This window comes from Chitinophaga sp. Hz27 (assembly GCF_042263525.1).
Taxonomy (GTDB): domain Bacteria; phylum Bacteroidota; class Bacteroidia; order Chitinophagales; family Chitinophagaceae; genus Chitinophaga.
Map to the genome: position 1 here is coordinate 1 of NZ_JBHKFJ010000005.1, position 57,671 is coordinate 57,671.

Sequence of the window (57,671 nt, forward strand, 5' to 3'; positions counted from 1 at the left end):
GATATTTAATACTTCTGCGGTAACTACTGCTAATGCTGGTACTGACCAGGCTGAATGTGATAGAAAAACGCCATTCCAACTCGCGGCTAACCAACCGGTATCTACTGGTAACATTCCGCAGACTGGTAAATGGACGGTGATATACACTGGCACTAATACTGCTCCAGCTCCTACTCCTGCTGATGCCCATGATGCAACTGTTACTGTTGCTCCGGGCGATAGCGTAAGACTGGTATGGACTATCTCTTCTGGTGATTGTGCGGTAAGTACGGATACAGTGAATATCTATAACTATTCTGCTGTAACTACTGCTAACGCTGGTATTGACCAGAAAGAGTGTAACAAAACCACGCCATTCCAACTCGCGGCTAACCAACCAGTATCTACTGGTAATATTCCGCAGACGGGTAAATGGACCGTGATATACAATGGTACCAACACTACTCCAGCTCCTACTCCTGCTGATGCTTACAACGCAGCTGTAACAGTGGCTCCTGGTGATAGCGTGAGACTGGTATGGACTATCTCTTCTGGTAATTGTGCTGTAAGCACTGATACAGTTGCGATCTACAACTACAGTCAGGCATCGAAAGCTTATGCTGGTCTGGATAGAGAAGCATGTCAGAAGAAAGATACTTTCCAACTGAATGCTACAATCCCATTATCAACTGGTAACATTCCGCAGACAGGTAAATGGACCGTGATATACAATGGTTCTAATACAGTTCCGGCTCCAATGCCAGATACTGCTCATAATGCAGGTGTTTATGTACAACCTGGTGACAGTGCCATCCTTGTATGGACTGTTTACAGTGGAAATTGTGCAACGACATCTGACTCTATGGTCATCAAAAACTATACAGCTGCAGCAAACGCAGTTGCAGGTAATGACCTTAAAGAGTGTGAAAGAACTACCGCATTCATGCTGAATGCTACTCCACTGCCTAGCACCGGAACAATTCCTCAGGTAGGTACCTGGAGCGTGGTTTCATTCACCACTCAAACTGGTAATACAATACCATCTATCATCAATCCACATAGCCCTAATGCTGAAATCAATGTATTACCTGGCGACAGCGTAGTATTGAAATGGAAAGTAGAAGGCGGCATGTGTGCAAGTGATAGTGCGCAGATGTCTGTAGTAAACTACAAGAAAGCATCTGCTTCCAATGCAGGTATCGATACTAAAGTATGTTCTACTTCTAATGACTTTATCATGAGCGCCAACCAACCAGATGTAACAACTGCATTTGGTACCTGGACAGTGGTTTATGGTAACGCCATCGTAAGACAACCAAATAGTAATGTATCTCCTGTTTATGTTCCTGTGGGTGACAGCTCCGTATTACGCTGGACAATCCATAATGGAACTTGCGACAGCACCACCAGCCTTGTAACCCTTGTCAACTACAAAGGTGCAAGCAATGCAGTTGCGGGTACTAACCAGGAAAAATGTAACAGCAACGACGACTTTGTCATGGCAGCCAATCAGCCGGATGTATCCAGCGCTTTTGGTACCTGGACAGTAGTTTCCGGTAACGCTGTTATTCATTCTCCTAACGCTTATAACACCACAGTAACTGTGTTACCAGGTAACAGCGCGGTTCTTCAGTGGACTATCCACAACGGAAACTGTGCTTCTACCAGCAGCACTGTAAACCTGATCAACTATGCTTCAGCTGATAAAGCAGATGCAGGCCCTGACCAGACAGCATGTAACCAGACGGCTCCGTTCACGCTGGCAGCTAACAAACCTAGCGTAAGCACTGCTACCGGTATGTGGACTATTGTAAAAGGAATTGCATCCATTGATGATAAGACCGTTTACAATACCACGGTGACTGTTCAACCTGGCGACACAATCATTCTCAGATGGACTATCTCTAACGGTAATTGTACTTCTACCGAAGATGAAATGACCATCATCAACTACAAAAAACCTGTTGATGCCGTTGCCGGTCCTAATCAGGAACATTGCGATGACGCTAACTTCCAGATGCACGCAAGTGATCCGGGTGTAGCTGGCGCAATCGGTACCTGGATCGTAACCGGTGGCGATAAAACAAAAGTTAGCATCAGCAATGAAAATGATAAAGATGCTATCATCACTGTACAGGCAGGTGAAACTGTTCAGATGACATGGGTTGTAAGTAACGGTGTATGTAATGCTTCCAGCAGTAGCGTAACACTGATCAACCGCAAACCAATCCTGAACAACACCATCAGCAGTGATCAGACACTCTGTAAAACAGAAGCTGCTGCTGCCCTCACCGGTAATATCCTGACCGGCGGTAATGGTACTTATACCTACCAATGGCAGTCAAGCACCAGTGGCCCTGCAGGTCCATTCACCAACATCGGTGGCGCTACCAACGATACCTACCAACCTGGTATCATCGCAGCTAACACCTGGTACAGAAGACTGGTTACCTCTGGCGCTTGTATCAATAACATCAGCAATGTGGTTAGTCTGGTAGTAGTTACACAGAACCCTGTTGTAACCACAACGCCTCCTTCATTCACTACCGAATGCGTACTGAATAAAGACTACACTACCATGTTCGGCACACCGGTATTCAGCCACGCGCCTTATACCAACGAACAGCTGACCGTTACCTTCAGTGATGTAACAACTATCGTAAACGCTTGTACGAAAACAATTACACGTACCTGGGTTGCTATCGACAGATGCGGACTGAGTGTGAAAACATCTCAAACCATTACAGTAGTAGATACCAAAGCTCCTGTATTCAAAACCTCCGCTCCTGCTGACGTAACCGTTGAATGTGATAAAGTACCTGCCAAAGTAAACCTCATCGCTAAAGATGATTGCGGCGGAGATATCACTATCGTTCCGGTAGAAGTAAGAAAAAATATCCCTGGCAATTGTGCTAACAACTACCTGTTGATTCGTACATGGACCGCCAGAGATGCCTGCAACACAGGTGTAACATTAACACAGACAATTACGGTACAAGACAAAACCGCTCCGGTATTCACTATGCCTACTCCGGCTAATATTACCGTAGACTGTGATAAAGTACCAGCTGGTACCCCACTCACAGCAAGCGACAACTGCTCTGTAGGTGTAATTACTGTAATGCCTAAAGATTCAACAGTTCAGAAACCTGGTGATTGCCAAAGCAAATACACCATCTATCGTAAATGGACTGCTGTTGATGAATGTGGTAACGCTGCCAGCGTTCAGCAGATCATCAGTGTACAGGATACTACACGTCCAGTGTTTAGCATGCCTGCACCAAAAGATACCGTGGTAGATTGCGATAAGGTTCCAGGATGGCCTGTAATCAGCGCTGCTGATAATTGCACAGGTAACGTTCAGGTAATCACTAACTCGAAAATCGTTAAACTGCCAGGTTCTTGCAGCGGTACTTATATCGAAGTAAGAACATGGACTGCAACGGATGCTTGTAACAACATAGCTTCCATGCAGCAGATGATCACCGTTCAGGATACTATTAAACCAGTGTTTACAATCATGCCTCCTGCCGACACAACTGTGAGCTGCGACGCTATTCCTGCTCCAGATCCAAACGTGACCGCAACAGACAACTGTAGCTCCGGTGCAAGCCTGAAAGTGACAAGGACCATCACTACCGAAAAAGTACCTGGTGCTTGTGGTAACACCTACCGCATCATCAGAACCTGGACAGCTATCGATGCTTGTACCAACAAAACCGAAGTTCGCCAGGTAATCACCGTAGTTGATACCACACGTCCGGTAGTCATCGGCCAGCCAGCAGATATCACTATCTACTGTCAGGATAAGATCCCAGCACCTGTTTCACTCATCGCAACAGACAACTGTGATCCTAGCTTCCCTAAAAAAGCAACCTACAGTGAAGATCCTTATGTGAAAGACATCTGTAACGGTTATACCATCACCAGAAGATGGACTATCACCGACGCTTGTGGCAACAAGGCTAATGATGTGATCCAACACGTAATCATCAAACCTTGCGACAAACCACAACTGAGTCCAAATGTTCCGACAAACTGTTCTGACAATCCTAGAATAGTACTCACAAGTGTAGGTAACGTTACTCGTCCTACTTACACCCTGGTAGCAGTTACACCTTCAAACGCTGTAACTGGCCTGCCAATCACTCAGGCTAGCAACATCTTCAACCTGAACGGCGCAACAAGTGCTTCCTTCATCATCACCGACGGAAACACCGGCTGTTCTTCTGATACTGTTACCTACGCCCTGAAATACATCCAGAAACCTGTGGTTAACCTGGGCAAAGACACCACCATCTGCGGTGGCAACAGCCTGGTACTCGATGCAGGTGCTGCTAACTTCGGATACACCATCAAATGGTCTACCGGCGAAACAACACAACGTATCAACGTAACCAAAGCAGGTACCTACTGGGTGAATGTATCTAACGGTCAATGTGCTACTACTGACACCATCAAAGTTGGACTGATCCCAACACCACTGGTAGATATCCCTGATACTACCATCTGCCGCGGTCAATCAGTGAAACTGGATGCTTATGTAAATGGCGCTTCTTACCTCTGGAGCAACGGTTCTACCGCTTCTTCCATCCTGGTAAGCACACAGGAAGACTTCTGGGTGAAAGTATCTAAGAGCGGTTGTATCACCATCGATACGGTTAAAGTAAGCGTGAATCCTCCGCCAGACATTAGCCTGAGCCGCGATACCACCATCTGCCCTGACCAGTCTATCATGCTGACAGTTAACACTAACGGCGGACGTATACAATGGCAGACAGGTGAAACCAGCAACTCCATCATCGTCAGCAAACCTGGCGGATACTGGGTAGCGGTTAGCAGAGATAACTGCGTGGTACGTGATACAGTTAATGTAAGACTGAAACCAGAAATCAAAGTAGACCTGGGTCCTGACAGAAATATCTGCCCTGGATCCTCTATCACACTGGATGGTACTACAGCAAATGCCATCTCTTACCTCTGGAACGACGGCGATCCTAATCCAGTGAAAGCTATCACTGAAGCTGGTAAATACAAGATCGCAGTAATGGATAAATTCTGTCAACGCGTATACATGGATAGCGTGAAAGTAGCCGTGACAGGATTGCCAAAAGTAAACCTGGGTAACGACACGGTAATGTGTAAAGGTGAAACCCTCACACTCCGTGCTCAAGGAAGTGGTATCACTGCAGTACGTTGGGATAACGGTTCTACCGCTCCTTCTCTCAATGTTACAGAAAGCGGCAACTACACCGTAACTGTATTCAATGACTGTGGAAGCGCAACCGATAATATCACCGTAAACTTCACAGAATGTGAACCTAAACCACAATTCCCTAACGCCTTCTCTCCAAACGGCGACGGACGTAACGATGTATTCAGACCAGTGGTTCGCGGACCAATGTACGAATACGAACTGCGCATCTTCAACCGTTGGGGTGAACTGATCTTCCTCTCCTCTGATCAACACAGAGGTTGGGATGGTAAATACAAAGGAACTCCTGTGGATGTCGGAACATATGTGTGGTGGCTGACTTACAAGAAGTCTGCTAACGGAACGGCCAACGTCCTCAAAGGTGAAGTAACAGTTATCAGGTAATCCCCGATAACGGCCCATAAATCAAAAAGCCGTCTCTACTTAGTAGAGGCGGCTTTTTTTATCAAACATATCTGGTTCCATTTTTGTATATTTTTCGGGAGATGATTGTCGTAGATAATCCCACATTATCTGTTTACCATTGACCTGAATTCAGTAAATTCATTAACGAAATTTTGAGCTATGAAGACATACGAAACAGTTACCGAAGCATTACAGGATCTCCGCCAACGCGGATATACCCAGGATTTTAACATGCAGTTCGATTGTATCCAGGGAGCCGACGATAATTACAAACTCCATCCACAGGATTTCGAAATTGTAGAGACCTACCGTTTCGAAGGAAATACCAATCCCGCTGATGAAGATATTGTATACGCCATCTCAGCCAAAGACGGCACTAAAGGCGTACTGATGCATGGCTACGGCGCTTACAGTGAAGATATCTCCACAGACATGATCCGTAAACTCGGTAATAAATAAGACATTACCACTCAACATAATTCAGTCCTCTCACTTTGTGGGAGGACTTTTTTTATCCTATTTTAGCCCCTTTCAAATAGTTATGACGTTTATGCTGAAGCAATATGCCAGCGCACTGGCACTCACCATTACCTCCGCACTTTCTGTACAAGCCCAGCTGAAACCTAACCTGGACATCATTCCAAAGCCGGTTCACCTACAAGCCACTACAGGAAATTTTAACTGGAATGAACAAACGAAAGTTCATGCAGCTCCGGCTTTTAAAGAAGCAGCCACACTCCTGTCCTTTTCAGGAAAACCGCTCACCATCAATACCACCGCGCCTACGAAAACCGAGGCAAACTATATTTACATCCAGCAAGCTACTGCGGCCATGCTCCCGGATACAAATACCTACAGACTTAGTATCACTCCTAATAAGATCACCATCCTGGCTCGCAGCCGCGCCGCAGCGATTAATGGTATCCAATCACTGGTACAGCTGCAACTGCTGCAACCTGATACGTATCTCATCCCATGCGCCGAAATTGAAGACCAGCCCCGTTTTGGGTATCGTGGTCTCCACCTCGACGTAAGCAGGACCTTCTTCCCAGCCAGTTACATTAAACGATACCTGGATTTAATGTGGCTATACAAAATCAATACCTTCCACTGGCACCTGGTAGATGGCGCCGGCTGGCGCTTACAAATAAAACAGTTCCCGGCATTAACTGATACCGCCGCCTGGCGCTATGGTAATACCTGGAGAGAATGGGCAAAAAATCAACACCGCTATGCCAGCGAAGGTGATCCTAACGCTTATGGTGGCTACTATACACAAGACGAAGCCAGGGAAATTGTTGCCTATGCAGCAAAACGTGGTATCACCGTCATCCCGGAAATCGAAATGCCTGGCCACGCCGAAGAAGTATTAGCTGTATACCCTCAGCTGTCCTGCTCCGGCATTCCTTATAAAAACAATGAATTCTGTCTGGGTAATGATCAAACTTTCGACTTCCTCGAAAAAGTACTCCTCGAAGTAATGGATATCTTCCCATCCACCTACATACATATTGGTGGAGATGAAGCTAATAAAGCAGCCTGGAAAAAATGTCCGAAATGCCAGCAGCGCATTAAATCAGAACACCTTAAAGATGAAAATGAGCTGCAAAGCTATGCCATCAGAAGGATGGAGAAATTCCTGACCTCGCATCATCGTAAACTGTTAGGATGGGATGAAATCCTGGAGGGCGGACTCGCTCCTGAAGCCACAGTGATGTCATGGCGCGGCGAAAGTGGCGGTATCGCTGCTGCTAAAGAAAACCATGATGTCATCATGACGCCAGGCGCTTTTTGTTACTTCGACCATTACCAGGCAGATCCTGCCACACAGCCGGAAGCACAAGGTGGTTATCTGCCAATTGAAAAAGTATATAGCTATAATCCTGTCCCAGCTGAGCTTTCCGCTATGGAAGCCAAACATATTCTGGGCGCGCAAGCCAACATCTGGGCAGAATATATTCCTAATGAAAGTCACCTGGAATATATGGTCTATCCCCGACTCCTGGCCCTTTCCGAAGTAATCTGGACACCGCAGGAAAAAAGGAATTTTGCAGATTTTAAAACAAGACTACAATCTCAATACCTCTTACTGCAACGCCTAAACGTAAACTATTTCCGTCCTTCATATACAGTAACGATCGAGCCTAAGATCGACTACCAGCAACAGCAAACCACCATTGCTATGAATACCGAACAGTACAATCCTGTTATTCACTACACCATGGATGGCAGTATGCCAACTGCTAACGCGCCCGTATATACGAAACCGTTTTCCTTCAAAGGCTCTGCAACCATTACAGCTGCCGTATTTCAGGACACGCTACTGAAAGGAACACCAGCTGTAATGCGTGCGGATTATCACAAGGCCATCGGAAAACCTGTGATTTATAATCTTCCTTACAGTAAAAGCTATCCGGCAAAAAAAGAAGCCACTTTAACAGATGGCTACCGAGGAACTGTTTCCTATGGAGATGGACTCTGGCAAGGCTTTGACGTGAAAGATATGGATGTTACCATCGACATGCAAAACAAAGAAAAGCTACAATCAGTCAGTGTCAATTTTATGCAGCTGACGGGTGTAGGTATTTATATTCCTGCCTTTGTGGAAGTAGCCGTTTCTGATGATGGCGTCAACTTTACGCAGGTACAACATATCGATAATGATGTTCCTGAAACACAGAACGCGCTTACTTTTAAGGCCTTCAACTTCAACCTCGAAGGCCGTCAGGCAAGATATATACGCGTGAAAGCCAGGAATGCACAACATGGATTTTTGTTTGCAGATGAAGTAATTGTTTATTAAGAAACTTAGTTTTTGCAGATAAAAAAAGCGGAGATCAACCATGTGTTGATCTCCGCTTTTTCTTTTTAGAAAGATATTTATTTCATCAGTTGCTGAATCTTCTTACTCAACTTATAATCCACCATTCCGTTGAAGTTATTTTGTATGCTACTGCTACCTTTCAGCGGTTCCAGACCAGCGGCTCCGAGCGATTCTGCACGAGCACTAACTGCACTTCTGAATGTACCTGCGTTAAGGAACTTCGCCACTGCTTTCAGGTTAGCATCATTTACAATATCACCCCATGGTACGTTTACATAGTCTGTTGCCTGCGCATTCGGATCAGGAGCTATACCAGAATAGTAGCCGCCGGAGTTGTTGGCATTGGTAGTGGCAAAATTGATCGCATACAAATCTGCCAGGTACTTTTTAGTATGTGTACTGTCGTACATAGAGATGTTGAAGTCAATAAAACCAACTGGTTTACCGTAAGTCGTATCACCTACCAGGTGCACATTCATATACGGGCGAAGGTTGTTCAATGTCAACTCACTTGCGGAAGCAGTATTCCTGGAAGTGATGAAGAACACATTGCTCAAATTAAATCCACCCAATGTAGTCGGGAAGTTTACCACGGTTTCCAGCCCGATCTGAGCAGCATTTGCCTGCATCACATCGTTGTACTTATAATTATACATCACCTTACCTGCCGCTGTGGAAGGTGCAATCAGGCTATCCAGGTATTCAGCCGTAGTAACAGCACCACCGCCATTATAGCGGAGATCCACGACCAGGTTATTGATACCAGCAGCTTTAAATTTGCTGAAAGCATTATCTATAGCAGTTTTGGTAAAGGTGGCCTGACCGGAAGAATTGATTACACTGGAGAATGTATATAATACAAAGTATCCAACTTTATTGGTACCAATATTCAATACGGAGTCAAATGCTACCGGATTCACATTGTAGGTAGCCTGATTCAGCGTAATGGTCTTGGTGCTGCCATCAGGTAATTTAAAACCTAAAGTAACAGAAGCTGAATTCAGAATGGAGTTATAGGCTTGCTGTAGGAAAGCAGTTGTATTCTGGAAGGTGCTATTACCATTGATAGAAGTAATTTCCCAACCACGGGTAACGCCAGCTTGCCCTGCAGGACTATTTTTATCTGCATAAAGTACGAAGATGCGCAAGTTATTATTGGCATCTAATACTGGTGTATATTCCATACCGATATCTCCATTGCTGGCGGATACGTAGGTAGTTGCAGATACGCCGTTAATCAGTTTGTTGGTCAGCACACCAGTGCGGTCCAGGAAGCTGTAACGGTCGTAAGGATTTTTTGTATCCGGGTTAATGGCATATCCTTTCATGGCAGTCAGCAATGCATCTGCAGTGCTGTATTTGGCGTCCAGTGGATTAAGAGAAGGAACCGAAGTATACCAGAAGTAAGTGGGTAAACCAGCGGTTTTGTTGCGACCACCGTCGCCATAAGATACCTGCATGATGTTGTACATGAGGTATTTCAGCGAATCTTCTGCCGAAAGTGCGGTGGTGCCACCACCATTGCCGCCATTACCACCATTACCAGAAGGGTCTGTTTTGAGGTCTTTTTTGCAGGAATAAGTCAGGGTAATAACACTGGATACCAGCATCAGCCTGACTGCCAGAGTGCGTATTCTTTTATGCATAATAACGATTATGGCTATATGAAATAAAATATCCGGGTTGATATTATTTGTGCGTAGCCAGGATTTGTCTGGTCCAGAAGTCTTTTGGGTAGAACAGGTTTTCCATTCCAGGACCATTTAAACCATTACGCATTCCGTTGTGCGCGCCTGCAGGAGGAGCTTTCCCTTCTTTCTCAGCGGCCGCTATGGCTGCCATGCGCTCTTTCTCCTCTTTTTCTTTTGCTTTACGATCGTCGCGGTTGAGTGCATTTACTTTAAATCTGTAGGCGATCGGTTTATCGTTGCCGTAAGTAATTCCCATATAGGATAAAGGTATAGCCAGCTCGCAGATGAGGTTTCCCTGATCATCCAGCGATGCTGCTGACAGGATATTCTTATCATTTTTCACAGGCAGAATACCATCAGGTACTCCAACGAGTCCTTCTACACTGATCTGTTTTGCATTCTGTAATACGCTTCTCCTCCACTCTACAGAATTACGCTGGTTTTGGGATTCAACAACTTCCGGTGCATCTTCTCCCAGAATAGGGAAAGTAACAGAGGATACCGCTTTTTTCTTTCCGGTCGGATTTACAGAAAACGTAAAACCCGCTCTCATTATTTTCATCTGGTTTTGTGCATCCGGCGCACTTATTACAACATAAAGATTATTGGAATCGTTCGCTATAACGTAAAAAACTTTTGCATCATTATTATAAAAAGACAGCGGCTTTGGCCACTCATTGGCCTTACCGTCTATGTGAATATTAGCCGGCACCCATTTATTGACATCTTCATCCTGCGCCATGGCGATTGTAGAAATAAATAATCCGGCAATCAAACCCGCACCGGCAAAAATTGACTTTCTGATTTTCATTTTAGTGTAGCAATTATTTTTGCCTTCAAGATAGCTATTTATAGACAAGGTACACAAAAACATTTTCCGGCCGCCAGGGACTCGATGAAAAGGCGGGAAATCCGGTCGAATAATCCGTTTAGTCCTGTCGTATAAAAAAAAGCGGTACCTACTCAGTAGATACCGCTTACGTATATGATTACCAGTTATTAATACAATAACCTGGTTTTGATCGTATGTTTTACGTTTCTCAATAATGCCAAAGCATCCTGTGAAAGTTTAGTATCCACGTCCAGCACCACATAACCAATTTGTTCATTCGTTTTCAGGTACTGACCCAGGATATTGATTTTGTTTTCGGATAATGCGGTGTTGATCGCAGACAATACACCCGGCACGTTTTCGTGGATATGCAGGATGCGATGTGTATGCTCAATTGCTGGAACGCTGATAGCCGGAACGGTATGAGAACCAAAGCTGGCGCCTTTTTCCAGGTAGTTGAGCAGCTTACTGCTGACATCCAGCCCGATGTTATGTTGCGCTTCTTCTGTACTGCCACCGATGTGCGGTGTAAGGATCACGTTAGGCAGTTTTTGCAGCGGAGTAGAAAATGCTGCGCCGTTTTTCTCAGGTTCTACCGGGAATACGTCGATGGCTGCACCAGAGATCTGGCCACTTACCAACGCTTCTTTCAGCGCATCCAGGTCTACCACTTCTCCGCGGGCATAGTTAATAAAGATTGCACCTGGCTTAACATAAGACAGCGCTTCCGCACCAATCATATTTTCTGTAGAACGGCTGGACGGTACGTGCAGGGAAATGATATCTGCTTGTCCAAACAGGTCTTTCAAAGAACGGATCTGCGTGGCATTACCCAATGGCAGCTTAGTTTCTACGTCATAATAGATAACGTTCATACCTAACGCTTCCGCCAGTACGCTCACCTGGGAACCGATATTTCCGTAACCAACAATTGCCAGTGTTTTACCGCGAAGCTCATAACTACCTTTGGCTTCTTTCATCCAGATGCCGTTATGGGCCGCAATGTTTTTATCGATAATACGACGAATCAACATGATCGACAACCCGATTACCAGTTCAGCTACCGAACGCGTGTTGGAGTATGGCGCATTAAATACGGCCACACCTGCTTCCGTAGCGGCTTTCAGGTCTACCTGGTTGGTCCCGATACAAAAACAACCAATCGCTTGCAACTTCTTCGCTGCGTCGAGTACATTACGTGTAATCTGTGTCTTCGAACGAATGCCTAAAAGATGTACATCCTTAATTTCTGCTATCAGGTCTTCTTCGCTCAGCGCGCCCGACAACTTACGTACCGAATAGCCTGCGTTGGTGAATTCCGCAACAGCGGCATCGCTGATGTTCTCCAACAATAAAATGCTAATCTTCTCTTTCGGATAACTTGTCAATTTCTGCTGATCCATAGTATTATATAAAATTATATGTATATCCTTTTCATGCAATTGGCTTAATAATTGCTGTTTTGCGGGGCATTAACAAAGCACAAACCTACTAGATGTTTACGAATTTTCAAATACTGAACCTTTCGAATTCGATTTTATCAAAAAAATAAGGGTTGCGTTGCTATTTATTCAAGTACTTATTGGTTTTACCCTTAAAATAGCGTTAAAAGACAATGTTTGGGAGATTTTTATTTGGTAGGCTTTAACATTGATGAGTATTTTCGTGTTTTGTATTATTTAGTTCGGGAGAAATTTAGCGTTAAAGAGTCACATTACACTTCTAATGAAGCGATTGAAAGCAGCAGGCATACTCATTTTTGCGGGGGTTGTCATTATAACGAGCTGTCAGAGTACAGCAGCAAGAAAAGCAGCAGAGAGAAATAAAACGGCATCAGATACTACGCTGTATACGATAGGGCTTACGGCAGCCGAAAGAGAGGCAATTCTGAACTCGCCCCGCACCGCCCAGATACAACAGGAATTAAATTACTTCTATAATAATAAATTCCTTCGTACCGGTTTTAACGGCGCCATGATAGTGGCCCGTAAAGGTGTCATCATTTTTGAAAAATACCACGGCTTGGAAAACTTCCGGACTAAAACGCCGATCGTTGACAGCTCCTCTTTTCAGATGGCATCTGTGTCCAAAACATTTACAGGGGCAGCAGTATTATTTCTGGCAGACAGAGATAAACTTTCCCTGGATGATCATCTTCAAAAGTTCTTTCCCGACTTTCCTTACAAAGGTATTACCATACGCATGCTGCTAAGTCACCGCAGCGGATTACCGAACTACCTTTATTTCTGCGATAGCCTGTGGAAAGAGCCTTCCCGCTATATGACCAATGATGAAGTCATACAGCTGATGATTAAACATAAGCCTCCTATCCAGCATCAACCTGGTACGCATTTCCAATATTGCAATACCAACTACATGCTGCTGGCATCTATCATAGAAAAGGTTACCGGTGAGAAATATGCAGCTTTTATGCAAGACTCTATTTTCAAGCCTTTGCAGATGCATAATACCTTCGTATATGATCCTTCCTCTCCTGTTAGAGCGCATCAGACACAAAGCCATAAATACAATGGCCAGCCTGAACCTGATACTTACTTCGATGGCGTCATGGGCGACAAAGGCATTTACAGCTCTGCTCAGGATATGCTCAAATGGGACCAGGCTTTATACAGCGGTCATTTTCTTAAACCAGAAACATTGAAAGCTGCTTATACACCATATAGCCATGAAAAACCAGGCGTACGTAATTATGGGCTTGGTTGGCGCCTGATGGTATATCCAGACAGCACCAAAAATATTGTTTATCACAATGGCTGGTGGCATGGAAACAATACAGTTTTCTATCGCTTTGTACAGGATTCTACCACGCTGATTATTCTTGGCAATAAATATAACCGCGCGATTTACCAGGCAGTAAAACCAGTGCGTGAAATCCTCGGCCATGGCGATGGTGAGGAAGCTGGTGAAGAATAAACATTCGTATTTTTTCTGAAAATGCAGCGAGGTACCACACACCTGATACCTTCGTTCGCAGTTTAAAAAACACAGCTTTGAGAATTGCTGAAAGAATTTTGACACTAATAAAAAAGGGTAGCGCTGCTACCCTTTTTTATTGCTTTAACATTACTATTATACAGGTACGGTAATGAATTCGCAAAACAATATATCTTTTGAAGTTGATTACAATCCATGTTTCCTATTCGGTAAAACATTATCCCTACTCCAAATAATTTCCCCTGTAAAAGGATGACTACGAACAGGGCATTCCGCTTTTAAACAGTAATGACAACAGATCGGAATGCAAGGGTCCATATGTATAAAAAATTCTACTTCACTATTCCCAAACTCTTTATTCACCAGCACTTCCACCTTTTTCATTTCATCGTGTGCTTCATTTAATTCGAGGTAATATGGTAAGGTAATATGGCAGTCGATATGATAGTTATTTCCGTACTGCTGTATGCGCATATTATGTACATCAATCCAATTAGGATTTCTGTTTTTAGAAAGAATTTCAATGACGCGGTCTACAGATTGCATATCGGTTTCGTCCATCAATCCGGAGATAGATCGACGCATCAGTTTATAGCCATTGATGAGGATCAGCAATCCCATTACAACAGATACTGCAGGATCCAGCCATGACCATCCAGTAAAATGAATAACCAGTAAAGCGACTATCAGTCCGGCGCTGCTATAAACGTCTGTCATGATGTGCTGCCCATTACCAGTGATGGTAATACTATTCAGTTTTTTTCCTGAACGGCGCAGATATAGTCCGAGCAAGAGATTGGCAATAGTGGTGGCACCCAGCAACCAAAGGCCGGATTCCATTTTCTGCAGTTCTTTTGGGTAGATGAAATACTGCCCGGCTTTCACCAGGATCAGGATGCCCGCAAAGAAGATCATCGCACCTTCAAACCCAATACTAAAGAATTCCACCTTACCATGTCCATAGGGATGGTTTTCATCTTTGGGTTTACCGGCCAGGTAAATACTATAACTGGCAAAAGCGCCAGCTACCACGTTGATAATGGATTCGAGGGCATCCGATAAGATGGCAACAGAATGAGTCATCCCATAAGCAAGGAATTTCAAGGCAGTAAGTAAGAAGCTCACCACCAATGAAATCAGGATGACACGTAACTCTCTTTTTAGCAATGGTTCAGATTTTTTGCAAATGTAAACAGCGAAGGTAAACAAATTGTTATATCCCGGTTTCGCACATAACTATTCTTTCGAAATCTCCGATCTTAATATATGCATTTACGTTAGATTATTAATCAGGATAAATTTAGTTATGGAAGACAAACATGTGATTACAGAAGAAATATTTTCACTGTACGAAAAACATGGGCATCAAGCTTATGGCGAGGATGTCACCATGCTGATGCATATGATGCAATCAGCGCTGATAGCGGAGCGTACCGGCTTCGATAATGAAATGGTGCTGGCAGCATTTCTGCATGATATCGGACATTTTTTTGAAGGAGAAGATCAAATGGAAGGTTATGGCACTATGGCACATGATGCGCTGGGACAACGATTTCTAAGAGAGCGTGGTTTTCCGGAGCAACTAGTAAAGTTGGTGGGTAGCCATGTGCAGGCCAAGCGTTACCTGACATTTTCGGACAGCGCGTATTACGATACCTTATCAGCAACTAGTAAGAAAACATTGGAGTATCAGGGCGGCCCTATGACTGAGGAAGAAGCAGCTGCGTTCCATGCGGACCCGTTATTTCACCAGTATATACAATTACGTATCTGGGATGATATGGGCAAGGAAGCAGATATGGCGGTAACGTTGGAAGATATTTCACGCATGAAGGCGCGAATGTATGAATACCTGACCTTACAGCAATAATTAAAGCCACCAGGCTTATGGCCTGGTGGCTGCTTATAATATTAAACCCCTAAACCTTATTGAGCATCGCCTTCAGGTTTGCTTTCGGCAACTTTAGGCTGTTCTTTGTTCTCCTTAGGTTCTTTAGGCGCTTTCTCTTTCTTCTTAGCTGTTTTTGGAGCGAAGATGGCGATCATACGCTTACCTTCCATGGTAGGCATACCTTCAAGACCACCTACTTCTGCCAGTCTTTCAGCGAATTTCAGCAGGATCAGCTCACCACGTTCTTTGAACATGATAGCACGACCTTTAAACTGCACATAAGTTTTCACCTTGTTACCGTCTTTCAGGAATTTCTCCGCATGTTTAGCTTTGAAATCGAAATCGTGATCGTCGGTATTTGGTGTAAAGCGAATTTCTTTCACTTCACTTTTGTGCGCGTTTGCCTTCATTTCCTTTTCCTTCTTCTTCTTTTCGTAGAGGAATTTGTTATAGTCAATGATACGGCAAACAGGGGGTACTGCATTTGGGGAAATTTCCACAAGGTCCAATTGTTGCTCTTCTGCCATGCGCAGCGCATCCTCGGTCCTGTAAACACCTACCTCAACGTTTTCGCCTACAAGTCTAACCTCAGGCACACGGATCATCCGGTTGGTGCGGTGTTCTTGTTGTTGCTCCCTGCGGAAGTTAGGGTTTCTACCCCGGTTGTTGTTGTTAAAACTTGGTTTGGGTCTGTTTTGCATTAAAAAAATAAAAGTTAAATAATTAATTGCCCGGTGTCCATGGTCCACAAAGAAAATCCATGGACCAGAAACAATTTTTTGCAAATTTAATGTGAAAATCTTTAGCAATAAACATACCTGAAAATGGTTATGTTCATCTACTTATATTCTTTTTTTCCACATCTGTGAACGATTATTCAAATGGCTTTCTGTTCACCACTTCTTCATTCACAAGACTGATAAACTGATCGAGGTTCATAGTACCCAGATCACCTTTAGCCTGGCGGCGAACAGCAACGAGATTATCTGCTGCTTCTTTTTCGCCTAATACCAGCATGTAAGGGATCTTAGCCAGCTCTGCCTCACGGATCTTTTTACCGATTTTCTCGCTTCTGTCGTCGATCTCAGCACGAATGTCTGCTTTTTTCAGCAGATCTGCCACTTTTTCCGCATACTCCTGGCTTTTGTCGGAGATTGGCAGGATTTTCACCTGGGTAGGTGCCAGCCACAGCGGGAATTTACCTCCACAGTGTTCGATCAGTACGGCGATGAAACGTTCCAGTGAACCAAATGGTGCACGGTGAATCATTACCGGACGGTGTTTTTGGTTATCTGCACCGATATATTCCAGTTCAAAACGCTCAGGGAGGTTATAATCCACCTGGATGGTACCCAGCTGCCATTTACGTCCCAGTGCGTCTTTCACCATGAAATCCAGTTTAGGACCATAGAACGCTGCTTCGCCGTATTCTACTACGGTAGGCAGGCCTTTTTCCTTTGCTGACTCGATGATCGCACTTTCCGCCAGTTCCCAGTTTTCTTCGGTACCGATGTATTTGCTGCGATCCTCTTTATCGCGCAGGGAAACCTGCGCAGTATAGTTGGTAAATCCAAGACTGTTAAACACGTACAGTACCAGGTCGATCACTTTCATGAATTCTTCCTTCACCTGGTCCGGACGGCAGAAAAGATGCGCATCATCCTGCGTAAATCCTCTTACGCGGGTGAGACCATGCAGCTCGCCGTGTTGTTCGTAGCGGTAAACGGTTCCGAACTCGGCAAAGCGTACTGGTAAATCCTTGTAGGATTTAGGAGATGCTTTATACAGTTCGCAGTGATGCGGACAGTTCATTGGTTTCAGCATAAACTCCTCACCTTCTTCTGGTGTGGTAATAGGTCTGAAACTATCTTTTCCATATTTCTCGTAGTGACCGGAAGTCACATAGAGATTTTTATTACCGATATGCGGTGTAACTACCGGCAGGTAGCCAGTGGCCATCTGTGCATCCTGGAGGAAGCGTTGCAGACGTTCACGGAGCAGGGCGCCTTTAGGCAGCCACATAGGCAGGCCCAGACCTACTTTTTCAGAGAAGGTGAAGAGTTCCAGTTCCTTGCCCAGTTTGCGGTGGTCACGTTTTTTAGCTTCTTCCAGCATAGTCAGGTATTCTTCCAGTTCTTTGGCGTTCGGGAAGGTGATACCATAAATGCGGGTCAGCATTTTATTGTTTTCATTACCACGCCAGTAAGCGCCGGCAATGTTGGTCAGTTTGATCGCTTTGATGAAACCGGTGTTAGGAATGTGAGGGCCACGGCACAGATCAGTGAAGCCGCCTTGTGTATAGAAGGTAATGCTACCATCCTGCAAGTCGGTGATCAGTTCCAGTTTGTACTCATCTCCTTTTTCGGTGAAATATTGCAGGGCATCAGCTTTGCTGACTTCCTTACGGGTGTATTCGCTGTTTTGTTTTGCCAGCTCCACCATTTTGGCTTCGATCTTTTTAAGATCTTCCTCCGTAATGGCACGACCACCCAGGTCGATATCGTAATAGAAACCGTTTTCAATTGCAGGGCCTATACCCAGTTTTACGCCAGGGTACAGCGCTTCCAGCGCTTCAGCCATAAGGTGGGCTGAAGAGTGCCACATGGTAGACTTGCCATCCGTATCCGTCCACGTAAGTAACTGCAGATTCGCATCCGTCGTAATAGGACGGGTGGCGTCCACAACGTCCCCGTTTACCTTTGCAGCCAATACCTTACGCGCCAATCCTTCGCTGATGGATTTGGCGATGTCCAATGCAGTTACGCCAGCTTCATACTGTCGCACCGCGCCATCTGGAAAAGTGATATTTATCATACGTTATTCTAAAGTATCCAATTTTTTAGCAGATACTGTGTTCCTTTTAAATAGGTTGCGAAGTTAAGCAATACCTCTTGGTTTTTAACCAAACTCTTGCAGAAATTGCAAATTATCATTTTTAAACTTAGGAGCTAACAGGTTAATAGTAACCACAATATCTCCGAAAATAAGGTGCAGCACGGCAATTTCGCAGCAGTTGCGTCAAGAAGAATATTCTTTTTTCGCTATCATATAAAATGTTCATGTACAGCTTGCCCCCGCCACAGGCGGGTGAACAAGTGCTTTTCCAGGAGGAAGCACCAGCTCTCCTAAAAAACTGCCGGAGATTACTATTTATAAATTAACGAATCGTTCGTAGATCCGCACTCCAACATTTTCTCCCCAAAATAAGGATTTATAATCTTCTGCGTTTCACTCAGCCAATAAGCACCCTTATCATCAAAGGCCATCGGACAAAACTGATGATATACCGTATGCCCTTTGTAACCTGTAGCCTTGATCAGATCATATAACATATCCGAAATCATCTGGAAAGAAGCCCTTTTGCCTTCAATATCCTGCTCCCCCTGCAAACCAGTCAGCTCGGCGCTAATACTACCAGTGATACCGGTAACATTGCCCAGGCGGGAGCTATCCATCTGCAATAATTGCACCGGCAAGCTGTCTATATGCAATTTTAGCACTTCAGCTGCCGCACTGGCTGCTGTAGCATTAGATCCTGCAAATGCGGCAGAAAGCTGATAGTAAGCGCCCATCACCTGATGCAGGGAATCATAATAAATATCACTATAAGGCGCTTGTAAGGCTCCCGAGGCAGCAACAACAGTATTTTCCGTACTTTTTTCTGTACCCTGATTATGACAGGAAAAAAGGCTGGCAGACAATATCATGGCTCCAAATGGGAGAAATATTTTTAATTTCATCTTTTCTAATTTGTTAAACAAAACTAAAGAATTGTATTCATAAGGATTATAATCTGATAATTATCCTTATAATCAGTAACTTTGCACGTTTTATTCAACCTTTGTATTTGTATTTTTTATGTTGATCGCATTACAGGACATAACATTTGAGTTTGGCTCCAGGGTGATTTTGGAAGATTCCTCCTGGCATATTGAACCCGGCGACCGTATCGGCCTGATTGGCTTGAATGGAACGGGTAAATCTACTTTGCTGCGCATCATCAATGGCGAATACTCTGTTTCCAAAGGAAGTGTCAATAAAAGTAAAAACCTCAGCATCGGTTTCTTCAACCAGGACCTCCTGAGCTTTGAAACAGATGAATCCATCCTCACAGTAGGTATGATGGCCTTTGGTAAAGCCTTGGAGCTGGAAAAAGACATCGAAAGAATCACCAAAGAACTTGAACACAACCAGACTGACGAACTGCTGAATGAATTTAGTGATAAATTACACGAATTCGAAGCACTCGACGGTTATAATATGAAACACAAGACCGCCCAGGTATTGGAAGGTCTCGGTTTCAGCACAGCAGACCTGGAACGCCCATACAGCCAGTTCTCCGGAGGTTGGCGTATGCGTGTGCTTCTCGCACGACTCATCCTCCAACAACCGGATGTACTCATGCTCGATGAGCCGACCAACCACCTTGACCTCCCATCCATCGAATGGCTGGAACGCTACCTGATTGGTTATAACGGCGCCGTAATCATCGTTTCCCACGACCGATTCTTCCTCGACCGCATGGTAAATGGTATCGTAGAAGTTTACCAGCAACAGTTACATCACTATGCTGGTAATTACGAAGATTATGAAGTAGAAAAGGAACTGCGTCGTGAAATGCAGCAACGTGCCTACGAAAATCAGCAGGACTACATCCGCCAGCAGGAAAGGTTTATTGAACGATTCAAAGCGAAAGCCTCTAAAGCCGCACAGGCACAGAGTATCGCTAAGCGCCTCGATAAGTTGGACCGTATCGAACAAGTAGATGGCGGCCCTTCCAAAATTCGTATCAACTTCACCGTTGAGAAAATGCCTGGAAAAATCCTGGCTACACTGACCGATATCAGCAAAAGCTTTGGTAACAACATCGTTCTTAAAAATACAGGTGCAGAGATCAACCGCGGAGATAAAATCGCTCTTATCGGTGCAAACGGTAAAGGTAAGTCTACCCTACTCCGCATCATTGCCGGTACTGAATCTCACGAAGGTGAACGTACGCCTGGACATAACGTTGTAACCAGCTTCTATGCACAGCACCAGCTGGAATCCCTGGACCTCAATAGCGAGATCCTGGACGAGCTGAAAAATGCAGGCAGCGGTAAAACAGAATTGGAACTGCGTCAGCTGTTAGGCTGCTTCCTTTTCACCGGCGACGACGTATTCAAAAAGATCCGTATCCTCTCCGGTGGCGAAAAAGCACGTGTAGCCCTGGCAAAAACCATTATCAGCCAGGCCAACTTCCTCATGCTCGATGAGCCTACCAACCACCTTGATATGAACTCTGTGCAAATGCTGATCGATGCATTAGCCAAATATGAAGGTAGCCTGGTACTCGTTTCCCACGACCGTTATTTCGTAAGTCAGACGGCCAACAAAATCTGGGAAATCGTAGACGGCGAAATCAAAGAGTTTAAAGGTACCTACGCTGAATGGGAAGAATGGAAAAAACGTATGGCAGCTAATCAGCAAGCCCAGGAGAAAGAAAAAACCGCTCCTTCTCACGGTAATAACGTTGCCGCAGATACGAAAAAAGAAACCAAAGCAGAAACTGCAGCTCCTAAAGGCGCCATCAATAAAGATGTGCAACGAGAACTGCAGAAACAACAAAAACAATTTAGTAACCTGGAAGGACAGCTTGCAAGTCTCAAAGCCCGCAAGGCCGACCTGGAAGGGAGCCTGGGTAACCCAGACATCTACGGCGATAAAGATAAATTTGCTTCCGTGGAAAGTGAATACAACGATGTACTCAAATTCCTTGATAGAGCGAACCAACAATATGAAGAGCTTTTTGAAAAAATCATGAAGCTGGAAGCATCACTGATGAGCTAATGCCTCCTCCATACCCCGGAAACAGCTGCTACGCAGGCATCTCCGGGGTATATCATCTCACAAAAACAAACATTTTCATGCAAAAAATTCTTGTAGTAGAAGATGAAGTGAAAGTTGCCAACGCTGTAAAAAAAGGATTGGAAGAAAATGGTTTTGATGTTGACGTAGCCTATGATGGCCGTATGGGCAAAAGCCTTGTCAATAGTAGCAATTATGATCTCGTCATCCTCGATCTGAACCTCCCCCACAGCAATGGTTATGAACTTTGCGAGGTGATACGACAAAAAAATATCCGCATTCCCATCATTATGCTGACAGCCCTTGGCGGCATGGATGATAAAATGCAAGCCTTTGAATTAGGCGCGGATGATTATCTCGTAAAACCATTCGACTTCAGAGAACTACTCGCCAGAATACGCGTATTCCTCAAACGTGCCGGCTCAGAGACCTCTCAAAGTACCCAATATAAAATCGTTATCGGCGACCTTGAAATAGACAGAGAAAAAAAAGAAGTAAGTCGCAGCGGAAAAAAAATAGCCCTTACCGCTAAAGAATATCAGCTGCTGGAATTCCTCGCCCTGCATAAAGGAAAAGTTATATCCAAATTGACTATTGCCGAAAAAGTATGGGACATCGACTTCGACACTGGTACCAATGTAATCGAAGTTTATATGAACTTCCTCCGCAAAAAGATTGATAAAGATTTCGAAAATAAACTCCTGCATACCAAAACTGGTATGGGTTATTATCTTTCTGAAGAATAGCCAACATTGAAGATTAAGTATAAAATAGCGCTTTATTATACCGTATCAGCAACGCTGATGCTGATGATCTTTGCTGTGCTGGTATATTACTTCTCTTCAAAATCCAGGAAAGCCGAATACCTGGAACGTCTCGAATATCGCGCAAGATCCATTGCCAATGTAATTATTGAAGATGGTCATGTGAAGGTAGACCTCCTTCGAAAGCTGGACCGTACCACGTTCCAGGATCTTTACAAAGAAAGCATTCTCGTATATAATACCAACTACGATCTTCTTTACAGTAACCTGAAAGATACTACCATCCGTACGCACCGCAGCCTGCTGGATTACATCAAACTCAACAAGACCTTTAGTTACGAAAAAGGTAGCGGAGAAGAAGTAGGTATTTATTATACAGAAGAAAATGTATCAGTTATTGTAATAGTATCTTCCTTTGATAAATACGGATTTCAGAATCTCCAGAACCTGAGTCGTATCCTGCTCCTGGAGCTAGCCACCGCCGTTCTGGTATTGGTGGGTGCTGGTTATTTCTTTGCAAGAAAAATGGTAGAACCCATTGATAAACTAGTGAAGGAAGTTGATAGTATCAATGCCAATAACCTGCAAGACAGAGAGGTGGCGGTGCAGGGAAGAGATGAAATCGCGAAGCTGGCGGTGAACTTTAATACGATGCTGCAGCGCCTCAGCGATTCATTTGACCTCCAGAAAAGTTTTGTAAGCAACGCCTCTCACGAACTGCGTACTCCCCTCGCCTCCATTATCAGTCAATTGCAGGTAACGCTTTCCAAAGAACGCAGTGCAGAAGAATACCAGAGCGTTTTAACTTCTGTACTCGAAGATGCAGAAAGTTTGACCGACCTTACCAATGGCCTTTTACAGCTGGCACAGTCAGAAATGAAGGAACAGGAATTTGTGTTTGGTGATGTAAGAATAGATGAACTACTGATGGACATGGCGAATCTGATACGTCTCAAACAGCGGGAAAGTAAAATAGATATACAATTCAATAAATTCCCCGATAATGATTTGTTGGTGACTTGTTTCGGTAATGAAAGTTTACTGAAAGTACTGTTCATCAACCTCGTCGATAATGCCTGCAAGTTCAGCAAAGACAATACAGCACACGTTTTTATCGATTTCTACACCCAGTACATTATGGTACAGGTAAAAGATAATGGCATAGGTATCCAGCCGGAAGAAATCAATAAAATTTTTGAACCCTTCTACCGCGGCCTGAATGCACAGAAGGTTCGAGGCCATGGATTAGGATTATCTATCTGTAAAAAGATTGTTCAGATACACAATGGACATATAACGGTTACGTCTACCCCAGAAGAAGGTACTACCTTCACTGTTATTCTTCCGCACCTCTGATACCGGCTATAGAAAAGGATTATAGCTCCCCTATTATCTCCACTACCACTACATACTAATTCAATTTTAATATCTTTTTAATTCTCCTTAAAGGAGCCTTTAATTTCGCTTTAAGAGTTTTGTAGGCTGAAATAAAGGCGATATGCGACGATTTAAAGTACTGATCACTTCAGTATGCATGACAGGCCTGGGCTATATTCAACCTATATTCGCACAGAGTCAGGCCACGCCGGTAACCCTGCAGGCTGTAGAAGATTCATTCCTTGTACGGAACTATGCATTACTGGCACAACGATATCAGATAGATGCTTCGAAAGCACTTATCAGACAGGCAAAAATTTGGAGTAACCCGAACTTCAGTACAGTACTGGGTTTTGGCAGCACCAACCACATCAAACCATTTGATGTAGGCACCAATGGTGAAACGCAGTATAACCTGGACCAGCTGATACAGCTGGCTGGCAAGCGAAACAAAGGTATTCAGCTTGCAGGTACAGCGGCACGTATGAACGAGGCTACTTTCGACGAATTGGTAAGAACATTGAAGTTGCAGCTGAGAGAGAATTTCTATAACATCTACTACCAGCAACAGACAGCCATTGTACTGAAAGAACAACTTGGTAACCTCCAGAAAATTGTAGATGCCTACGTAGAAGCTGATAAGAAAGGCAGCGTGGCACATGCCGATCTGGTAAGGCTGCAGGCTTTACAGGTGGGCCTTGAAAACGATTATGCTGACCTTAAACAGCAGGAATTAGAATCACAGAAAAACCTACAACAGTTACTACATAGCCAGGAATTTTATGAGGCCAGGTTACAGACAACAGATCTGGCCCATTATTCTCTGGACCATATTCAGTTACCGCAGCTGCTGGACAGTGCCGCTCAAAACCGTCCTGATGTACGGGTGGCCGCACTGGAGTATCAGACTGCGGAACTGAATTACCGGTTGCAGAAGTCAATGGCAGTACCAGATTTACATGTGGGTGCTACCTATGATAAAGCCGGCAGCTATGTGAATAATTTCATAGGCCTTACATTGGGCATTGATCTTCCCCTCTGGAACCGCAACCAGGGCAATATCCGCGCAGCCCAGTACCAGGTTAGCAGTGTGGAACAGCAATTCAAACAACAACAGTCCGTTGCTCAAACAGAGGTTCTAAATGCTTATCAGCGCATAGTACAGCTGGAAAAGCGTTACAAAGGATTCGACCTGCATCAGTTCCAGGGAGAATTTGATACGCTTATCAATGAAGTAGCAAAAAATTTCCGCAAAGGAAATATCTCTCTCCTACAGTTTATTGATTATTTCAACAGCTACAGCGACAACGCAAAAAATATCAACAGGTTTTTATCTAACAGGATAAATGCTTACGAAGAACTTAATTATGCAACAGGACAAGAACTCTTTAAAAACTAAGCCTATGAACCGCATCACTGCACTGTTTGGATTCGCGCTGCTGGCAGCGGTTACAGGAATCGGATGTAAACATGCTCCTGTAGAAGATACTGAAAAAAGCACCTTTGTACTAAGCGATACCATGCTTCGCAGCGTAAAAATTGACACTGCCCATTTGGAGCCGGTACGGAATGAAATACGTTTATCCGGCAAGGTTACTCCTAATGGCGGTAAAGTATTAAAAGTATATCCATTGGTGAGTGGATATGTAAAAGATATTAAAGTACAATTGGGCGATTACGTGCAGAAAGGTCAGGTGTTAGCAGTGATTCACAGTGCGGAAATTGCCGATTACGAAAAGCAGTTGTCACAAGCAAAATCTGATAAGGGCGTTGCTGAAAAGAACCTGAAAGTAGCGCAGGACCTATATGACAGCCGACTTTCTACAGAAAAAGATGTGGTAAATGCTAAAGGTGACGTACAAAAAGCTAATGCAGAAATTACCCGTTTGAATGATCTGTTCAAAATCTATCGTAAAGGTAGCGGCGCCACCTATCTCGTGACCGCTCCTATCTCTGGTTATGTGATTGAAAAGAATATCAACAACAACATGGAGATCCGTTCTGATAACAGTGCCAACATATTCACTGTTTCTGAGCTGGATGACGTATGGGTAATGGCCAATGTTTTTGAAACAGATATTGCCCGCATCAAGGAAGGCTACGATGCAAAAGTTGTAACGGTCAGCTATCCAGACCAGCCTTTCAAAGGCCGTATAGATAAGATTTACAACTTCCTCGACCCTGCTACTAAAACTATGCAGGTACGCATCAGCATTGATAATAAGAAGATGGAACTCAAGCCGGAAATGTTTGCGACCGTTTATGTCACCTATAATGACAAAGACGAAAAAGTAACCATTCCCTCCAGCGCTGTCATTTTCGATAACAGCAGGAACTATGTGTTAGTCTTTAAAGACAAGTTTAATATTAGCATACGTCAGGTAGAAGTAGCAAAATCTTCTGGCGACTTAACCTATATCCAGTCCGGACTGCAGCCAGATGAGAAAGTTATCTCTAAAAACCAGCTGTTGATATATGATGCGCTGAAAGATTAATTACAGCAGTAAGCTGTCAGCCAAAAGATCACAACCAGACTGCCTCTAAAGTAAATGATATGAATAAATTCATACGAAATATTGTAGCATTCTCGCTAAAGAACAAATTGTTTGTTTTTATCGGGGTTGCCACGCTGATCATTGCCGGAGTTTTTTCCTTTGTACATACGCCTATTGAGGCTTTCCCTGACGTCACTAACACACAGATCGTTATTGTTACGAAATGGAACGGCCGCAGTGCGCAGGAAGTGGAACGTTTTGTAACGCTCCCTATCGAAGTATCTATGAACGCCGTGCAACGTAAGACAAGCGTTCGTTCTGTAACCATGTTCGGGTTATCTGTAGTTAGAATTATTTTTGAGGATGATGTAGAAGATTTCTTTGCCCGTCAGCAGGTGAATAATATGCTCACAGGTGTTAACCTGCCAGAAGGCGCCGATCCTGAGGTACAGCCTCCCTACGGCCCTACCGGCGAAATTTTCCGTTATTACCTGAAGAGTCCTAAGCGCGATTCCAGGGAGCTCCTCACCTGGCAAAACTGGGTGATAGACCGCCAGATAAGAAGTGTGCCAGGTGTGGCAGATGTGGTGGCTTTCGGTGGACAGGAAAAAATTTATGAGATCAGTGCCGATCCGGTACGATTGGCAAAATATGATATCACACCGCTGGAACTCTATCAGGCAGTGAATAAGAGCAATGTCAATGTTGGTGGCGATGTAATCGAGAAAAATGGCCAGGCATATGTAGTACGCGGTATCGGCTTGCTCAACAGCATCAACGACATCAATAATATTATCGTTCAAAATATCAATGGTGTACCATTACTGGTGAAAGACCTTGCCAATGTACACGAGGCTTCAGCGCCACGTGTAGGTCAGGTTGGCATCGACAAAGGAGATGATATAGTAGAAGGAATAGTAGTGATGCGAAAAGGTGAAAATCCTTCAGAAGTCTTGGCCCGCCTGAAAGAAAAACTTAAAGAGCTGAACGAAACCGTGCTCCCGGATGATGTGAAAATGGTCACCTTCTATGACCGTGATAACCTCATGGAATTTTGCACCCACACCGTGATGCACAACCTGATAGAAGGTATCATATTCGTAACGGTGATCGTGTTCCTGTTCATGGCCGACTGGCGCACTACGGTTATTGTGTCCATTATTATTCCACTGGCATTGCTATTTGCGTTTATGTGTCTCCGTTTGAAAGGCATGAGTGCTAACCTTCTTTCGATGGGTGCTATAGACTTTGGGATCATCATAGATGGCGCCGTTGTTATGGTGGAGGGGATCTTTGTAATGCTGGATCATAACGCCCATAAGTATGGCATGGAGCGCTTCAACAAGATGGCTAAGCTGGGATGGATCAAACAAACAGGTGGAGAACTGGCGAAAGCGATCTTCTTCTCCAAACTTATTATCATCATCTCTCTGATACCTATCTTCTCTTTCCAAAAGGTAGAAGGAAAAATGTTCTCGCCACTGGCATGGACGTTAGGATTTGCATTGCTGGGCGCCTTACTGTTTACACTCACGTTGGTACCGGTACTCTGTTCTATACTGCTGAATAAAAATGTAAAAGAGAAAAATAATATTCTGGTAAGATTTTTTGACCGCATCGTTACCAGTGGCTTCAACAAAACTTTCCGCAACAAGCGCCTCAGCTTAACGATTGCGCTAACGTTTATGGTGCTCACCTTTATATCAGCAAAGTTTTTAGGAACAGAATTTTTACCGCAGTTAAACGAAGGCTCACTTTGGGTAACGACTGAGTTGCCCATGAGTATGTCGTTGACAGAAAGTGTGAAGATGGCGCATGATATACGCCAGGACCTGGGCGATTTCCCTGAAGTCAAAAGAGTATTGTCGCAGGTAGGCCGATCCAATGATGGTACCGATCCAAATGGGTTTTATTTTGTGCAATACCAGGTAGACCTGGCGCCGAAGGCAGAGTGGAAAAGAAAAATTTCGCAGGATGAACTGATTGCACAGATGGAGCAGCGATTGCGTAAATATCCGGGTATTATTCTGAACTTCTCCCAGCCTATCAGTGACAATGTATCAGAAGCCGTGGCAGGCTTTAAGGCCGCTAATGGCGTGAAGATTTTTGGTGATGACTTGGTGAAGCTGGAGGCTTTATCACAGCAGGTAATCGCGCAGTTAAAGCACGTTCAGGGTATTAAAGATCTTGGTGTGATCCGGAATATTGGTCAGCCTGAGATGAGCATTAACCTGGATGATAATAAAATGGCGCAGTATGGCGTGTCTACCGGTGATGCACAAGCCGTGATAGAAATGGCTATAGGCGGTAAAACAGCCACTCAGTTATATGAGGGTGAGAAGAAATTCGATATACGAATCCGTTATGATGAAAACTACCGTAAAACGGAGGAAGACCTGGCCAACCTGATGGTGCCTACTATTAATGGCAATAAGGTGCCGTTAAAAGAGATTGCTACGATCAATACTATAACGGGTCCAGCATTTATATACAGAGATTCCAACAAACGGTTTATTGGTGTTAAATTTTCTGTACGTGACCGCGACCTCGGCAGTACCATTGCGGAAGCACAGGATATGGTAAATAAGGCAGTCAAGCTGCCTAAAGGTTATGGTATTGGCTGGACAGGTGAATTTGAAAACCAGGTGAGGGCTACACAACGACTCGGACAGGTAGTGCCTATTAGTATTGTGGCGATATTCCTGGTATTGTTTATTATGCTCGGTAGTGTAAAAGATGCAGGATTGGTACTGATGAACGTTCCTTTTGCTTTAATTGGAGGTATCCTGGCCTTGCATGTTACCGGTATGAACTTCGGAATTTCTGCCGGCGTTGGGTTTATTGCCCTCTTCGGGATATGTATTCAGAATGGCGTAATTCTGATTTCTGTCTTCCATAAAAACCTTGAACAAAAAATAAATTTAGAAGATTCAATAAAATTTGGCGTTCAAAGCAGGATACGTCCGGTGGTCATGACAGCCCTGATGGCCGCCATAGGCTTGGTTCCGGCGGCATTATCCCATGGAATTGGGTCAGAAACTCAGAAACCTTTAGCAATTGTGGTAATAGGGGGTTTAGTCACTGCGACCGTTTTAACATTGTTGGTCTTTCCAATAATCTTCTATACGGCGTATAGAAAGAAGGAAAAAGTGGCCAATTAAAATATTTAAGCTCCCGGACGGAAGCCGAAAGGTGGATGTCTGGGGGCGATTCAACTAACTAAAAGTCACAACTGCTATGTTGTCCTTTATATTTTTAGTTCGCATATAGGTTGATAGAATGGGTCTGAAAATAGCGAAGGCCGGACATGTCCAGCCTCCTTTAATCATACTCAATCGCTCCACCCTGCCGAGATGAAACCACGCGGGGTGGATTTTTTATTTAAACGCGATTCTTTTTTCTTCTTGATTTATTAAACATCAGTCCTTTCTCTACCCCTTTGCGCAGTTCAGCCTGCTCCTCTAACGGTAATGCATGAACGGTTTTACATTCTTCACTGCAGCAGCCGTTGTATTTGGCGGCACATTCTTCGCACTGGATAAAGAGCAGATGACAGCCATCATTTACACAGTTGGTGTGTGTATCGCAGGGTTTGCCACATTGATGGCATTCGCTGATGATGTCTTCCGTAATACGTTCGCCGAGGCGATCATCAAAGACGAAGTTTTTGCCTTTGAATTTAACGGGCAGTCCTTGTTGTTTGGCTTTGTTGCTGTATTCGATGATACCGCCTTCCAGGTGGTAAACGTTCTGGAAACCGTTGTGCAGCATATAAGCAGATGCTTTTTCGCAACGGATACCGCCGGTACAGTACATGATGATGTTTTTGTCTTTCTGATCTTTCAGCATGTCAACCGCCATGGGCAGCTGTTCGCGGAAAGTATCCGAAGGCACCTCGATTGCATTTTCGAAATGGCCCACTTCATATTCGTAGTGGTTGCGCATGTCCACGATAATGGTTTCTGTGGAGTCTACCATTTCATTGAATGCAGCTGCGTTGAGGTATTTTCCTCTGTTCTCCATATCGAAGGTTGAATCTTCGATACCATCGGCTACGATTTTTTCCCGCACTTTGATTTTAAGTACGAAGAAGGATTTACCATCATCGTCAACTGCGATGTTGAGTCTAATACCATTCAGGAAATTGATACGGTATAAAGCTTCACGGAATGCGTCTACATTGGTTTCAGGCACGCTTATCTGTGCGTTGATACCTTCGTGGGCAACATAAATACGTCCGAAAACCTGGAGATCGAAGAGCGTAGCATACAGGGCGTCGCGGAATGCCTGTGGGTCTTCGATTTTCGCGTACTGATAGAAAGAAATAGTAACGCGTTTGAATGTCTCTTCCAGCAGTCGTTTCTTTAGTTCGACAGCGGATACTCTGTTGTGTAATGCCATTAATAATTGAAATTTTAAGGACAGGTGCCTACTGAACAAAATTTCGGTGTAACTTCTTGATTTACATCAATCTAAAATCACCAATAATATACTTTCTCCTCTACATATCTCCTATTGCTAAAAGCCGTAGCTGATGAAGATGCAAAATTATTGAATAATTTCTTTAATGAAATATGAGATTTGTCATTGATTTCCATTGTTTTTCAATGAAATGCCGACTTATCTAGTACAAGAAAAATAGATATAAAGAATTCCAGCTTGGGGAAATGGTTGGTATTGACAGCAGGGATGATGGAAATGTCATATTTAACGACCCTAGCCAAAATGCTAATTTATTTAGCTTTCTCTTCTGGAAAGGTAATTCTGTATAGGTCTGATACCTGAATACCAAGCGAAAATGCGATTCTTACGATGGTGGTAAACTCGACGTTTTTCTTACCTCTTTCGATGAGTGATAAGTCGCCCTTAGATATGCCTGTGGCTTCTTCCAGATCCAATAAGGTTAACCGCATGGTAGTGCGGTGACGGCGTATAGCCTTGCCGGTTGATTCTAATATGTATTTCTTATAATCCACTCTTCAAAATGCCTGAACCGGTTCAAATAAAAGTTAGCTGTACGGCTAACTTTTTAAAAAAAACCTTATATTAGCCTATCTTTGCGATCCCCAAAAATTGATTGCAAGGCATCGTAACACCATTTTAGATAATTAGGCAGCGAAACCAAGGATTATTTAAAAGGAGTACGAGGCCCGCGTACGTTTATGCGCGGGCTCTTTTCAATGCTTTCCTTGGTTCGCTGCCTGGAAGCGTTGGATTGAGTCCCGCGCATTATTTTTCGTACTGTAATGCGCGGTATTATTTAAAACATCAAAGCCCCGGCCGTGCATATCCTGTTATTTGATCCAGACCTGCAATTCACTGCGGAATTAGTAAAAGAGATAAACCCACATTTTCATAAGGTCCAGATAGCTGCTAACTTCTTTCAAGCATCTACCCTGCTTGTCAACCATCAGATAGATATTGTAGCGATGGCAAAAGGTAGTGCTGATATGTCTGACAAGCTATTTATCGATATGCTGAAGCACCGGAAAGTTGCGGCCATTGTGTATCATAAACTCTTCAGTGACGAAGAAAAAAAGAGGTACCAAAATTATGGAGCATATTCTTATTGCTCAAAGGATTCATTATATATCCTGGGGGAGCTTGTCTCCTATAAAAATCATCTGTTACGTGTTTAGATAAATATTTAATACTCTCATTATGCCAGGTGGGAGTATAACGTGTAGAGATCTATCGTTTCTGCGTTGGGCCGTAACAGTGATGCTTTACAACTAAAATTCCTACGGCTTACGCCATTCTGGAGTAAGCTTTTTACGATTCAAATGACCGGCCTGGTGTTTCCACACCGGGCCATCTTTTTACAAATAAACCTGATTGTTATTACCACCTGGCATCAGTTGGTAACGTAAAGATGGCAGAGAAATATTCATCGGTATATTTCAAGATTTTCTGTGCGGAGTTGCCAGTTTTCCATAGGGTTTTATCTTTATTAGCAACATAATCATCCATGCGATTCATTTCTTTTACAGTACCGACCTGACTATTGAACACTATACTGGACAGCGTTACGCGGTATTTTCCATCTTTAACCTCAATGGTGACTGCTGCGTTGTAAGGGTCCATGATCAGTAAGGGAGTACCTACCAAAGAATGTCCGAATCTTTTATAATCAACCAATCCATTGATGATCCTACCAGTAATAATGTCTCCGTTTACACGATAATTAATGAATCCTGGGATTTTAGGAATCGCTACTTGCAGCAGGTTTAATAATTCTGTTTTGTTGATGCTATCAGCGGCATAAATTCTTTCGAAAATAACTGCCTGATTATATAGTTTATAATAGCGGGAAGGGCTTTCCTGTGCCAGGGTTGCCTGCGCTCCAAATAGGCTGAGCGAGATTAACAATGCTAGTGTTTTCATGGTTATATGGATTCCAAAAATCTTTCCAAAGATGAATATTTCAATAAGGCTCGATAAATTGCTTAACAATTTTCTATAATCATTTACTTAAAACAATATTTTTCATTTAATCATGATACAATTTTTATCACAAATTATTCGACTGCAATAATATTTCGGTAAAATATCAATAATTCTTTTTAATTTTAAAATAAGAGGGTCATTTTCAATTAGGAATTGCTTGAAATGCATTAAATTGCTATCTTGCAGCTCCAATCAGAATATTGAAGCTGATTCTTTACTCGTCCTTAGGAAACGTAGGAAATTTCATAAAAGGAAAACGAGGAGAAGATAAAGCTCGCGTTATAGCGCGGGCTCTTCTTTGTCGTTCCTTTAGCACTTCCTACGGCTACTCTAAGCGACAAATGCAAGAGTCCCGCGCTTTTTTTTATTTCCGGGACTTGTTGATCACCAAAATCGATTGTATTCCCCATGCTTTCCTCTGGCAGGTTTCAGGAAATAAAACAACGTAATGTGATGATTGCAGATGCGGATGAACCCTTTGCACATGTTGTTTCCGATATACTAAAACGCGTACGTTTTAGTACCACTTCCAGCACCTCCATAGCATACGCACTACAGGAACTTCAATCCTCTACTTACGAACTGGTTATACTGGATGATTATTGGGAAGGATTAAATACAATACAGATCATCTCTCAAATAAAACAACAGTCGACAGCCGGTGTTATTGTGATCAGCTCTGCATTGAGTAGTATCGCAGAAGAAGCTTATTTAGCCGCAGGCGCATTAGCATGTGTTCCTAAATACGCCAAAGATTTGCCATCGTTGCTCATTAAAATAATAGCCATCACCGAAGATATTTCGTCCGACTTAATCGCCGGATCATAAGCATTAAAGTTAATTTTACGATTCAAACGATAAACAAAGCACCAGGTTTCTACCTGGTGTATTTTTTTGTCCAAATCCAGCAATTAGCTAAACTTTAAAAGGCCCCGGTTGTTATAATAATAAACCAAAATCTTGCAAAAAAACTTGCATTGATCAATTAACAATAGCATTAATGTGTGATGCCCAGAGCCAGAATCAGGTAGAATTTAATATCAACAAATATCTTAATATAAAAGCATTTTCCGCGCCTAAATAGCAAAAAAAATAATTATTTATTTTATAACTATTTGATTATTATTGTATATAACTAAAGCATAAACTTTAGCTACCCCCGATTGGCATTTGTTTTGAAATTGTATCGAGAAGAATATTGTTTAACCCAAAAATGTTAGGTCATGAGTCATTACATTACTTATTTCTTTTACGCAATTGTAGCTATTTGGATTTATCGAGTACTTGCCTATTTTTTTGATGACAAGAAAGAAGTGCGCAGGAAAGGCAGGTAATAGGTAATAGCTAAAAGCATAGGACAGCGGCATGCTGCGTGGCAGCATGCCGTTATTTTTATTAGTTATTTTTAGGCATAATCAGGTTTCCCAGGATTCCACCGAATCCTACCCTCACGCCTATACGTGTATTATCCTTACTCTGATAACCAGCAATCACATCTACTCTGGCTACCTTCAAAATGTTCTCCAGCCCAGCAAATACTTCTACATAATTGTTGTCACTGTTGACATAGAAAGCATTAGAACCCACTACCAGGTTCCATTTCAGACGGTTAAAAAACGGAATCTTATTCGTCAGCAAGCCATTGAAATGGTGTTCCACATTAGCTGTGGCATAAAATGAAGCAATGGTACTGTACAAATAGTATGGTGCCAGCTGAAAGCTATTCAGGTATTTGATATTGTAGAATGTCTGGTTACCATTAAAGTGGCGGTAGTCAGGGATTTCAACATCTTTAGCATTCAGGAAACCACCGAGCCCGATGTTGTACCTGAATTCACCAAACAGTTTAAAATTCATATTATCTCTGACAGAAAAATTCCATTTATCAAAATCGACCTTGCTATTTGCAATCCCTGGTATTCCTTTACCGTAGCCAATTTCGAAGGTAGGATACTTAGAGCCAAAAGCAACCGTACGATCCGGGAACTCCATAAACTTTTGTCCGGGCTGGAACTTGAAACTAGCTTCTAGGACCACAGCACTATGCCGTTCAAAGGGCACATTTGCCAACTCATAAGGATGGTTAGGCGTAAAAGTTTTATCTCTTCCGAAGAAACTAAAATCTGTTGTGTTTTCCAGCGGTAACCTATTTTCATAAGTGGCCGACAACCTGAAACTGGTTTTATTATCAAAGTTGCGTATGTACGAACCGTTCACGAACCAGTTTTCATAGATCTTCATAAAGTTTTCATGCAACAGGAGCGTATAAAACTCGTTCATGAGATTATCGATCGGATTATCGTCGTTAAACTGCGATACCCGCTTCCCTCCTGCCAGTGTAAAGGTATTAGATCCTTTGCTGTTAAAGAGGCTTCCTCTGGTGGTATAGGCCACGTTTGCATAGCTATTGAAATGCGTGTTACTGGTACCATACCTGAAGAATGGGGAGATGGTCAGGGTACGCTCTTCACGGCCATTGAAAATAAACGTTGGTTCTACAGCCAGCACCAAACCTTCCACAGTATTATATTTCAGCGATTGTGCCAGTCCTTTAAGACGGAAAGTATTATAAACGATTTGGGAATCACGGGTAAAATAATAGTTATGTCTTATGCCTCCCCATAATAATCCCAGGGGCTTTATGGGGCCTTGTTTCTTTTTCAGGGAATCAATACGGTAACGGCTAAACGCACTATCTCTATTGGCCTTTGCTGCGCTGTCCTTAGTTTTGTAGTCACGTACTTCATAAGTCTCCAATGGTACTGGGCGGATACTATCCCAATAATTTTTTGAATGTTGATTATAAGCATTGCTCAGCTTAAGAATCACGTTATCAAAATATTTAGGACCGAGATTAGGATGCACATTGTAATCAGAGTAGACGTCAACAAAATTACCGGCTATTCCTACACCAAATTTCTCAAATTCGACATGAACTACCTGGTCTTTTACGCGCCAGATATCTGGTGTCACTGGTACATGAGTTTGTCGGATCTGCAGGAGGTCCAGCATTTCCAGTGTATAGTCTTTCGTTAGAGAGAGATCGAGGCTATGGATTCTCCAGTCGTGGTCGGTAATGAAAATAGTTCCGGAAAATAAAGGTTCGAATTTCCGTTTAGGCGTTACGGTTATTTTATATACAGAATTACCATCTTCTATAAAAGAACCTTCGAGTCTGTACTTATAATAGTTGAGGGCGTTTTCCGCGATCGGTGATATAAAGCCTCTGGGGCCCATTTCGGTGACGATAGCTTCTACGTTATTGTCGTAGAAGTTGATAAATGCCGGGAAGTTAAGTCCAAAACCACCGCCACTTTTTCGTGAGCTGATCACATTGATCTTCATTTTATCAGGTCTGCGGAAAGCAACATTACTAACAGATTCTGTCAGGTACATCACACCTTTTCCGGCACTGTCTAGGCCCATATCCTCTTTATCTGTTTTTTTACCAAGGATTTTATCGGGCATTTTCAACGCCTGCAGGGTTCCTTTGCTGTAGATCATGCATTGGAATTCCAGCACTTGCTGCTGGTATGTCCTTCTTTTTTTGATTGCTTCACGTATAATGGCGTAGGCAGGATCTTCACCATTAGATTTGATGACTACTTCTTTGATTTGCATGCTGACAGCGGGCAGTTTGAAATCGAAGGTCTGCTGATTTTGGGTAATGGTAATTGGTTGTTCTGTTTTTTTATAACCAATATACTGGCAGACGATGATGTAGTTACCTGGGCTGAGTTCCAGCTGATATTGGCCTCTGGCATTGGCGGTGGTACCGAAGGTAGTGCCTTTCACCATAACAGTTGCGTAAGGGAGCGGCTGGTTGTTTTCATCGGTGACGATACCTTTGAGTGTGTTTGCTGCTACAATTCCATACGTACATAATAGGGTCAGGAGGAGTACAATTTTTCTCATCAGCCAAAAATAAGGGTATAACAATATAGCTGCAGCATGGGTTGCAGGCTTTAGAAGATTTTTAACAAGTATGGGTAATTATGCGGTTACCTTGACTGTCTTTTTACTTCGTATATAGGCTGCCGTTAATCCGGCAAAACCAGCGGTAAGGCCTCCGATAAATGCGCTGACAACACCGATCAGTGGAGCGCTCTTTACTTTCATGATGGTAATACTCATGCGGTTGGCGAGAAGATGGTCGTTGCGAATATCCTGGTAAAATGCCAGCACTATCCAGAGTACAAAAACTGCCAGGAATGAGATAAAGAAAGATTTTCCCGGGGTTGACGGATACAGGGCTGTAATCAGGAATGCAACAAGGGCGGCGCTCCACCAAGGGAGGACCATACCTGCCACGTAGGCAAGGATAAGGATTAATAAAAACTGGGCTAAGGATTTCATAATTCTAATATAAATGAAAAAAAGAATCCCACCTATGAAGGTGGGATTCTTTTTTAAAAAAATATCAGCGATTATTATTTGCTTTTTTCCAGTGCCTGGAGGATATCATCGAGAATGTCTTTAACACTTTCGAGGCCAACAGAGATACGGATAAGTCCTGGCGTAATACCTACGCTGGCTCTTTCGGCATCGGTCAGTTTGGCGTGGGTGGTGCTTGCAGGATGGGAGGCGATACTGCGGCTATCACCGAGGTTAGCGGTGAGTGTGAGCAGTTGCAGTGCATCCAGGAATTTGACACCGCTGGCGATGCCACCTTTCAGTTCAAAGCAAACAATCCCTCCGCCTCCACTCATTTGCTTTTTAGCGATCTCGTATTGAGGGTGGCTAGGGAGCAAAGGATATTTGACGAGGCTAAGGTGCGGATTGCCTTCCAATGCCTGCGCGATGGCCAGCGCACTTTGGGAGTGGCGTTCCATACGTACGAACAGGGTTTCCAGGCTTTTGCTGAGTACCCATGCATTGAATGGAGACATTGCAGGGCCGGAGCTTCTGCAGAAAGTATATATTTCTTTGATCAGTTCTTTTTTACCTACAACAGCTCCACCTAAAACGCGTCCTTGCCCGTCAATCCATTTGGTAGCAGAATGCGTTACCAGGTGAGCCCCTAATGCCAGTGGGCGTTGGAGCACAGGAGTAGCGAAACAGTTATCAACGTTGAGGATGATATTGTGTTTATTGGCGATGTTGGCCAGCTGTTCGAGGTCAATAATTTCAAGACCCGGATTAGACGGCGTTTCAACGAAGATCATTTTTGTATTTGGCTGGATCATCGCTTCGATGCTGGCTGGATCGTTCATATCGAAGTAGGAATATTCGATGCCCCATTTAGGCAGGAATTTAGTCACTACGGTATGCGTGGAACCAAATATAGAGCGTGCCGACAATAGGTGATCACCTGCTTTCAGCAACGCCATAAAGCTAGCGAAAACAGCGCTCATACCAGAGGCAGTAGCATAGCCCGCTTCTGCACCTTCGAGTGCAACCATTTTGTTCACAAATTCATCCACATTAGGATTCATGAAACGACTATAGATGTTAAAGTCGGTTTCATCTGCAAACGTTGCCCTCATTTCTTCCGCATTGTCGAAACAAAAGCTGGAGGTGAGGAACATTGGTGTAGAATGTTCCATCTGGTCAGTTCTGGGCGTCTGAATTCTGACCGCGTTAGTTTCCGGCTGGTATTGGTTTTCCTTTTGCATCTCTCGTGATTCTAAAATTATTCGTTGATTTTAACTTCCCAGGTAAGGTTGGTATTACCTTTACGCAGCGTTTCTGCAACAGAGCAATATTTGTTCATGGAGAGTTCAACCGCGCGGGCGGCTTTATCAGCATCGATAGTTCCAAAGAGGTGGAATACAAGATGTGCATTTTCCCAGAGAGAAGGCTCTTTACCTTTTTCTCTATCCGCTTCTATTTCAATACGGAAATCGGTAATTTCCTGGCGTTGTTTTTTCAGAATCATGACGATATCGATCGCGGAGCAGCCACCGAGGCCCATGATGATCATCTGCATTGGTCTAACGCCATTGTTTTTACCACCATTTTCGATCGAAGAATCCATCAGCACTTTATGGCCGTTTTCATCTACTGCTTCCATATTGAATCCGTCGTCTATTCTTTGTAATGCTATCTTCATAACTATATTTTTCTTTATCAAAGATAATTATTCATCAGCGCATTGCAAAGTGGAGCCGTATATGTGGGCACAGTCGGCTGCTTGTGGCGGTCTTCTGCCATGCCTTACACCTTTTTTCTGCAATTTGATTGCATTTTTAGTTGCTGATGTCTTAGTTTTGCGAAAATTTAATTTAGTTGTCGGCAAAGGTATTTCATAGCAAAGCAGTATTCCATCTCGAATCCGGGGAGACATTACCCGAATTACAAATCGCCTATCATACATACGGCACGATGCAGCCTGATGGCAGCAATGTGGTATGGGTTTGTCATGCATTAACGGCAAACAGTGATGTGGCAGACTGGTGGACAGGCCTGATTGGCGAGGGCAAAGCCATTGACCCTGCCCGTCATTTTATTGTTTGTGCCAACATCCTTGGCTCCTGCTATGGTACTTCTGGTCCTACTACTATAAATCCTAATACGGGAAAGCCCTGGTATCGCAGCTTTCCGGCGGTGACCATCAGAGATATCGTAAACGCGCATACCCTCCTTCGTGAGCATCTACAGATACCACATATACAATTGCTGGTAGGCGGCTCTATGGGCGGTTACCAGGCGTTGGAATGGGCATTGACCGAGCCTGATATCATTGGTAAATTATTCCTGTTATGTACGGGCGCAGCTGAAAGCGCATGGGGCATAGCTATTCATACGGCACAGCGCCTCTCGATTGAGGCGGATCATACCTGGGAACAGGAAACGCCACATGCTGGCCATAAAGGGCTTAAAGCCGCGAGAGCGATTGGTATGCTCACCTATCGCAACTATCAAACCTTTGTACGCACGCAATCAGACCCTGATAAAGAGAAAACTGATTTTTTCAGGGCATCTTCCTACATCACTTATCAGGGCGATAAGCTGGTGAAACGTTTCAATGCACAAACCTACTGGCTCCTCACAAAGGCCATGGACAGCCACAATATTGCCCGTGGCCGTCATGAAGACATTACCACTTCCCTCTCTCACATAAAAATGCCGGTATTGCTGATAGGTATTACCAGTGATATTTTATGTCCGCCAGAAGAACAGGAGTTCATGGCTAAACATCTGCCGCAGGCTACTTATCATGAAATTGATTCTTCCTATGGACATGATGGTTTCCTGATCGAGTTCGAAAAAATTGGAAACATACTACGGTCGTGGATTTAGGTCATTAATTACCGGTTTCCGGAAAAGATTCCTATTTATTTTATAGTGGGCGTATACTTGATGGAGGAATTTACTTATATTTAATAAGTGTCAACTGAAATCAAACTAAACCCTTCCACTGTTTATGAAAAGCAATCAAATCCGATTCCTATGGGGAGTGCTGTGTGCTTTAGTATTTATCCCGACATTCCTCTTTGCCCAAAACCAGGCCACTATTAGTGGTAACGTAAAAGACAAGACATCAGGCAATGCTCTCCCAGGCGTTAGTATCGCGATCAAAGGCAGCAATATTGGTACTGTAAGTAACAACAGTGGTAATTTTCAGCTGAAGACTGCACATGGGTTTCCGTTTACATTGGTGTTATCCTTTGTGGGATATAAAACCGAAGAAGTAGCAGTAACCGGCCCTACAACAACTATCAACGTTCAGATGGCCTCCAGCGAGATCCTTGGACTCGAAGTAGTGGTAGCTGCCAGCCGTGTACAGGAAAGTATCTTGAAGTCGCCGGTATCAATCGAAAAGCTGGATTCGAGGGCCATCAAAAACAGCCCCGCTCCTACTTTTTATGATGCCCTTGCCAACCTCAAAGGCGTGGAGATGAGCACCCAGAGCTTAACCTTCAAATCCGTTAATACACGTGGTTTTAACGCCAACGGAAATACGAGGGTTTTACAACTGACCGATGGTATGGATAACCAGGCACCAGGTCTTAACTTCTCTGTCGGTAATATCGTGGGTATTTCCGAATTGGACATGGACAACGTAGAGTTGATCCCAGGTGCTGCATCTGCCCTCTATGGCCCTAATGCACTGAATGGTATCGTACTGCTCAACAGTAAAAACCCATTCCAATATCAGGGGCTGAGTGCCAATGTGAAAACTGGTATTCTCAGTGAAGGAGGCCGGACCACGCCTACAACCGGTTATTATGATATCGCACTTCGTTATGCAAAAGCATTTAATAACAAATTTGCATTTAAATTAAACTTTGGCTATCTGAAAGCAGATGACTGGCAGGCTTATGATAAACGCGATCAGAGCATTCAGAATGGTCATACCCTGAAAGACGGCACCAGGGCTAATAACGAGGCCTACAACGGTGTAAACGTGTACGGTGATGAACACTACGAAAACATGACCAGCACTATTTTCTCACAAGCCAATACTCCAACCAGCGCATTAGCTCAACAGCTGGCTTACCTCTCTGGTACTACCTTTGGGGGAACAGTAACACCACAGCAGATCATCGCGGCAGCAATGCCTACCGCCGGTAACGGTTATGTTACCCGCACCGGTTATGATGAAAGCTCCGTTGCAGATTACAATACCAAAAACCTGAAATTCAACGCCGCGTTCCACTACAAAATTCATGAAAACCTGGAAGCGTTGATACAGGGTAGTTATGGAACTGGTACTACTGTTTACACCGGCGCCGACAGATACTCTATCAAAAACTTCCGCATGGGCCAGTACAAAGCGGAACTGAAAGGTTCTAACTTCTATGTACGCTTGTATACCACGCAGGAAAGATCCGGAGATAGTTATGCGATCGGTACCCTGGCTTCCGGCATCAATGAGGCCTGGAAAACAAGTCAGCAATGGTATGGTGAATACTTCTCCACTTATACCACCGCAGCTGTAGGTGCTTTTGCACAAGCCTATGGCGCAGCACTGGCAGGAGGCGCAACACCTGCTAATGCTTATACAGCGGCACAATCAGCCGTAAATGCAGCCCGCGGCACACTTGCCACCGCAGCAAGAGCGAAAGCAGATCAGGGCCGACTGTTGCCAGGCACGCCTGAATTCAATGCAGCGGCAGACAAAGTAAAAAGCAAACCGATTCCTGGCGACGCTACCGGTGTAGGCGCAAGGTTTATGGATAAAACAAATCTCTATCAGGGAGAATTTATGTACAACTTCAAAGACCTGGTAAAGTTCGCTGAAATCCTTATTGGTGGCAACTATCGCGTATATGCACTAAATTCTGAAAAAACACTTTTTGCTGTTGATGATAATGGCAATGAGTTCCGTGTTAAAGAATATGGTGGCTATGCACAAATCATGAAAAATATACTCAATGAACACGTTAAACTGACCGGTTCCATTCGTTATGATAAGAACCAAAACTTTAAAGGACAGTTCAGCCCTCGTTTATCAGCAGTATATACCTTCCTGCAATCGCATAACATCCGCGCTTCTTACCAGACAGGTTTCCGTATCCCAACCAACCAGGACCAGTACATCGATCTCGTAACGCCACAGGCGCACCTTATCGGTGGACTTCCGTTCCTGCGTGAACGTTATCACCTGAACACAGGTCCGCTGTATACACTGGAATCTATACAGGCTGGTAAACCTGCACAATATACTTTCAGGGATTATGAACCAGAAAGAATCCGTGCCTGGGAAGTGGGTTATAAAGGCTTGTTTGCAAATCGTGTACTCGTAGACGCTTACGTATATACGAATAACTTTAAAAACTTCAACGGCCCTCAAATCCTTGTGCAGCCAACTACTACAGGACAAAACATTTTCTCTGTACCAGTAAGCTTCGATAAGGATATCAAATCATGGGGTTGGGCACTGGGTATAGATTATACCATGCCGCATAACTTCGTTGCCGGCGGTAATATCTCTTATAATGAATTGCTTAATGCCAACGACCTTGGTAGTTTCCTGCCAATGTATAACACACCTAAAGTACGCTACAATCTGTATGTTGGAAATAGAAACATTGCAAAATCTAATATAGGCGTTAACGTTACCTGGAGATGGCAGGATAAATTTATCTGGCAGTCTAGCTTCGTAAACAACATCATCAACGTGATGAACCTGGGTGAAATCCCTGCCTATGGTACCTTAGACGCACAGGTTACTAAACTGTTCCCTAAGATTAAATCTACCATCAAATTGGGCGGCGCTAATATCCTGAACAAACAATATATCCAATCATGGGGTAACCCTACTGTTGGTTCTCAGTGGTATATTTCTCTGGGATATAATCTCTGATAATTATCTTATCAAGAAATAAAAAAACGGCCGCCTCCACCAAGTAGAGGCGGCCGTTTTTAATTCAATTAAACGCGTTAATATATCTTTACAGATATATTATTCCTAACCTTCCAGTTTACCAATGGAAAAATACCGCTATAACCTATGAAAAAGATCATTGCTATCCTTGTTGCAACATTATTATTAAACGCCTGTAACTCGGGCGGGCGGGGTAATACATTGAATGGAAAAAAACTTTACACCCTTGTTGTTGGTAAAGGCGACAATCCATTCATTTTTGAAAGCGAGATGGATTTCCTTTCCGACAAGGCTGTATCTATCCAGCATGTTTTGGCAACTTCTCCAAAATATTTTCAAACACAAGACAATGGGGTCATGAAAGGACTTTACAATAAAATTGACTACTCTTACACATGGGAGCAATCTGTTCTGACATTGGTTAGGTCGCAACAAACAACCTTGATCAGTAAACTTACTCCTATTGGGGATGGTATGTATGAAGGTACAGAGCGTGATCACTATTATACTACCAGTATTCTTGGACATTTTGATGCACCTTCCACCAGAGAACGTGTAATTAGAGCATACAAGGATTTAAATCTTGACGAGCCTACAGCAGCCGAAGTAGATATACTAATGAACCTGTTGACTGGCCAACGGAATGCAGATGGGGACCTTATTCAATAATATTTGATCTGTCTAAAAGTCGGTCAGGTAATTCCTGACCGACTTTTTTTGTCCGTATATTCGCGCCCTAAATTAAAATTTGCTGTATACATCAACTATTCAATACCTATAATGAGAAAGATCATTGCAATCCTGTCTGTAGCTACTATGTTTAGCGCCTGCACCATTAAAGTTATTTCTGAGACGATGGATAAATCACTTACCGGGAAGACACTTTATACACTCAATTTTGACATAAAAGAAGGGCGCATTACAATTTATGAAACAGCAGTAAGTTTTATTTCTGACACTACTATGTCTACCAAAGTCACTTTATATGCCAGGAAGGATGTATTTCTTAAACAAGGCGATGAGGATATAAAACAGCTGTATGATACTTCGATGATGCATTACGCTTATAAGGATTATGTGCTGAGCGTTCATGCTCCAGGAAGAGCCCCGTATAGTTCTACCTTGTATAAAGCAGGGGAAGGAATAATTACAGACTCAAATGGAGGGACATATTATACCACCAGTATGTTAGGTCATCTGAATTCACCGGCCACAAAAAGTCGGATTAACAAATTGTTAGGGCTATCGCCACAACTACCTGCTAGCACGGTGGATTCAGTAATGAAGCTGCTAAATGCCCCGAGAGATAAAGACGGAAATATTATTCAATAACAATAGAAGCCAGGCGATATGCCAAGCTTTAATGTAGATATTTTAGTTTGATAACAAACTTAAAATCTATTGAAAGCAGCTATTTACGAGGATATATATTCTGGTATAGAAAATAAAAAAGGGCCGACTTGTTGAAAAAACAGGTCAGCCCTTTTTATTATAACGTTGCACCTACAAGATATTCCACCAGGGCTTCTCGTTGTCGGATGTATTAGTATTGTTTGTTGTATTTGGTTTGTTTGTATCTGTTGCAGTTTCAGGTAGAGGATCGACTGGTTTGGCCGCTGGAGCAGCTTCGTTCTTCCACATGGCCTGGGCTTCTGCTTTGATATCATTGCGCTGTAATAAGACGCTCAACTGGTTCTTTAATTTTACTCCTTGTTCCGGCTTCACCATCGCTACGAAATTAGCATATCCTTCCATGCTGCTGATGATGTTACCTTTCCCCCAACGTTTATTGGCAAGACCAGTTAATTCGATCTGATGTAACAGCGCTCTGAATTTACGCAGTGTGGCGCGGTCGAGGCTCAGTTTTTCATTCACCACAATTCCGGTTACTTCGTGTTTATCCCCTTTGCGCATAACTTTCAGCTTATCAGGATGCAATACGAAGCCTTCCTCTGCCACTACTTTTTTTGTAGCCCAAAGCAGCTGACCAACCTTAGTCGCTGCCTCTCCTTTTGCAGAGAAAGTCATATCGTCGGCATATCGCGTATACGCGTAACCGTATTTAGCAGAAAGACCTTCAAAGCGCCTGTCTAATTTAAAACAGATGATATTAGTGATAGCAGGACTGGTGGGCGCACCTTGTGGCAGCCTGCGCTCCGTTTTAGCGACGAAATATTTGCGGTTGTCCAGCATAATTTCATCCACATCCGGCTCTGTGCAAATAAGGCTCAGTATCGTTGCTACCTGTTCACTGTAACCCAGTTTACAAAACAATCCTTTCACACGTTTATAGGCAATAGAAGGAAAGAAATCTTTCAGATCAATATTGATGACCACATCTTTTCCAATATGCGGAATGGCGTTGGTAACGATAGATTTCCCTGGCACGAAACCATTGGCGGAAGAACTGTTTGCGATCTTATACAATATATTTTCCAGTATCCAATGTTGCGCAGCTTTGAGCTGTGGCATTGGTGCAGAGATCACACGGGTACCACCAGATTTTTTCGGAATCTGGAAGCGCTGATAATGTGTTTTATGTCCTACTGTTCTGTTGAAGGCAAGGAAGCGAAGCTTACCCAGAGATAACTGCATGCCATTGGCTAAATCTTGTGCAGTATGCCATACCGGCAAATTGAATTTGCGCAGTTGTGCTTCATCAGAAACTTTTTTATTAAGACCAGCGGATACATTTTCTCCGAGGTAAACGATGTCTTGTTGTTGCTGTTCTGCCCATGCGGCAGCACGAGCGATACGCTTTTCTTCGTTGCGTTGTTTGGTTTCCGCGCGTTTAGCTTTTGCTTTGGCCATGCGTGCTTTACGCATTTCCGTTAGCATCAGTTGCTTGTTGCGATAGCGGTATTTCTCTTGCAGGAGCTGATTCAGCTCTTTATTGAGTGCGCCTTCCTGCTTAATGAGGACTTCCGGTACAGAAGGTTTTTCTACATTTCTTTGCCAGAAACCAAGTCTTACCATTTCCTCCAGGATATACTCCTCTTTGGAAGACTCACGTATTTTATCGTATAACTGTTGACGGGTTAAACCTTCAGGCATAGTAATTCACTTAAAATTATTACTACAATCAATTAAAGTAAAGTGACAATGAGAATGGTGTGGAGTGTATGCCTTGCCGTGGGGGAAGAACAGAGATTTATAAAGAGGAACAGGCGCTTCGTGCAAGCCATTGACTAAATCAATCAACTCCAGGGAGGGGCGTACTAGTATGATATTTGAGCCCCAGGGGCTTGTACAGTAAATATCATACTAGTACGCCCCTCCCAAAGTAAAGATTGCATTTAGTGAAGCATGTATAGTCAAAATACCCGAATGACGAAACATCATTCATCTCCGTAAGGAGCGCAAGTGCAATCAATTCCCCTTTATAAAGATCTTTGTATTAATTGAGACGGCAAGATATACAATAATTTTTAATTACAAAAAGATGTAATAAAAATTATTTGGAACTAAACGCCATTCTTATTGCCAGCATGTGTTTACAAGGTCCTTTGTATAACTTGTTCTGACGGAAGAAATCACAATCACATTGTGGATTGGTCATTCTTTCATCTTTATCAATTACAATGGTTGGATGATAAGTGGCATAAGGTGTGGCAACGCTACCTTTCAATTGTAGCCCCACTCCTTCTATCTGGTCTTGCTGATAAGCAATCTTGGATTGCTTCAACAGTTCCTGTGCCTGCTCTTCTTCTGCACTGCTATAACGCAGCATATCCATTGGCAATGGTTCTCTGCTCAGTTCACGCAGCCTGTATAATCCTGAATGCAGATCATAAATAACTTTTCCTGCCTGTGTGAAGAGACTCAGCGCGCCCAATACTGTTGTTGTGTTCAAACCTGCAGCTGTAGCCAGGTCTGTAGGCGTCGCCATCCATCTTGTCTGAAGTGCTGCATACACTTTTTGTTTGTCGGCAGTACTAACTTCTGCTCTTGGCGCCATCAGATCAAACTGTCCAGCTCTTGACCAGTCGTTGGTTGTCCAGCCGGAAAGGCCGAGTGTAAACTGCATGTCTCCCAGGTCTGCCACATAGAAAGACGGAAGACCACTACCCATGAGGTGTACCGTGAATTTACGGGCAATAGGAATCAACCTTTCCAGTATCAACAATCTTCTGCGGCCCCAGATCCTGATTTCGCGTGCATGGGTTCCTTTGTATAACGATCTCGCACATACGATTTCCTGATTCCATGGTTCGAAGATAGCTTTCACCGGTTTGCCTGGTTCCAATACAAAACGAATACTGCGTGGTCCTTTCTTCTCCTTAAACCTGCGTAACCAGGAACAGAAATTATATACATCCATTGGATGCAGATCAAAGGTAGCAGCAGGCAGTGTCATCGCCGAACTTACCTGCAGAAAGCCACGTACCCAGCTATCTGGCAAGTCAATCTTTACTTCATGGTAAAGTTCTTCCTGACTTGTTTGCACCTGGAATCCTCCCGGATCAATTTTAAAATCAGTTTCTTTATAATCGCGTATCTTCTGAAATTCATTATATAACGCCGACGAATAATCGATGTTGGTGGTACCACATTCGAATTCGTTGACTTCTTTGAATACGTTGTAGCTGGCACTCAATTTACCGTACGTAGATTCGTCCTGGCTGAAGCATTCAAAGAACAATTCATCCGGGTGTACGCTGATCACCGGGTCAAGTACAAACCAGGAATCTTTGTCTTTTTCATAGAGGTAATCGAAGTAATGACGTCTTGCCTTATAGAAGGGCGACATTACTTTATCTTTCTCCTCTCTGATAGCACGTAGCTCTGTTTCGAGGGCTGCGATCTTTTCACTGGCGGCTTCGGCATTATAGCCGTTCATGTATTCTGCCAGCCATAGGGCTTCCTGCTCTGCGGCCCATTCCTTATAAGCGGTTTTATCTTTGGGTTTGAAACGCAGGTCAGACACCACCACATCATGTAATGCGGAGATGGCCTCCCTGAACGCGATCTTTTTATTCAGCTTACCTACAAAAAAAGTTGGCTGACGAAAAGTATCCGGCGCAAAGGAAATGCCTGTACCGGATGCATCGCTAAACACCTGGGAATTACCACTATATCTGTAGTTAAATAACATAAATGGATATACGTTTTATTGCGGACGCACAGGTGCTTCCACGAATACTATCGGTAGTTGTACATGATCAAATTGCTGGCTGATATTACGCATGATGCTGATACATCTGGCTTTATCGCCAATGGCCACGGTAGCGGAAATATCGGTAATCAGGCTACCAATGAAGGCAGCGGCTTCCGGCGATTTCATGGCTTCTCTTTCCAGGAAGAGGAACACTCTTTCTTTTGCTACGCGGGCTTTGTTTACACGGGTAAGTACAGCCCTGAAATAATGTTCCAGCTGACGGATATACTCCAGGTTACCAGCGGCATATTGACTCAGATAGTTGGTAGCAAACTGCTGCATGGCCGCACTAGGGTGCTGGCTCAGTTTCAGCAGGTATTGTACACCATCTTCCGTCTTGAAGAAGCGCATGAGCAATTCCCGTCCAAATTGCTGGATATCGGGTCTAACGCTGTCGGCTATACCGATTAAACTTTCCGGCGTCCAGTCTTCCTCTTGGAAGTTATCCCTAAAGAAGCGGATGGCAAAAGCACGGGTATCATCCCATTTGCTATCCAGTAAGGCTACTGCTGTATCTCTTTCTGTTTTTATACGTGGCTGTTGTGTACGGAAGAAAGTCCAGCACCATTCTCTTACCTGTAAGAGTTCGTGTGCTCCGGCAGCAATCACCTGTTTTAAAGTCAGGGATGTGGCAGGTATATATTGTTGTAATAGGATAACACCAAATTCTTGTGCCGGTCTATAGTTGGCATATAGTAAACGAAGAGCAGTGGCGGTATCTACCTCTTGCAAATAGTTACCTAGCGGGCCACTCAACAGTGCGGCAATGTCTTCATGCATGCCGGGTGCTTTCTCTGTACGCATCAACAACGGCACCAGTTCATTCACCAGCCAGAGGGCGAGGCGGTTGTCCTGGGTTACCAGCCTGGCTACCAGTTGAGCAGCCTTTTGCCTGATATCTTTATACTCATTGGTACATGCGCTGAGGAGAATTTCCGGTTTATTGATAACAGGTGCGTCTCCAGCTTTGAGGAGAATGTTCCAGCCGGCATCACGTACAGGCCTATACGAATTTTTAAGCAGTTTATTTACGAGTACATTGGAGATCTGTGCGAAGTCGAAGTCGTGGTCGCGGAGGAGCAACAACCTCGCGGCAAAGGCCTGTACTGCTACTGAGGATTGGTCCATCAGGTCTGCGATGACTTGCATATCCAATTGCGAAAGTGGTGCAGCACAATAGTATTCTACGAGCTGGCAGCAATCAGTAAGGATGGCAGTTTGCACTTCGTTGAGCTCACCAACTTTCATCAGGCGGGCAATGGCAAATCCGGCGAGGTCCTGTTGTTGCTGGGCAGGAACCGCAGCAGGGTCCAGGTTGGCTTTCAGGAACTTTCTGACATCTTCATAATAGCAGAAAATCATATCCAGCAGCATGCCTGTATCTCCGAAACACAGGGTACCAGCGGCTTTAATCCATTCCATGGCCTGGGCCCTCGCCTCCTCTAATGGACTAGCGATCATTACCTTGAGTAATGGAATGGATGGATTGGCTGGATTATATTTTTCTCTTGCCAGCTCCAGGCCGAACAAGGAAGGAATTGTAAATCTGTTGGCGAGCAAGCCACCTATAACGTCTTCGCCCATACGCTCTTTCATCGCGCTGAACTCAGGGTGTGCGCGTAGCTGCTCCATGGCAAAAGCATGCACCGCTTCCATCTGTCCACTGATCAGGAGCTGCAGAAATGCCTGTGGCAGTTGGTTCCAGAGGGCAAGAAAAGGTATGCTGCCATGTTCTTCTACGGATGCAGGTGCAGTTGCTTTGAGTGCGGATTCCGCGGATTGTGGCGGAACGCCAGATGTGGCTTGCTGTTTATCTACCCCCAGCCATCCGAAGAGTTTTTTCAGGAGACCACCGTTTTCATTGGCTTTTAGCAAGTCGGGGTTAGGCTGAATTACTGGCCTTCCGTTTTGCGTCTGCGCAGCTTGTTCCTGTGGTTTGAAAACCCATTCTTCCTGGTGGGCGCGGTATTCTAATGTATGATCGTTGCCTCTTAATATGTAATTAAGGTAGATAGCTTTCGAACTTTCGGGGTACTGGCGTTGCAAGGACTGATAACGGCCATTCTGATAACCATAATAACGTTGTTCGTAAGCTTTGGTAAAATCCGTTTCCTGTGCATAGTGCAGCAACAGTGAGGTCGCGTACCGTACATATTGTACATCGCCGGCCTCTCCCAGCCTTTTCAGGTTACGGAAGGCTCTTCTATTGAAGTATTTGCGGGTGCGGTTAGAGAAAGCAATACGGCTGGTAGGTTTCTTTAACTCCGTTTGTACTTTAACGTTAGCATTGATTTCCTGGATGAAAACACTGGATGGTGAATCTTCATAATATACCACCGGCACATTAAACATCGGCTGTGTTTTCTGGATACGATGTACCAGCAATGCCACGATCATATAGTCTTCCCGCATTTCCGCCTGCTTATAAATATGACGGATATGGCGGAACCAGGATGGCCGTAGTGGTAAGCGTACCAGCGTATGATACATGGAATGCCATAGTACAGGTACCGCTGCGGATATCAGGTACATTTCTTCCAGGATATTATAATCTGGCGCCTGTTGTACCACAACGAGGTTATAAATCAGTGTGATAAGGTCTGGTATGGAGCCTTTTGCGATAGCATCCTGCAATACCTGCGGCATACCTGCGATGATCTGCTGTGCGAAGGTGGTGCGCTCATCGGGTGACATGAGCATGAGCATACCATTGGCAGCCAGCATGCGGATATTGAGCGGATAAGAGCTGTTTTCGTAGTATGCTTTCAGTGTTGGGATGGCCACAGGATCACCGGCGCGGGACAATGCCCAGATAGCCGAATAACGTTGCAGCGCATCTTTTCTGTCGCCCTGCTTAATAATATAAGGTACAGATTCCTTGATATGCAATTCACCGGCTCTCCATATCACCCTGGAAGTTTTCCAGGCGCCTTTACCGGCAGGGTTGCCCTGCAGACGGCGTAGGATCGCCTTATGACGTGGATTGGTGACTGCATCCAAAATAGCGGTGCTATCGGCATCCGGTTGGGCTGCCTGTTCTGATTCCTGTTCGCCTATATAACCTTTGCTCCTTTTTTCTTTTTCCAGTGCATCGAATATGGTGGTTGCGCTGGCAAGGTTTACCGGACTGGTGGTTTTGGTACCTTCTTTCAGGGCACCGCCTCTTTTACCGTATCTGAAGTTGACAACATATTGATCCGGGGCGAGTTCACACAAGTCGATTTCATAGGTTTTATCTGAGTTCCCTTCCCGGAAGAAGAGCTTCACGTTCCTGACAAATTTCATGAGTTAACCTGAATTAGTCAGCTAAGATATGAATTTCAGGCAGAGTTTGGAATCCTTATGTATTTTTATTTTTGCTTATATTGGTTTTATAAACAATATAATAATCAACAAGATAAGAAGAAATAGCGAAGGGCCGATCTCTACCAGGTAGAGACCGGCCCTTCAGATTTTGTTGTAAGCTTCATGAAGAATATGAAGTCTTGTTGTATATAGATATTAAGACTATACGTTAAAACGGAAGTGCATTACATCACCGTCAGCTACGGTGTACTCTTTACCTTCGATACGGAAGCGGCCATTATCGCGGGCTGCAGATTCAGAGCCAAATTTCACGTAGTCATCATATGCGATTACTTCTGCTTTGATGAACCCTTTTTCGAAGTCGGTGTGAATTACGGAAGCTGCCTGCGGTGCTTTCCAGCCTCTGTGGATTGTCCATGCGCGCACTTCCTGTACACCAGCGGTAAAGTAGGTGATCAGCTGGAGTAGGTCGTATGCAGAGCGGATAAGGCGGTTCAGGCCTGGTTCTGTCAAACCATATTCAGAAAGGAACAGTTCTTTATCGGCAGGTTCTTCCATTTCGGAGATCTGTGCTTCGATGGTGTTGTTCATCACGATTACGGTTGCATTTTCAGCTTTAACACCTTCTTTCAGGGCTTCGGAGAATTTATTTCCGGTGAGCAGTGAACCTTCGTCTACGTTGGCAACATAGAGCACAGGTTTTGAAGTGAGTAGGAAGAGATCAGCGATAGCAACACTGTCTTCTTTGCTCAATCCGAGTTCGCGGATATTGCGACCTTGTTCCAGGTGTTCCTGGCACTGTTTAAGTATTTCGTATTCTCTTTTCGCTTTAGGATCGCCACCTGTTTTAGCCATTTTCTCGGTACGTTGAATTTTCTTTTCAACGGATTCGAGGTCTTTCAGCTGTAATTCGGTATCGATGATGCCTTTATCACCCACTGGGTTGATGGCACCTTCTTCACGGAGAATATTATCATCTTCGAAGCAACGGATCACATGCACGATGGCATCCACTTCACGGATATTAGCCAGGAATTTATTTCCCAGGCCTTCACCTTTACTGGCGCCTTTCACCAATCCGGCGATATCAACGAATTCGATAGTAGTTGGTACTACCCTGTTAGGTTTCACCAGTTCCTCCAGTTTCTGTAAACGGGAATCTGGTACATCTACCAGACCAACGTTTGGTTCTATCGTACAGAAACGGTAGTTGCTGGCCTGTGCCTTAGCGCTGTTACTAACCGCGTTAAACAATGTTGATTTTCCTACATTCGGCAGTCCTACAATTCCAACTTGCAAAGCCATTTTTTAAAATTTGCGCAAAGATAATGTTTTCTTTTTGTCTTGCAAAGCCCGAAATCGCTTTCTGTCAAGGCCTTACGGATAGCGGCTTCCCGACAAGGGAAGTAAGCACCCTGGCGGGCCAGAACTTTCCCAGGCCCTTGTCTATATGCTGGAAAAAACTATCTTCACGCATTAAACAACCGAAAACTAATGGCTTTAAACTACGTCTGGCTGGCATTTTTCCTTATATCTTTTGTTGTCGCCGTGTTTAAAACGTTCATCCTGCAAGACACGACCGTGTTTGGTGCGGTGATGAATGCAATGCTCTCCAATGCAAAAACAGGCGCTGAAATTTCACTTGGACTAGCCGGTATCATGACCTTCTGGTTAGGTATTATGCGGGTGGGTGAAGCTGGCGGTATGATAGATCGTTTTTCCCGGTTTGTCAACCCTTTCTTTTCCAAGCTTTTTCCAGGTGTTCCTAAAGGCCATCCTGCCATGGGGTCCATGCTGATGAATTTTTCTGCCAGCATGCTGGGGATGGACAATGCAGCTACTCCAATGGGGCTAAAAGCGATGAAAGAATTGCAGGAGTTGAATAAGGACAAAGACGGTAAAGAGAAAGATGAGGCCAGTAATGCGCAGATCATGTTCCTGGTGTTGAATACCGCTGGGGTGATCCTCATCCCTACTTCCGTCATTGCCTTGCGATTATCTGCGCATGCACAAAATCCTGCGGATGTATTTATTCCTATCCTGATCTCTACATTCATTGCATTTATTGCAGGCATGATTACTATAGCCATCTACCAGCGTATCAATCTTTTCAAGCTACCTGTATTGATTTTTTTAGCTGGCTTCGTATTGATCGTTAGCGGTTTATATTATTGGGTGAAGAATATGCCACCAGAAGAAATAGGTCCCAAGACAGCTAGTCTGGGCGGCGGTATTATCTTTCTGATCGTCGTTTCCTTCCTGACTGCAGGTATCCGAAAAAAGATCAATGTATATGATGTTTTTATTGAAGGCGCCAAAGAAGGGTTTAATATCTCTGTACGTATCATCCCTTACCTGGTAGGTATCTTAGTAGCGATTGGAGCGTTCCGCGCCACTGGCTGCATGGATTACCTGGTAAACGGCATCGGTGCACTCTTCGCCTGGATGGGACTCAATACTGATTTCGTACCTGCGTTACCGGTAGCACTCATGAAACCATTGAGTGGCAGTGGTTCCCGTGCCCTTATGGTGGAAATCATGGAACACAACGGCCCCGATTCATTTGTAGGCCAACTCGCCAGCATTATCCAGGGCACCACAGAAACTACTTTCTATATTCTGGCAGTATACTTCGGCTCTGTGAATATCAAGAAAACCAGATATGCATTAACAGCAGGATTAATTGCTGATTTCTGTGGTATTGTTTCCGCCATCTTGTTAGGTTATTTATTTTTCCATTAATAGTACTTTCAAAAAATATATTACGCAAAAAGGGCCACCAATGGTAGCCCTTTTTGCGTCGCTGGGAGTTATTTTTTTGCGAATTGCCTATCTGGCAGTTCCTTCATTCCAGCCGGAAATATTTTATACTTATGCCATCGCATCATACTTTCCCACCTTCTCTTCCATCGTCACATCCTGGTCTTTGCGTATCTGCATTTTTATGTACACTAATAACTGTGAAGCACCTGCTTTAAAACATACTTCCTGCGCTTTTCTTACCACTTCCATCAGCTCTTCATAGGTTCCTTCCATCACCGTTTCGAAAGGACATACTCTGTACTTCACGCCTGATTCCTTGATCACGGCAATGGCCTCGTCTACTACGCTATAAACCTGTTCTGAAGGCACAGAAGGGATGATCTGAAGCGCCAAATTGATAGTTTTACTCATCTTTTACTCTTTTACTTATTTATTGATTTACAATATTTTATTTCAGGTCAACAAATGTCTTACTTTAACAAAACAATTGATTTTTCCTATGTCCTGTTGCACAAATATCTATCTAAGTTCAATATCTTCTTAAAGTTTCACACAAACAAATACACGATATCTACCTAATAATCAATTATTTATACAAATACAACTTCAACACTTACACGTCCTTCTTCTTACTTTTGTCTACCACCCCATAAAGGTCTTTTCGTATATCCTTTCGCGTTTGAACGCTGCCAAATGTATGCAGTTCTTTCAACAAAACCAGATCGACATCCGCTATCACTACCATCTCTGTATTGGGAGTTGCATCAGCCTTAATACCTGTTACCGGAAACTGAAAATCGGATGGCGTGAGTACACAACTTTGTGCATACTGCAAGTCCATATTATTGACTTTTGGCAGGTTGCCAATGCATCCGGAGATAGCCACATAACACTCATTTTCGATAGCTCTGGCCTGCGCACAGAAACGCACCCGGTTATAGGCATGTTGTGTATCGGTCATGAAAGGTACAAAAAGTATCTGCATCCCCTGGTCTGCCAGTATTCGACTAGGCTCCGGAAACTCGACATCATAACAGATCTGAATACCAACCTTACCACAATCGGTATCAAAAACCTTGATCTCACTACCACCCTTTATGCCCCAGGCCTGCACTTCGCTAGGTGTTGGATGGATTTTCAAGTATTGCTCATAGGTACCATCACGGCGGCATAAATACGAAATATTGTACAACAGCTCATCGATAACGATAGGCATGCTACCGGAAACTATATTTACGTTATAAGAAACTGCATGCGCCAACATTGCCTCGCGGATTTGCTCCGTATAACGCGCCACTCCGCGAATGGCTCCTGCTGGGTCCAGCTGGTTAAACTCTGCCATCAACGGCGCATTGAATAGCTCAGGAAACACGACGAAGTCGGACCCATAATCGCTTACTGCATCAATAAAATATTCCACCTGCTGCAAAAAGCCCTCCATGCTGCCATAATCCCGCATCTGCCATTGCACCAGGCCTATACGCACGGTGGATTTGGTATAGCGGATATTGTCCCTATCCGGTTCATAGTAAATGTTATACCACTTCAGCAATGTCGCAAAACCTTTGCTGGCCTCATCACTAGGCAGATAGTTCCGCAAAATCTTCGTGACCTGGAAGTCGTTGGAAAACTGGAAAGTGAGTGTGGGATCATAGATCTCCTTGTCCCGGACTTTACGGATATATTCCCGCGGCGTAAGCTTGTCTGCATAATTCTCATAGTTTGGGATACGGCCGCCTGCCACGATCCCTTCCAGGTTTAGTTGCTCACAGAGGTTCTTTCGGGCATCATACAAACGCCGTGCAAGTCGCCGGCCACGGTATTCCGGATGCACAAACACCTCGATACCATACAGCACATCCCCTCTGGGGTTATGAGTATTAAAAGTATAATAACCGGTGATCTGCTCATAAGTATGGTCATCTCCAAACTTATTATAGTCAACAATAATCGACAGCGCGCAACCTACTACCTTCTCATTAACGGTAACGGCTATCTGTCCTTCGGGGAAAATGTTGATCAGTCTGCGAATCGTTGGTTCTCTCCAATAACTACCCACCATATCGGTGTAAGCGGAAACCATAGATTCCTTCAGATCGAAATAGTCCTCCACTGTGAGATTTCGAATTTCTACTATATCAGACATAACTGGATGATTATTCTATACTTAATTTAAGTTATTTTAGGCAGATAAATACGGACACACAATAGCGGCTGTTTCCAGCCACCTTAACGGTAACTGAAAGTTTCGTAGATTTTCACTACCTTTCAGCTTCCAATAATTTTACCCATCCTTCCTCCGAAACACCAGACCCTTATTTCAACGATTAATTAGCATTTCTTATGCCTGTTCAAAACCGTGACATAGTTGTCATTGGCCTTCAGCCCTGGTATACCCCTATTGGAAGTAACTGTAAAAACATTGCCACGGAGTTTTCCAAACATAACCGCGTTTTGTATGTGAATGTTCCGCTGGACAGAAAAACAATTTATACGGAAAAGTCAGATGCCAACATCCTCCATCACAAGGAAAGGCTGCAGGCGAAAGACAACTCCCTGGTGCAGATTAGCGACAATATGTGGAACCTCTATCCGCTTTCTGTCATGGAATCCGTCAATTGGTTACCTTCCACCAACCTGTTCAGGATCTTTAACAAAATAAACAACCGTCGGTTTGCTGCGGCTATTGCTGCTGCCGTTAAATCTTTGAATTTCAAGGATATTATATTATTCAATGACAATGATATCTTCCGGGGATATCATCTGAAAGAATTACTTCAACCAGATATTTACATCTATTATAGCAGGGATTATCTGCTGGCGGTGGACTACTGGCGCAAACACGGGCAAGTGATCGAGCCACTGCATATTGCAAAGGCAGATATAGGCGTTGCCAATTCCAAATACCTGGCAGACCGGCTAAAATCGTATAACCCTAACAGTTATTATATAGGTCAGGGTTGTGAGCTTGGACTTTTTAATCCTGAGCTGACGATTCCGCGTCCGGCAGACTTACCGCCTGCTGATAAACCTATCCTTGGCTATGTAGGTGCATTGACCAGTTTAAGGCTGGACATTTCTCTATTGACGGAGATGGCTCGCAGGCAGGCGGATTGGAACTTTGTGCTGGTTGGTCCGGAGGATGAGGATTTCAAAAATTCCGCATTGCATGGTTTGCCTAATGTTCATTTTTTAGGCAGAAAGGCGATGACAGCATTATCCGGTTATGTAAAATATTTTGACGTGTGCATGAACCCTCAGCTGGTGAATGATATGACGGTTGGTAATTATCCGCTGAAGGTAGATGAATACCTGGCAATGGGCAAACCGGTGTTGGCTACGGCAACACCGACGATGGAGCTGTTCCGGGAACATGTGTACCTGGCTGCTAACGTCAACGAATATATGGAAATGGCTATGCAGGCATTGGCAGAAAACAATGCTGAGCG

Annotated in this window: 39 protein-coding genes (1 of these 39 running past the window's edge); 19 read left to right on the forward strand and 20 right to left on the reverse strand. The window is 43.8% G+C overall.

Going from position 1 to position 57,671, the window contains the following annotated elements:
• The 3 genes from ACE38W_RS12170 to ACE38W_RS12180 form a co-directional block, all read left to right on the forward strand.
• Positions 1-5,578, forward strand: a 5,578-nt coding sequence (locus tag ACE38W_RS12170; protein ID WP_375831184.1) for a gliding motility-associated C-terminal domain-containing protein, incomplete at its 5' end; no start/stop codon positions are given.
• A 180-nt stretch (positions 5,579-5,758) separates the two neighbouring features.
• Positions 5,759-6,058, forward strand: coding sequence for a phosphoribosylpyrophosphate synthetase (locus ACE38W_RS12175; protein ID WP_375831186.1), 300 nt, complete (start codon positions 5,759-5,761; stop codon positions 6,056-6,058).
• A 91-nt stretch (positions 6,059-6,149) separates the two neighbouring features.
• Positions 6,150-8,402: a family 20 glycosylhydrolase gene (locus ACE38W_RS12180; RefSeq protein WP_375831188.1), complete on the forward strand. Its 2,253-nt coding sequence runs from the start codon at positions 6,150-6,152 to the stop codon at positions 8,400-8,402.
• Between the two features lie 77 nt (positions 8,403-8,479).
• On the opposite strand, the gene ACE38W_RS12185 is transcribed toward ACE38W_RS12180, so the two are convergent.
• The 3 genes from ACE38W_RS12185 to serA form a co-directional block, all read right to left on the reverse strand.
• Entirely contained in the window at positions 8,480-10,069 is a 1,590-nt protein-coding gene (locus ACE38W_RS12185) for a S41 family peptidase (protein ID WP_375831189.1), read from the reverse strand.
• Positions 10,070-10,112: 43 nt separating this feature from the next.
• On the reverse strand, positions 10,113-10,925 hold the full coding sequence (locus ACE38W_RS12190) for a hypothetical protein (protein WP_375831190.1): 813 nt from the start codon (positions 10,923-10,925) through the stop codon (positions 10,113-10,115).
• 188 nt (positions 10,926-11,113) lie between these two features.
• Positions 11,114-12,349: a phosphoglycerate dehydrogenase gene (gene serA / locus ACE38W_RS12195; protein WP_375831191.1), complete on the reverse strand. Its 1,236-nt coding sequence runs from the start codon at positions 12,347-12,349 to the stop codon at positions 11,114-11,116.
• A 322-nt stretch (positions 12,350-12,671) separates the two neighbouring features.
• Here serA and ACE38W_RS12200 point away from each other — a divergent pair, with 322 nt between their 5' ends.
• Positions 12,672-13,880, forward strand: coding sequence for a serine hydrolase domain-containing protein (locus tag ACE38W_RS12200; RefSeq protein ID WP_375831193.1), 1,209 nt, complete (start codon positions 12,672-12,674; stop codon positions 13,878-13,880).
• Positions 13,881-14,087: 207 nt separating this feature from the next.
• On the opposite strand, the gene ACE38W_RS12205 is transcribed toward ACE38W_RS12200, so the two are convergent.
• On the reverse strand, positions 14,088-15,068 hold the full coding sequence (locus ACE38W_RS12205) for a cation diffusion facilitator family transporter (RefSeq protein ID WP_375831195.1): 981 nt from the start codon (positions 15,066-15,068) through the stop codon (positions 14,088-14,090).
• Between the two features lie 139 nt (positions 15,069-15,207).
• Here ACE38W_RS12205 and ACE38W_RS12210 point away from each other — a divergent pair, with 139 nt between their 5' ends.
• Positions 15,208-15,771, forward strand: coding sequence for an HD domain-containing protein (locus ACE38W_RS12210; RefSeq protein WP_375831196.1), 564 nt, complete (start codon positions 15,208-15,210; stop codon positions 15,769-15,771).
• 56 nt (positions 15,772-15,827) lie between these two features.
• Here the strand turns inward: ACE38W_RS12210 and infC are convergent, their stop codons facing one another.
• The 3 genes from infC to ACE38W_RS12225 form a co-directional block, all read right to left on the reverse strand.
• A complete protein-coding gene (gene infC / locus ACE38W_RS12215) occupies positions 15,828-16,493 on the reverse strand; it encodes a translation initiation factor IF-3 (RefSeq protein WP_375831197.1) in 666 nt (221 codons plus the stop codon).
• Positions 16,494-16,665: 172 nt separating this feature from the next.
• Positions 16,666-18,606, reverse strand: coding sequence for a threonine--tRNA ligase (thrS, locus tag ACE38W_RS12220; protein ID WP_375831199.1), 1,941 nt, complete (start codon positions 18,604-18,606; stop codon positions 16,666-16,668).
• 332 nt (positions 18,607-18,938) lie between these two features.
• On the reverse strand, positions 18,939-19,532 hold the full coding sequence (locus ACE38W_RS12225; RefSeq protein WP_375831201.1) for a DUF3347 domain-containing protein: 594 nt from the start codon (positions 19,530-19,532) through the stop codon (positions 18,939-18,941).
• A 118-nt stretch (positions 19,533-19,650) separates the two neighbouring features.
• Here ACE38W_RS12225 and ACE38W_RS12230 point away from each other — a divergent pair, with 118 nt between their 5' ends.
• From ACE38W_RS12230 to ACE38W_RS12255, 6 genes are all read left to right on the forward strand, one after another.
• A complete protein-coding gene (locus tag ACE38W_RS12230; RefSeq protein WP_375831203.1) occupies positions 19,651-21,621 on the forward strand; it encodes an ABC-F family ATP-binding cassette domain-containing protein in 1,971 nt (656 codons plus the stop codon).
• Between the two features lie 77 nt (positions 21,622-21,698).
• A complete protein-coding gene (locus tag ACE38W_RS12235) occupies positions 21,699-22,385 on the forward strand; it encodes a response regulator transcription factor (RefSeq protein ID WP_375831205.1) in 687 nt (228 codons plus the stop codon).
• Positions 22,386-22,391: 6 nt separating this feature from the next.
• Positions 22,392-23,759, forward strand: a complete 1,368-nt coding sequence (locus ACE38W_RS12240; RefSeq protein WP_375831207.1) for a sensor histidine kinase — start codon at positions 22,392-22,394, stop codon at positions 23,757-23,759.
• Between the two features lie 142 nt (positions 23,760-23,901).
• A complete protein-coding gene (locus ACE38W_RS12245; RefSeq protein WP_375831208.1) occupies positions 23,902-25,179 on the forward strand; it encodes a TolC family protein in 1,278 nt (425 codons plus the stop codon).
• Between the two features lie 4 nt (positions 25,180-25,183).
• On the forward strand, positions 25,184-26,275 hold the full coding sequence (locus ACE38W_RS12250; protein ID WP_375831209.1) for an efflux RND transporter periplasmic adaptor subunit: 1,092 nt from the start codon (positions 25,184-25,186) through the stop codon (positions 26,273-26,275).
• 59 nt (positions 26,276-26,334) lie between these two features.
• Positions 26,335-29,436 (forward strand): efflux RND transporter permease subunit, encoded by a 3,102-nt coding sequence (locus ACE38W_RS12255; protein WP_375831211.1) that lies wholly within the window; start codon positions 26,335-26,337, stop codon positions 29,434-29,436.
• A gap of 220 nt (positions 29,437-29,656) precedes the next feature.
• Here ACE38W_RS12255 and ACE38W_RS12260 read toward each other — a convergent pair whose 3' ends face one another.
• Positions 29,657-30,676 carry a rhodanese-related sulfurtransferase gene (locus tag ACE38W_RS12260; protein WP_375831212.1) on the reverse strand — a complete coding sequence of 340 codons (1,020 nt, stop codon included), beginning with the start codon at positions 30,674-30,676 and terminating at the stop codon, positions 29,657-29,659.
• Positions 30,677-31,008: 332 nt separating this feature from the next.
• Entirely contained in the window at positions 31,009-31,251 is a 243-nt protein-coding gene (locus tag ACE38W_RS12265) for a helix-turn-helix domain-containing protein (protein WP_375831213.1), read from the reverse strand.
• A 306-nt stretch (positions 31,252-31,557) separates the two neighbouring features.
• Here ACE38W_RS12265 and ACE38W_RS12270 point away from each other — a divergent pair, with 306 nt between their 5' ends.
• Positions 31,558-31,914 carry a hypothetical protein gene (locus tag ACE38W_RS12270; RefSeq protein WP_375831215.1) on the forward strand — a complete coding sequence of 119 codons (357 nt, stop codon included), beginning with the start codon at positions 31,558-31,560 and terminating at the stop codon, positions 31,912-31,914.
• A gap of 202 nt (positions 31,915-32,116) precedes the next feature.
• Here ACE38W_RS12270 and ACE38W_RS12275 read toward each other — a convergent pair whose 3' ends face one another.
• Positions 32,117-32,659, reverse strand: a complete 543-nt coding sequence (locus tag ACE38W_RS12275; protein WP_375831217.1) for a hypothetical protein — start codon at positions 32,657-32,659, stop codon at positions 32,117-32,119.
• A 471-nt stretch (positions 32,660-33,130) separates the two neighbouring features.
• On the opposite strand from ACE38W_RS12275, the gene ACE38W_RS12280 reads away from it, so the two are divergent.
• Positions 33,131-33,550 carry a response regulator gene (locus ACE38W_RS12280; protein WP_375831219.1) on the forward strand — a complete coding sequence of 140 codons (420 nt, stop codon included), beginning with the start codon at positions 33,131-33,133 and terminating at the stop codon, positions 33,548-33,550.
• 567 nt (positions 33,551-34,117) lie between these two features.
• Here the strand turns inward: ACE38W_RS12280 and ACE38W_RS12285 are convergent.
• From ACE38W_RS12285 to ACE38W_RS12300, 4 genes are all read right to left on the reverse strand, one after another.
• Positions 34,118-36,637, reverse strand: coding sequence for a DUF5686 and carboxypeptidase regulatory-like domain-containing protein (locus ACE38W_RS12285; protein ID WP_375831222.1), 2,520 nt, complete (start codon positions 36,635-36,637; stop codon positions 34,118-34,120).
• A 78-nt stretch (positions 36,638-36,715) separates the two neighbouring features.
• Positions 36,716-37,078, reverse strand: coding sequence for a hypothetical protein (locus ACE38W_RS12290; protein ID WP_375831223.1), 363 nt, complete (start codon positions 37,076-37,078; stop codon positions 36,716-36,718).
• Between the two features lie 74 nt (positions 37,079-37,152).
• A complete protein-coding gene (locus ACE38W_RS12295) occupies positions 37,153-38,337 on the reverse strand; it encodes an O-succinylhomoserine sulfhydrylase (protein WP_375831224.1) in 1,185 nt (394 codons plus the stop codon).
• Between the two features lie 17 nt (positions 38,338-38,354).
• A complete protein-coding gene (locus tag ACE38W_RS12300; protein ID WP_375831226.1) occupies positions 38,355-38,774 on the reverse strand; it encodes an OsmC family protein in 420 nt (139 codons plus the stop codon).
• A 176-nt stretch (positions 38,775-38,950) separates the two neighbouring features.
• On the opposite strand from ACE38W_RS12300, the gene metX reads away from it, so the two are divergent.
• From metX to ACE38W_RS12320, 4 genes are all read left to right on the forward strand, one after another.
• Positions 38,951-39,964, forward strand: coding sequence for a homoserine O-acetyltransferase (metX, locus tag ACE38W_RS12305; protein WP_375831229.1), 1,014 nt, complete (start codon positions 38,951-38,953; stop codon positions 39,962-39,964).
• A gap of 124 nt (positions 39,965-40,088) precedes the next feature.
• On the forward strand, positions 40,089-42,974 hold the full coding sequence (locus tag ACE38W_RS12310) for a TonB-dependent receptor domain-containing protein (RefSeq protein ID WP_375831230.1): 2,886 nt from the start codon (positions 40,089-40,091) through the stop codon (positions 42,972-42,974).
• Between the two features lie 147 nt (positions 42,975-43,121).
• Entirely contained in the window at positions 43,122-43,664 is a 543-nt protein-coding gene (locus ACE38W_RS12315; protein WP_375831232.1) for a hypothetical protein, read from the forward strand.
• A 111-nt stretch (positions 43,665-43,775) separates the two neighbouring features.
• Positions 43,776-44,327 carry a hypothetical protein gene (locus ACE38W_RS12320; RefSeq protein WP_375831234.1) on the forward strand — a complete coding sequence of 184 codons (552 nt, stop codon included), beginning with the start codon at positions 43,776-43,778 and terminating at the stop codon, positions 44,325-44,327.
• Between the two features lie 171 nt (positions 44,328-44,498).
• Here the strand turns inward: ACE38W_RS12320 and ACE38W_RS12325 are convergent, their stop codons facing one another.
• The 4 genes from ACE38W_RS12325 to ychF all read right to left on the reverse strand — a co-directional run bounded on the left by ACE38W_RS12325 (position 44,499) and on the right by ychF (position 52,764).
• Positions 44,499-46,049 (reverse strand): reverse transcriptase family protein, encoded by a 1,551-nt coding sequence (locus tag ACE38W_RS12325; RefSeq protein WP_375831236.1) that lies wholly within the window; start codon positions 46,047-46,049, stop codon positions 44,499-44,501.
• Between the two features lie 400 nt (positions 46,050-46,449).
• The gene (locus ACE38W_RS12330) at positions 46,450-48,090 is read right to left on the reverse strand and encodes an SWIM zinc finger family protein (protein ID WP_375831237.1); all 1,641 of its coding nucleotides are present in this window, start codon (positions 48,088-48,090) and stop codon (positions 46,450-46,452) included.
• 15 nt (positions 48,091-48,105) lie between these two features.
• On the reverse strand, positions 48,106-51,438 hold the full coding sequence (locus ACE38W_RS12335; protein ID WP_375831239.1) for a hypothetical protein: 3,333 nt from the start codon (positions 51,436-51,438) through the stop codon (positions 48,106-48,108).
• A 222-nt stretch (positions 51,439-51,660) separates the two neighbouring features.
• Positions 51,661-52,764 carry a redox-regulated ATPase YchF gene (gene ychF, locus ACE38W_RS12340; RefSeq protein ID WP_375831241.1) on the reverse strand — a complete coding sequence of 368 codons (1,104 nt, stop codon included), beginning with the start codon at positions 52,762-52,764 and terminating at the stop codon, positions 51,661-51,663.
• Positions 52,765-52,953: 189 nt separating this feature from the next.
• On the opposite strand from ychF, the gene ACE38W_RS12345 reads away from it, so the two are divergent.
• On the forward strand, positions 52,954-54,201 hold the full coding sequence (locus ACE38W_RS12345) for a nucleoside recognition domain-containing protein (protein ID WP_375831243.1): 1,248 nt from the start codon (positions 52,954-52,956) through the stop codon (positions 54,199-54,201).
• 129 nt (positions 54,202-54,330) lie between these two features.
• On the opposite strand, the gene ACE38W_RS12350 is transcribed toward ACE38W_RS12345, so the two are convergent.
• Together ACE38W_RS12350 and ACE38W_RS12355 are read right to left on the reverse strand one after the other, a co-directional pair.
• Entirely contained in the window at positions 54,331-54,633 is a 303-nt protein-coding gene (locus ACE38W_RS12350; RefSeq protein WP_375831245.1) for an MTH1187 family thiamine-binding protein, read from the reverse strand.
• A gap of 202 nt (positions 54,634-54,835) precedes the next feature.
• On the reverse strand, positions 54,836-56,368 hold the full coding sequence (locus ACE38W_RS12355) for a GNAT family N-acetyltransferase (protein WP_375831247.1): 1,533 nt from the start codon (positions 56,366-56,368) through the stop codon (positions 54,836-54,838).
• Between the two features lie 197 nt (positions 56,369-56,565).
• Here ACE38W_RS12355 and ACE38W_RS12360 point away from each other — a divergent pair, with 197 nt between their 5' ends.
• Positions 56,566-57,671, forward strand: partial view of a glycosyltransferase gene (locus ACE38W_RS12360; protein WP_375831249.1) — the 5' portion only. The gene runs 103 nt beyond the window's last position; the window shows 1,106 of its 1,209 coding nt (coding positions 1-1,106); its start codon is at positions 56,566-56,568; its stop codon lies beyond the right edge, outside the window.

Bases quoted from the DNA above. Each gene is read 5' to 3' on its own strand.
- ACE38W_RS12300 (WP_375831226.1), bottom strand. From the start codon at position 38,774: ATGAAGATAGCATTACAAAGAATAGACGACGGATTCAATATGGAAGCA.
- ACE38W_RS12175 (WP_375831186.1), top strand. From the start codon at position 5,759: ATGAAGACATACGAAACAGTTACCGAAGCATTACAGGATCTCCGCCAA.
- ACE38W_RS12200 (WP_375831193.1), top strand. From the start codon at position 12,672: ATGAAGCGATTGAAAGCAGCAGGCATACTCATTTTTGCGGGGGTTGTC.
- ACE38W_RS12250 (WP_375831209.1), top strand. From the start codon at position 25,184: ATGAACCGCATCACTGCACTGTTTGGATTCGCGCTGCTGGCAGCGGTT.
- ACE38W_RS12310 (WP_375831230.1), top strand. From the start codon at position 40,089: ATGAAAAGCAATCAAATCCGATTCCTATGGGGAGTGCTGTGTGCTTTA.
- infC (WP_375831197.1), bottom strand. From the start codon at position 16,493: ATGCAAAACAGACCCAAACCAAGTTTTAACAACAACAACCGGGGTAGA.
- ACE38W_RS12355 (WP_375831247.1), bottom strand. From the start codon at position 56,368: ATGTCTGATATAGTAGAAATTCGAAATCTCACAGTGGAGGACTATTTC.
- ACE38W_RS12335 (WP_375831239.1), bottom strand. From the start codon at position 51,438: ATGAAATTTGTCAGGAACGTGAAGCTCTTCTTCCGGGAAGGGAACTCA.
- thrS (WP_375831199.1), bottom strand. From the start codon at position 18,606: ATGATAAATATCACTTTTCCAGATGGCGCGGTGCGACAGTATGAAGCT.
- ACE38W_RS12330 (WP_375831237.1), bottom strand. From the start codon at position 48,090: ATGTTATTTAACTACAGATATAGTGGTAATTCCCAGGTGTTTAGCGAT.
- ACE38W_RS12235 (WP_375831205.1), top strand. From the start codon at position 21,699: ATGCAAAAAATTCTTGTAGTAGAAGATGAAGTGAAAGTTGCCAACGCT.
- ACE38W_RS12345 (WP_375831243.1), top strand. From the start codon at position 52,954: ATGGCTTTAAACTACGTCTGGCTGGCATTTTTCCTTATATCTTTTGTT.
- ACE38W_RS12210 (WP_375831196.1), top strand. From the start codon at position 15,208: ATGGAAGACAAACATGTGATTACAGAAGAAATATTTTCACTGTACGAA.
- ACE38W_RS12295 (WP_375831224.1), bottom strand. From the start codon at position 38,337: ATGCAAAAGGAAAACCAATACCAGCCGGAAACTAACGCGGTCAGAATT.
- ACE38W_RS12185 (WP_375831189.1), bottom strand. From the start codon at position 10,069: ATGCATAAAAGAATACGCACTCTGGCAGTCAGGCTGATGCTGGTATCC.
- ACE38W_RS12320 (WP_375831234.1), top strand. From the start codon at position 43,776: ATGAGAAAGATCATTGCAATCCTGTCTGTAGCTACTATGTTTAGCGCC.
- ACE38W_RS12260 (WP_375831212.1), bottom strand. From the start codon at position 30,676: ATGGCATTACACAACAGAGTATCCGCTGTCGAACTAAAGAAACGACTG.
- ACE38W_RS12290 (WP_375831223.1), bottom strand. From the start codon at position 37,078: ATGAAATCCTTAGCCCAGTTTTTATTAATCCTTATCCTTGCCTACGTG.
- ACE38W_RS12180 (WP_375831188.1), top strand. From the start codon at position 6,150: ATGCTGAAGCAATATGCCAGCGCACTGGCACTCACCATTACCTCCGCA.
- serA (WP_375831191.1), bottom strand. From the start codon at position 12,349: ATGGATCAGCAGAAATTGACAAGTTATCCGAAAGAGAAGATTAGCATT.
- ACE38W_RS12315 (WP_375831232.1), top strand. From the start codon at position 43,122: ATGAAAAAGATCATTGCTATCCTTGTTGCAACATTATTATTAAACGCC.
- ACE38W_RS12280 (WP_375831219.1), top strand. From the start codon at position 33,131: ATGCTTTCCTCTGGCAGGTTTCAGGAAATAAAACAACGTAATGTGATG.
- ACE38W_RS12350 (WP_375831245.1), bottom strand. From the start codon at position 54,633: ATGAGTAAAACTATCAATTTGGCGCTTCAGATCATCCCTTCTGTGCCT.
- ACE38W_RS12230 (WP_375831203.1), top strand. From the start codon at position 19,651: ATGTTGATCGCATTACAGGACATAACATTTGAGTTTGGCTCCAGGGTG.
- ACE38W_RS12255 (WP_375831211.1), top strand. From the start codon at position 26,335: ATGAATAAATTCATACGAAATATTGTAGCATTCTCGCTAAAGAACAAA.
- ACE38W_RS12190 (WP_375831190.1), bottom strand. From the start codon at position 10,925: ATGAAAATCAGAAAGTCAATTTTTGCCGGTGCGGGTTTGATTGCCGGA.
- ACE38W_RS12245 (WP_375831208.1), top strand. From the start codon at position 23,902: ATGCGACGATTTAAAGTACTGATCACTTCAGTATGCATGACAGGCCTG.
- ACE38W_RS12275 (WP_375831217.1), bottom strand. From the start codon at position 32,659: ATGAAAACACTAGCATTGTTAATCTCGCTCAGCCTATTTGGAGCGCAG.
- ACE38W_RS12285 (WP_375831222.1), bottom strand. From the start codon at position 36,637: ATGAGAAAAATTGTACTCCTCCTGACCCTATTATGTACGTATGGAATT.
- ACE38W_RS12325 (WP_375831236.1), bottom strand. From the start codon at position 46,049: ATGCCTGAAGGTTTAACCCGTCAACAGTTATACGATAAAATACGTGAG.
- ychF (WP_375831241.1), bottom strand. From the start codon at position 52,764: ATGGCTTTGCAAGTTGGAATTGTAGGACTGCCGAATGTAGGAAAATCA.
- ACE38W_RS12225 (WP_375831201.1), bottom strand. From the start codon at position 19,532: ATGAAATTAAAAATATTTCTCCCATTTGGAGCCATGATATTGTCTGCC.